Raw genomic sequence first — 57,671 nt, forward strand, 5'->3', positions numbered from 1 at the left:
TACACCTGGCGGATGCGGTTGGTGGCAACCTGTTCCTCGGCTTTATTTCCGCGGTCGCCTTCGCCACCATTCTGGCGGTGGTGGCGGGCTTAACCCTGGCAGGCGCCTCGGCCGTTTCCCATGACCTGTATGCCAACGTTTTCCGCAAAGGGGCCAGCGAGCGCGACGAGCTGCGGGTATCGAAAATCACCGTGCTGGTGCTGGGCGTGGTGGCGATTCTGCTGGGGATTCTGTTTGAGAACCAGAACATCGCCTTTATGGTGGGACTGGCCTTCTCCATCGCCGCCAGCTGTAACTTCCCGATCATTCTCCTGTCGATGTACTGGTCAAAACTGACCACCCGCGGCGCGATGGTCGGGGGCTGGCTGGGGCTGCTGACCGCCGTTATCCTGATGATCCTCGGCCCGACGATTTGGGTGCAAATTCTCGGTCATGAGACGGCGATATTCCCGTATGAATATCCGGCGCTGTTCTCCATCGCCATCGCCTTTGTCGGCATCTGGCTCTTCTCAGCCACCGATAACTCAGCGGAAGGGATGCGCGAGCGCGAACTGTTCCGCGCCCAGTTCATCCGTTCACAAACCGGGATCGGTATCGAACGCGGTCAGGCGCATTAACCCGATCTTCCCCGGCCGTCCGGCCGGGGAAGATCAAAACATCAGCAGGCGCACCAGCGGCGCCGCCAGCACCATCACCACGCCGGAGAACATCATTACCAGGCTGGCAACCACCCCTTCCTGTTGTCCCAGCTCATAAGAGCGCGCGGTCCCGGCGCCGTGCGAAGCCGCGCCGAACCCGGCCCCTTTCGCCATTCCTTCACGAATCGACAGGCGTAAAAACAGCACATCGCCCACCGCCATCCCAAATACTCCGGTGACCACCACAAACAACGCCACCAGATCGGGCTGGCCGCCAAGCGGTTTGGCCGCCGCCAGCGCAAACGGGGTGGTAACCGAACGCACCGCCAGGCTACGCTGAATCTCATCAGAAAGGGTAAACAGGCGCGCCAGCCAGACCGAGCTGCACACCGCCACCAGCGATGCGGTGAGCACCCCGGCGGTCAGCGACATCCAGTGGCGCTTAATAATAGTCAGGTTGTCATACACCGGGACGGCAAAAGCAATGGTCGCGGGGCCCAGCAGCCATAGCAGCCAGTGGGCCTCTCCCATATAGCTCTGATAGGAGATGTGGCCAAAGACCAGAATCAACACCAGCAATATCGGGGTAAAGACCAGCGGCATCAGCGGGAGCTTGTGGAAACGGCGATACAGGCGCTTATTGGCAAAATAGAGCGCCAGCGTCGCAATCAAACACAGGACGCTCAGTTGAAAATCACTCATGCTTCATCCTGCTGATTTCATAGCGGTACACTTTATCCACCACCCACGCCGTTGCCCCCAGCACCATCAGGGTGCTCAGCGCAATCACCAGAAAAATGCGCCAGCCGTCCACCATCAGCAGCTGGGTATAGTTCACCACCGCCACCACCGCCGGGACGAAAAACAGCAGCATTTCCGCCAGCAGCCAGCGCGCGCCAGCCCGCACCCAGTTCAGCGGGATGATCCGACAAACGATGAGCGCCAGCAGCATCAACATCCCGACCACGTTCGCCGGTAGCGGCAGATGCAGCCAGTTCACTAAATATTCGGCACAGACGAACAGTCCGGCGTAGATCAGTACCTGAACCGGTACCTGGAGACGTTGTACCACGAAGGGGGTGACGCGAGCTGGCGCGAAGGCCATGAGCTGAATTCCTGAAAAAGAGGCGAGAGGAGCAGTATAGAGAGCCGCCTGAGCGGACAGAAATGAATTAAAATCATCACAGGTATAGTCTCAGGGAATAATTATGGATATCCGAACGCTGCGCTATTTTGTTGAGGTGGTCCGTCAGCAGAGTTTCACTCGCGCGGCGGAAAAACTTTTTGTCACTCAGCCCACCATCAGCAAAATGCTCAAAAACCTCGAGGATGAGCTGAACTGTACTCTGCTGATTCGCGATGGCCGCAAGCTCCTGCTGACCGATACCGGCCGGGTGGTATTCGAGCGCGGGCAGGCGATTCTTGGCGAATTTCATCAACTGAAATCGGAGCTCAGCGATATTAACCATCTGCATAAGGGCATCCTGAAACTGGGGATCCCGCCGATGGTCGGGATGCTGATGGCTGAGCCTATCAGCCTGTTTCGCCAGCGCTACCCGGGCGTGGAGCTCAAAATTTCTGAGTTTGGCGGCCTGACGGTACAGCAGGCGGTCAGCAACGGCGAGCTGGATCTCGCCATGACGGCGCTGCCGGTTGATGAGGAAAGCGGCCTGGCGACTCTGCCGCTGTTCAACCACCCGCTGTGCGTGCTGACCCCCAGAACCGAGCAGTGGCAGCACGTGCGGTCACTCTCCCCGGAGGCCCTCGCGGCCCACCCGCTGGTGATTTATAACGAAGATTTCGCCCTCAGCCGCCAGCTGATGGCGCTGTTTACCTGCCATGACGTGAAGCCCCGCATTGCGGTACGCAGCGGCCAGTGGGATTTTCTCGCGGCCATGGTGCAGGCCGGGATCGGCGTAGCCATCCTGCCGCAGCCGATCTGTGAACGCCTCGACCCCCAGAATTTTTGCTGGATACCGTTGCAGAGCGAACTGCACTGGGAGCTGGGTATGATTTGGCGGGAGGGGGTCTATCTGTCGCACAGCGCGCAGGCATGGCTGGAGTGCAGTAAAGCGTTCTGGCTGGCGCCCTGAGCGTTAATTAAGCCGGTTTCCCGGGCCGCGCGAGGCTAACCCGGGTGACCGCAACGCGCCGTCTCCCCGGACGCACAACGCGAGCGGGGAGACGGGGAGCGCTTACTGATCTTCAATTAACAGCGCTTCCAGCAGGTCAAGATCGTGCAGCAGCTTCTGCAGCGTTTCATTGCTGATCTGCCGGGTAGCGCGCAGGTGATACAGCTCGCCACGCTCCGAGCGCAGCGCCGCCAGACGGAAGCGGCGTTCAAGCTGCTCCTCGAGCATTGAGGTTTCCACATCGTTACGCCCATCGACGCGGCGACGCAGATTACCGATCACCCGCGAACTGACTTCGGTCAGCAGCTGATTATCAATGTTCTCTTTGGTGTCCGCCGCCAGGCGCTCTTCCATCTTCTGAATCGCGACAATCGCGACGTCCGCCGTTGCCGCACGCGCCAGACGCTCCTCTTTACGCTGCTGATCGCGATCGCCCGACTCGATATGGCGCAGCAGAATCGGCAGCGCAATCACGCCGACAAACAGCGAGAACAGAATCACCCCGGCGGCGAGGAAGATCAGCTCATAGCGGGCCGGGAAGACGTTGCCGTCCGGCAGCAGCAGCGGTATCGACAGCACACCGGCGAGGGTAATCGCTCCGCGCACCCCGGCGACCGAAGAGATCAGCAGCTCACGGGTCGTCCACGAGCCAAACTCCATCGGTTTTCTTTTCAGAAAGCGCTGGCTCAATTTACGCATCGTCCACAGCCAGCCAAAACGCACCAGCATCAGCGCGGCGTAGATCAGGATAATGTCGGTAAACAGCATCCAGGTTTCGACATTCGGGTCCGCTTCCGCCGCCACCAGCGAGGTCGACAGGATATCCGGCAGCTGCAGGCCCAACAGCAGGAAGACCATGCCGTTAAAGACGAACTCCAGCATCGCCCAGGTGCTGTTCGCACGCAGGCGCATAGCCAGCGGCGCGGTACGCATCACCCCGGAGCGGGTGATGGTCATCCCGGCGGCCACCGCCGCCAGGATCCCGGAGACGCCGATATGTTCGGCAATCAGGTAGGACGCAAACGGCAGCAGGAACAGCAGGACGATTTGCGTCGCGGGCTCATCGCCGCCCCAGCGGCTGAGGAAGCGCATCGAGCGGCCATACAGCCAGCTGACCACAAACCCGGCCAGGATACCGCCAATCGCTACCTTGAGAAATTCCACCGTCGCGCCGCCGACGGTAAAGACCATCGTGCCCATCGCCACGGCGACGGCAAACTTCAGCGAGACCAGGCCGGAGGCGTCGTTCATCAACGCCTCGCCCTGCAGAATCCCCATAATTTTTTTCGGGATGCGCCCTTCTCCGACGATGCCCGACAGCGCCACGGCATCGGTCGGCGACAGTACCGCCGCCAGCGCGAAAGCCGGAATCAGCGGAATCCCCGGGACGATCCAGTAAATCAGGAAGCCAATCCCGACCACCGTCACCAGCACCAGAGCCAGCGCCAGTCCGAGAATCTCTCGCCCGTGCTCAATAAACTCACGGGTCGGCGTCTTCCAGCCGTCGGCAAAGAGCAGCGGCGGGATAAACAGGACCAGGAAGAGTTCAGGGTCGAACTCAACGTGCAAACCAAAGGTCGGCCAGGCTAACAGCGCGCCAATGGCGATTTGCATCAGTGGTAGTGGAACCTGAAAGGGCAGGACACGCGTCACCACCCCGGAGAGAGAGACCACGAGGGTCATGATGAGTATGGTAAAGAATATTTCCATGTGTTCCCTGTTTGCAGCGTTTTCTTATTTTGCACCTGAGGCGTCATGTCTCTGGATAATACGCTACTCAGATTAACGCAAAAGGAAACAGGATGTGGCTTAAAAAATAAAACGGGCGGCCTGAGCCGCCCGTTAGCCGCAGGAAAAGCTTAAATCGCCCAGCCGCCGGCGTAGAAGATCACCAGCGCCGCCGCAATGATGACGGTCCCCAGGTTCAGCTTACGCCACTCCCCGGATACCAGACGGCCAATCACCAGGGTGGCAAAACCGATCATGATGCCGGTGACGATGTTACAGGTCAGTACGATGAACACCGCGGTAATCAGCCCCGCCATCGCATCAACGAAATCGTTGAAGTCGATTTTCGCCACGTTGCTCAACATCAGCAGGCCGACGTACATCAGCGCCGGCGCCGTTGCATAGGCAGGCACCAGGTAAGAGAGCGGAGAGAGGAACAGAATCAGCAGGAACAGCACGCCAACGGTGACGGCGGTCAGACCGGTTTTGCCGCCCGCCGCGGTGCCTGCCGCCGATTCGATATACACCGCCGCCGGAGCCGCCCCGACCACGCCGGAGAAGACACTGCTCAGGGAGTCGGTGGTCAGCGCTTTCCCGCCGTTGATAATCTGCCCGTCTTTATCCAGCAGGTTCGCCTGCCCGGCGACCGCGCGAATGGTGCCGGTGGCATCAAATACCGCCGTCATCACCAGCGCCAGCACGCTGGGCAGCACCACCGGATTCAGCGCGCCGATGATATCGAGGCTGCCAATCAGCGAGTTGCCCTGGTCATCGCTCAGCGAGGGCATCGCGAAAATACCGGAAAAGTGTACGTTCGGGTCAAAAATCAGGCCGACGATCGAAACGCCAATAATGGTCAGCAGGATCCCGCCCGGCACTTTCATTTTTTCGAGGCCGATAATCACCGCCAGCCCCACCAGCGACATAATCACCGGAAAGCTATCGAAATGACCGAGCGTAACCGGCAGACCGTCCAGCGGGTTTTTAATCACCAGGCCCACGCCGTTGGCGGCGATCAGCAGCAGAAACAGACCGATACCAATACCGGTGCCGTGCGCAACGCCCTGCGGCAAATTGCGTAGGATCCAGCTGCGGATGCCGGTGGCGGAGATAATGGTGAACAGCACGCCCATCAGGAATACGGCGCCCAGCGCTACCGGAATGCTGATATGCTGCCCCAGCACCAGGCTGAAAGCGGTAAAGGCGGTCAGCGAGATCGCGCAGCCAATGGCCAGCGGCAGATTCGCCCACAGCCCCATGACGAGGGAGCCGACGCCGGCAACCAGGCAGGTGGAAACAAATACCGCCGCCGGAGGGAACCCGGCTTTACCCAGCATCCCCGGTACCACAATCACCGAGTACACCATCGCCAGGAAGGTGGTTAAGCCGGCAACAATCTCCTGACGCACGGAGCTGCCGCGAGCTGAAATTTTAAACCAGGCGTCTAGTGAACCGCCGGTACGCGCTGAAGGCGTAGACATAGAAAACTTCCCCTGAAAATTTTAATCGTCCGTCGGTATGCGTGGTGGACCATCCACTGCCAGTTAAACGCGATCTCCTTGTGCTACCTCACAGCGCCAGGGGGGCTGCAAATAGCAAACGTTTAACTCCGCGCATACGCTACGGTGGTCAGAATGAATTTACCCACCCCTCTGAAAAGAGGTAAATAGCGGGCAAAATAAAAAGGCAAACGATTATCCAGCCTTTAGATAGGCCTTTTCAACTGAAGTTTGTGGTCATTCGCTAAATTTTGCTTATGGCGTTCATGAAATAACCAGCGGGTGCGCAAACGTTATCGTCCATGCGCAATCCGCTAACATTTTTGTATTATGTTGCGCGCCATGGTCGCCGGTCATCACAAAAACCACTGTCTTAGCCCGGCAGGGTGAACGGACCGCCGCGCTGGATCGCTCGCTGCCAGGCCGGGCGCTGCTCGACCCGCTCTCGCCATTGCCGGATATGCGGTAAATCCTCAATACCGCCGCGCGCCAGTAGCGCCATCACCGGGAAGCTCAGCTGGATATCAGCCATGCTGAGCTGCGCGCCGGCAAACCACGGCTGGCGAGAAAGATGATCCTCAATATAGCGGGCGTGAGTGGCAATTTGCCGGTTCAGCCAGGCCTTCTGCACGCCCTTGCCCAACGCTTTGCCTAATGTGCGCATGCCGAGCGGAATCGGCGGTTTACCGAGGCTGGCAAACACCAGTTTCAGCAGCAGCAGCGGCATCAGCGACCCCTCGGCATAATGCAGCCAGAAGCGATATTGCAGCTTATCCGCCATCGCCTGCGGCCTGAACTGCTGTGCGTTGTCGTAGGTTTCCTGCAGATATTCCAGAATGGCGCCCGACTCCGCCAGCACGTAGCCGTTATCTTCCACCACCGGCGATTTACCCAGCGGGTGGATCTTCTTTAACGCCGGGGGCGCCAGCATGTTTTTTTCCCGCTGGTAGCTGACTATTTGATAAGGCAGCTGGAGTTCTTCGAGCGCCCATAGCACGCGCTGCGATCGCGATTGATTGAGATGATGTACCGTCAGCATGAGGCCTCTCCCGTTATTCGTTCGAATTAACTATAGGAACTGACGGCGATTGACGGAAAAATTTCGCTGAAATAAACGGGTGAAATCACCGGGCTGTGCCACAATTACAGTGTCGGCGCAATCCGGAACCTCCAGCAACATCTTGCGCAATACCGAGGGGAGCCGATGTCGGGGGAAACCCTCCTGGGAACCATCAGGATAGAGTAAAAAGACAAAGACCGGAAAACAACTAAAGCGCCCTGTTGTGGCGCTTTAGTTTTATCAGTCATCTTCCAGCAGGCGCGCGCCGGTCCCCTCTTCGCCCAGCTTATCTCCCGGGTTACGCAACGGGCAGTCGCGCCGCGACAGACAGCCACAGCCAATGCAACCATCAAGCTGATCGCGCAGCGCGGTTAAGGTATGAATGCGCCGGTCCAGCTCTTCCCGCCACTGCGATGAGAGCTGCTTCCACTCTTTCGCACTGAGGTTATGCCCTTCCGGCAACACGCCAAACGCATCGCCGATGGTCGCCAGCGGAATACCGATACGCTGGGCAATCTTGATGATCGCCACGGCGCGCAGCACGTCGCGCCGATAGCGTCGCTGATTGCCGGTATTACGCTGGCTGTGAATCAGCCCTTTGCTTTCATAAAAGTGCAGGGCGGAAACGGCAACGCCGGTGCGTTTTGCCACTTCCCCTGGGGTCAGCAGCGTTTTGATGCGGGGTGATTTCTTTTCCATAAAAGCGCTTTACCTCAAGTTAACTTGAGGAATTATACTCGCCCGCAGACAAAACGACGAATCGAGAATTGAGAGAGGCCGCTTTATGTCCCATCAGGATATTATCCAAACGCTTATTGAATGGATTGATGAACATATCGATCAACCACTTAACATTGATGTAGTCGCCAGAAAATCGGGATACTCAAAATGGTATCTTCAGCGGATGTTCCGCGCCGTTATGCATCAAACGCTCGGCGATTACATTCGTCAGCGCCGGTTATTGCTGGCGGCGGAGGCGCTTAGAACCACCCAGCGTCCGATCTTTGATATTGCGATGGATCTTGGTTATGTGTCGCAGCAGACGTTCTCACGGGTCTTCCGCCGGGAGTTCGACCGCACCCCCAGCGACTATCGCCATCAGATTTCCGCCTGACCGATTTGCGTACCTGGGCGGAGCGCCATCGGGGAGTTCACCAGCCAGCGTCTGAACTCCGGCAGCGGCATCGCCCTGGCAAAGTGCCAGCCCTGACAATACTGAACGCCGCGCTGCCGTAGCCAGTTGACCTGGTCTGGCGTTTCGACCCCTTCGGCAACGATCTTCAGGTGCAGACTGCAAGCCATATCAATAATATGCTCGACGATCATCCGGCTGGAGCTATTGGTGGTGAGGGTATCGATAAAAGATTTATCGATCTTAAGAATGTCCACGTTCAGCGAGTGGAGGTTATGGAGATTGGAATAGCCGGTACCAAAATCATCAATGGCGATCTCATAGCCCGCCTCGCGAAAGGCCTGGATAACCGGCGTGGTTTTCTGCACATCAATAAACCCACGTTCGGTGACCTCAATTTTTATCTGCTCGATGCGGATCGCGTAGCGCTCCGCCTTTTCACCGATTTGGGCGATAAGCCGCGATGAGTGAAAATCGGTAGCGGAGAGGTTAATCGCCACATACAGCTGCGGATGCCGCGCCAGAAACTCCCCCACTTCCGCGAACAGCTCGTCCACGACATAGTCGGTCACCCGGGCCATCATTCCTTCATTTTCCGCCAGCGGAATAAATTCGGCCGGGCCCATCACCGGGCCATCGCACCCCGGCCAGCGCAGCAGCGCTTCAACACCGACGCAGCGGTTATTTTTAATATCGATGATCGGCTGATAATGCAGGCATAGCTGACGGCGATTTAACGCGCGCTGCAACTTCTTGCGCGGGGAATGGTATTGTTGCCGGGTTCGCGACCACACCAGCAAAATCAGCATGCTGCAAATCAGACCCAGCGGGAGGGTGAGCGTCATCTGATCGTATAAGCCCTGATAATAGCTGGCGTATGAAGTGGACATAATCACGGCGATCGGGCGGATTGCCGAGTGGGCGACGGTATACACCCGGTTGTCATGCTGGAAAAAGGCGTCCTGGTGACGAATTTGCCGGTGTAACCCACGCACGTCGGCATTGCGGCTGGTGGAAAAAAAGAGGTGCGTTTTGGTATCAAACAGACCGTAGGCCAAATCTTTATCACTTGATATTAACGAACTGTAGGAAAGTGGGTTAATCACCGCGACGTAGCGTCCGCGCTGCATATAGTTCATGGCAAAGCCGGGATAGAAAGGCGTATCGCGGTAGTAGTAGATAGCGACATCCGGTCTTTTGGTATAGTTCGCCGGCGGAATGCGCCAGGGAGTATCAGGGTGTACCGCGGTAGAACAAAAAAACCGACTGCCGTTGGCATAAATTAAATCATCAACGTAAAGCGAACTGCGAACAATCGTCAGCATATATTGCTGATGGCCAGGAGAGCATATTGTCCCTTGATATTGCATGGCCATTTCCCGCGCCCGCTCGGCCTCATAAATGACCATTTCCGTTTTTTGCAACGCCAGTTGAGAAAATGAACGAAGCTGGTCCGTGGTTTCCGCTTTAGCTCTGATTTGCGCAAACCACAGCGCCAGAACCACCGGTAGCAGGACCACGAGGGTAATACCAAATGTTCTCAACACCTTGTGCAGTGTGCGACGATTCATTTCCGCTGTTTATCCATGCGATACGCCTTAATCACGGTAAAAGATCACTCCTGTTGTAATACAACAGAGACTATTTCCAGCAACCCGCCATTTGATGTAAAACCCCACCTTCAATAATGATGAATAATACTGATTTCATCGGGAATCGAGAAACATTCTCGACATTATGCGAGCAGTACCACGCTCTGATTCGGTTTATCCGTACGATCGTCGGAAATAAGTCATAAAAGCCGCAGAGAAACGCGACAAAAAAGAAATCAAAGGCCGGGAATGTGAAGTTTATAGCCTGAGTGAACACTAAAAATATCCCCCACCATTATCCACAATAATAACAAGGTTTAAAAACAGCCAAAAAACGCCCATTTTTGGCTGGCGAATAAAACAGCAAGTGTGATATAGTTCACACAACTTAATGAAACAAGAACAGTGTTTCATTACTCCCTTGATCGCCCGTAGATAGCCAGAGCGCCACGTCATTGTCAGTCTCGCCAGGTTGTCAAAGGCACCCGACTTTCTTTGAGGATGAGGTTGATGGCTTCCATTACTACCAGTGTCATACTCTTGCGCTGGCCGCTGGTGAGCGCGGTTTTGATGTTTTTGGCCAGTTCGATGAACATTCAGCTGCGCAAAAGTGACTATGCGGGACTAGCGGTGATTTGTAGCTGCCTCGGCCTGGTCGCCGCCTGCTGGTTTGCCACCGGCCTGTTAGGTATCACCCTGCTGGATATCGCCAAAATCTGGGGCAACATCAAAGACGTGATGGTCGACGTCATGAGTCAAACGCCGCCAGAATGGCCGATGATGATGACCTGATAATAAAAAAGCTTCCCTGCGGGAGGCTTTTTTATTTGCCCGGCGCTCACGACGGGCAATCCGACGATATTTTAATAAACTTATCATTATAGATAATATACTTATTGCCAGGCTGGCGCAGTGCCGCCTGGCGAACCACATCCCCAGGCCGCAAATACCAGGCCTCACCCTCTTCTTCCGTTGATTCACACCCCGGTTTGATCAGCAGCTTAAACCAGGTATTACCGCTGTTGCTGACGCTCCCCGCCTGGCGATCGAAAGCCCATTGGAACTGTACCTGCCGCGGACGCACCACCAGAATCGTCTCCATCACCACGATCGGATCGATGCCGATCGCCGCGCCGGCGGCATTGTAGGCGATACGGTTACGGGTGGGAATTTCGCGAAATGCAACCCGGTAGTATCGCTCGCGGTTATCCTGCGGGCCGTGATAATAGAATTTAAAGTACTCCCCTTCCCCGGCCTGCAGGGTCAGCTGACGCGGAGCAAAGAGCAGCTCGCCGTCCGCCGGACGCGAGCGCACCTCGTTGCCTCCCGGACGGTCGATGCCGATGACTGAAATCTGGTACAGGCGCGCGCTCTGGTTGTTATTCAGTACCCGTTTGGCGACAAAATTATCCTCCGCTCCCAGCGAAAAGGTTAAGTTGCCGACGGCGATCGCCCCACTCGTTGCGGGCAAGCTGAGCAACAGCAGCCCCGCAGCGGCCTGCAGCAGTTTAATTAATATTACGCCACGTCGCCTGGACATGAATCTCTCCTGAAGCACTCACTTCACCAAACCAGCCATCGTTATCAATCGTTCTTAACGAAATATCGTCGTTCATCGGGATGGAAAATTTTACCGTGGTCTTGTTCATTACCCCGGCATCGCCGGAAGCATCCGTCCACGGCGTCGTCAGCCACAGCGCATCCGTCATATCGCGCCAGCGGTCGTCACAGCCTGCGTCGTAGGTTTTGACGCTGCCACTCTGGGTGGTAAATGCCAGCAGCCCCGGAAAGGGGACTTTTGTCGTGCCGTCTGCCGAACTGAAGAGGCAGTAGGAACGACCGGCGATCGACTGCGCCGGACCGGTCACTTTGATCAATACCTCATCGGCGGCCGTTCTTCCGCTGGTGGTGACGATATAGCCAAAATCGAGCGCAGGCTGCCCCGGGCCGACGTTTCCCTCGCGTGAGGGTGAGCTGATGTACTCATCGGAGATAATGCTGATGCTAAAATCGCGCGGCTTAATAATGAGCGAGTTGGAGGTCGAAAACTCATACCAACCGGACTCCGGCGAAGTGGTGTTCTGAAAACGGAAGTTAAACAGATCCTGGGTGTTGATATCGCTGATGCCCAGCGCCACCATCTGCTTAAAAAAGTTGCTGGAAAAGAAGATGTAGACCGCATCCGAGGCTTTCATCTCGTTAAAGGTATAGTAATAGGCGGTACCGCTAACCGGCTTCCAGCTATTCCCGTTCAGGCTGAACTGCATATCATACATATTCACCGCTGAGGTCAACGATGAGTTATTAATGGCCGGGAAAATATGGATTGAGGTATTGCTCAGTCCGTTATGCTGCAGCGTATAGTTGACCATTTTGCAGCTCAGGCCGCTACGGGTGCCAATCGTCTGCGCCTGACAGTTAGTACTGCCCTCGCCCAGCGTGGGGATCCCATCGCTATTGATAAAGACTTCCGTCAGCGAATGGGTGTTGATGAGCTTCAGATTGGCCGCTTTCGTGTGAGTGACCTTGCGCACATACCAGGCGCCTGAAGCCTGATCCTTACAGCGCGCTCCGCTGGTCGCATCGTAGTTTACGGAGGTCTGGCAGGCATTGATGGTCATCGACAGGCTGCCGCCCACCGGCTGCTGCTGCAGATACTGATAGAACGAGTCCGACATCATGCCGTGCATCCACTTTTGCCCACCGGTGGTGACCGTTACGCCATAGAAACCGTTCGCGTCCGTGACCTGCGGCAAAATCAGGCTGGTCGCCATATCGCAACCGGCATACCAGTTAATACAGCGCAGGCCGCTCAGCGGATACGACACCGGCGCGTTTTCCAGCCACATATCAAACTTCCAGTTGGCGTTAAGTCCGGTATTAAAACCATTATCGATATAGCCCAGGCTCTGCTGATAGATGGTGCCGCTTCCGGTATATTTCAGCCTGGTCCAGCGGCTGGCGCCGGTCATACGCGGATCCAGCACCCCGCCAGGAGTGACGAAAAAGTTATCGTCGGAGTTGTTTTCCACGAAAACATACTGCACCGCGGCCGCATCCGCCCAGGTTGTCTTCGTCACCGCCGCGTCTGTCCGCGCCGCGCACAGCGCGGCGATAAACAGGCACATCAACGGGAGCCACTTAGCTTTCATTACCTTCTCCTGCCTGCTGCAAGCTGGCGTAAGTTTTCAGACCGGTACAGACCACATCGCCGACCCAAACCGCCCCGCGCGCCTGGCTAAGCTCCAGACCCACTTCGCAGCTCTGGTTATTGCCGTAGGTGAAATCGATGGTCGGATATTTTTTATCCACATCCATCACAAAGCCGCCGCTGCTATCGGTGCGGGTACGGCCAATGTGGTTATTGATATGCGCATTCGCCAGCAGCGTGCCGTCCTCGGCGCGGATGCGCCCGGAAACGGTCACCATCTGTTTCACCTCCGGTTCAATGATCGCCACGTTGCCCGGATAGAGCGTCAGTCGGCTCTTGCGGCTGCTGACGATGTCGTAGCTGTCGAGGGAGTTCTTACTGTTCTGGAGTTCCACTTCATAACGGCTGTATGGCGAAAGCGGCAGATAGTTACGCTTGCCGGAGAGCTGGACTAGCCGCCCGTTGACCTTCGCGCTCAGCTTGCCGTCATCATCAAGATCGGTTTTAAAAATCACCCCGGCATTGCCGTCGGTCCGCCCGCTGGCGGCGATATTCCGCCCCTGCCAGCCGACGCTGCCGGTGGCGGTCAGGTTGGTATTCACATAGCCGTCTGCGCCGCTGTTGATATTCAGCGTACCGTTGGCGTAGCGCGTATCAAACTGGGCATAGGCTCCGCCGCTCAGCGTTTTGTCATCTCCGGTGTCCCCGGAAATCGCCCGGGAAATATTGGCGCCAAGCGTACGCACCATCCCCTCATCAAACTGCTTACGCGCGGCCAGGTTAGCCATGGTGTAGCCGTTCTGGTGGGTCATGCCGGCGCTGAACCAGTTGCCCAGCGGCAGCGAGAAGTCCAGCGCGATATATTTCCCGGTACTCGCGCTACTGCTGCCGTTATTGAAACGCTGAACCCCGGCACGCAGGCCCAGCGAACCAAAGGCGCCGCTAAACAGGGTCTGATAGTAATCGGCGGTGTAGTAATGGCTGCGATAGCGGCGATCATCGTTATAGCTGACGCTAAAGGTGCCGAGTTTTGACCACAGCGGGTTCAGGTTAAGCGTCCCGCCGATCGCCCGGTTATTGGCATCGCTACGCCGCAGCTTGTCGCCGATGATGGTTTTTTCCTGGTTAACCCAGACGGTGCTAAATCCCCCCGGCAGCGAGGTGCTGATGCTGCCGATACTGCTCCAGGAGCTATCGCTGGCCAGCATATTCTGCAGGTTAACGCTAACCGCCTCCGTCAATGGCAGGGTCAGGCGCGTCTCGGCCACGGCGTTGCTATCATAGCCGTAGCCGGTCGCCGCCCAGTTGATGGCGCCGACGGAGCCGGACGTGGACGCGCCCGCCAGCCAGCTCTCTTTTGCCGGCTGGCTCTTTTTACCGCTCTCCGACCAGCGGTCCATGTGGAAGCTGCCGCCCCAGATTTGCCATGCCAGCGGCGCGCCGGCCCCACGGCCGCGGCTGAAGAGCTTGTTCACGCGCTGGGTCCGTTTGCTCACGACCCGGCCGTTGACGATCGTTTCAACGTCAACATCATAAATCCCGTACGGCAATCCTCGGGTGTCCACTTCGTGGTTGCCCATCATAAAGTTCTGCACGCTCAACAGCCGTCCGTCGCGCGACAAATGCACTTCACCCGCCGCCGGTAAAAAGGCGACGATCGGCGTCACCGATTGTGAATGATCAAACACCGTCGAGCTCGCCTGGTTGCCCCATGAGGCGCCGTAGATTTTCCCGGCCGAGATGGCGGTCATCGGCCCCAGAGACTGTAAATTCCACGTATCCAGCATGCCGCCGGCAAAGCGATGGCCGGCAAAATCACGCTCATACATGGCCTTATAAATCTCGCTATCCTGATTGCGGGTTCCGACGCCGTACAGCGAGCCATCCAGCACGATATGGTGTTCACGCAGCGAGCTGACGTTGTTCAACGACAGATAGCTGGAGGTACTGCTCCCGCCGTTGCGCATCTGGTTGTTATAGACCCCGAGGTTATAGTTCAGGCTGCTGCTGATCGCGTTGACGCTGGACTGGCCGATATCCTCACTGCGCGCTCGCAGCACGGTACCCAGCGCCTCGCGCTTCACCACCAGTTGCAGCAGCAGCTGACGCAGGCTGAGCTGTAGCCGCGCATCGGTCGTGAGGCTGATACGTAAATCGCCATTGAAGGCTTCATTCGCCAGCCCGGTCAGCGTTTTCCGGGTTGGTTCGCTCACGCTGGCGTTGTCGCCGCGCTCTTCCAGCTGGATATGGCGGACGCGCAGCGTGCCGTTGTCCAGCCAGATAAAGGCGCTTCCGAGGCGCTGATCGTCCTGAGTCCCCGCGCTGCCCTCCAGATGCAGAAACAGCGGAATACTCATTCCATCCTGCAGCGCCTGGCTGAATGCCTGGGGAATCACCACTCCACCCATTTGCTGTATCTGCGGTTGGGCAGCACTGACGCTAAGCGGAATAGAAAAAATGGCCATACCGTAGGCAAAGAGCGTTTGCAGCTCAGGTGAAATCCGTAGCAGAGGCATAAGCTTATTCCGTCAGCACGAGGGTTATTTTACGGGTACAAACTGCTCACCCTGCCAGAGTGCGACCCGTCCTTTTTTATCGGCAACATTCACGCGGGTGAAACGGCGCTCTTTGCCGGGCATGAGGTAATAGTTTTCTTTGCACTCTTTGCCATCCGCCGGCTTCATGCAGGGGCCGTAGGCCAGGATACGCAACGTGGCGTTGCCGGTATTCACCAGCGTGCCGTTGGCGTATTGATAGCGGTAATCCACCTTGCGCGGCGCGATGACCAGAATGGTGCCGATCCGGGCTGATGCCGTGGCGACCGCGCTGCGGGTCGCGCTATCGCGCTGGGCATCGCTTAGCGCCTGATCGAACCAGACAATGCGGTAGTAGCGCTCGTTAGCATCCGCCGGTCCTTTATAGAAAAAGCGAATCACATCGCTGCTTTTCGCTGGCAGCAGCAGGCTGGCAGGGGTGAGTAACACCTCATCCTGACTTTCCATCGCGATGACGCGGCCGCCATCCAGCGGTGAGGAAAGGCGCTCAATATGGATATTGATTAAACGTCCGCTGTCGGTGGTGTTTTTAATCTCTTTGCTGAGTACGCTGGCATTGCTGCCCATAAATGAAGAGATATCGCCAACGTCCAGCGCCAGAGCGGGCATGATTGCGCAGAAATAGAGGCTGATAGCCAGAATGCGGTTTTTCATGGGAATTCAGTCCGTGAAAGAAAGCAGGGGGCAAGCCCCCTGCCTGGTATGTCAGTGGAATCAGCTGGTCCAGGTCGCGTCGAACTGGACGCTAACATCCCCGCTCCAGATCCCTTCCGGCAGCGTGCTGTAATCGGTTACCGGGGTCGAACCATCGGTGGTGCCACTGATAATGGTGAAATTGAAACCATCCTGTGCGGTTGCCCGTCCCGTCTGGTTGTAACCATTGGCCAGCGCGCTCAGGTTGCCGCCGAAAACGCTATTGGCGGTATCGATCATGATGGTATCGGCAGATTTTTCTACCGCTGCGCCGTTGTAATCAACGCCGACATTCAGCGTCGAACCGGAGGTATCCAGCTGGGTCAGGGTATTGGTAATCAGGCGGGAGGTCAGTTTAAATGCCGTCGCCGTGGCGTCCCCTTCAATCGCGACATCAAACAACCCTTTTTGCGAGTTAAAGCCTTTAATCCCTTCAGCGTACTGGAAAGCCAGGCTCCCCAGCGGAGTGACGACCAGTTTGCTGGTGGTGTCTTTTTTCGCCGTTGCCGACCAGGTTGCCACTGCCTGGGCCGTTACATCGGCAGCCTGAACGGTACCCACGCAGAAAGTGGTCACAAGTGCTGCTGCTAACATTTTCAATTTCATATTTATCACCTGATAAAGATAAGAGGCTTTTTATGGCCCGTACTGTTCCATAGTTCTTTATGGAATGATCACCCTTAAGAACCTGCTGTTCTTAAATGTAGAGATTAAATAAGACGGATAGCATTGCCTGAAGCCGGCAAAATAAAACGCATCAGCCCCAGCATGGTTATGTTATTATTATTTAATAAGCCGACCTTGTTGCTGGTATTATTTTTATGCAGACTCACCGTTTTGATGCTCAGACCGAGGATTTCAGAGACATCATTAAGTAAATTACCAATAATCATCAGCGACATTATCTTCTCTTCACGAACGGTAAGATTTCTTTTTCTGACTTTAATTTTTTTTAGTTTAAGAATACTTTCCACCGTTTTAACACTGGCATTGGCAGAGAGAAAACAAATGTTATTAATGTCAGAAACCTCGCTGACAAATTTAGCATCGGGCGCCACGATCACTTTCGCCTGAGTATGCGAAAGATAGTATCGATAAGCACAGAGTATTTTATCTATCTGAGCAAAATGGATAATCACATAGTCTTCAGAAGATAGCGCATGAGATTTTTGTTGTGCAAATTCACTATCATAGCTATCCACCCAGCTGATACCGCACTCATCATCGGCCATATTCACCAGGCCCTGCATATAGAAATAGTTATCAGTTACGATCAATACGGCCATGATAACAATACCTCTATTCCATTGAGTCCATTAAAGCAATCCATTTGAGAACGCAAACATCTCCGATAACGCTTTACCTTTCTTTTATAAATAGTGACAAAACATCACTATTAGTTCTGCTACGGTAGCGCGGTCATCTTTCTTGCTTAAATAGTAATCGTGGTTGTTGGTTTTTATTACTCATAAAGTTATGAAGTGCACAAAAATCACATTTGTTGACTTTTTGTAAACACGTAACTAACTGATAAGTATAATAAATACTAAGTAAAATTAACAATTTGATCATTCTTTATAACAAACATATTACTGGATTAAGATTATTCTTAGTTATGAATGAATGTCAGATCTGGTCTTTGATGCTAGTATCGCGATATCGAATCCCGGATAAATGACACAGTGGTAACTATTCTCACAATAAGACATCATATATGGATACTATTTACGTAATCGAGGACACGCTGCTATTTAATCCCACAGCGCATACTCTCCATTCCATAAAAAGCAATGAACACATTACTCTGGCGATACCTGCAAGTCTGTGCTTTGATTTACTAATTAAGAACAAAGGAAGAATCGTCACTCAGGCCGAGCTATTGCAAAATGCCTGGGGAGAAAGAGGGATGAATGTTACACCGAATACTTTGCATCAGAACATCTCTCTGCTGCGCAAATCGTTAAAACGCCTGGAGGTGAAAGGAACCCTGATTCAAACTATTCCGAAGCGCGGGTTTATGATTGGCCATGAGGTCAGTATCCTGAATCACCGTGAAGGGCCTCCCCCGGAAAACGCTCGCGAGATGGCAGAGATGCGGGATGATACTGTTTTAGCGGAGGAGCACGATGATAAGGAAAGGATACACGATCAGCCTTCCGTTGAGCCGCAGCCCGGGAAAGCAAAAGAGAAAATAGCGCCTGCTGGCGTCATCAGGCGCGTAATGCAAAGAAAGGTACAGTGGTCCGTTGGGGGGATAACGCTACTGTTGTTATGCCTGTTGTATATTCATATCAAACCGTTCTCGACAACCGATTCGCCTTTTGCATCTTATACCCAGCTGGCTACGACAAACAGCTGCAAGGCCCTCAGAAATGACGATTTGCGCTTCGATGAATACTACACGGACTTTCTTAAAGAGCATAACATCAGGTGTTCACAAGGACAGACGGTGTATATCACCAATCATTATCCGTCGAGCCGGACCTCGCTGATCGTTTGTCGGAATGCAATCAAATCTAATAAAAAATCATTCTGCACATCATCTTACTACTTAAAATAGCACAACATGAATACACGTAAAATAAAAACAATTATCGTCTGCATTAGCATCATTATGCCGCTAAGCTTTGCTTTTTACTATCTGGTCTCTGGTAATGATGAGATCATTGACTGCACTTCCGCATTCTCGATTATCAACGGCAATGAAGAATTCTCTTTTTCGGTCACCTTCCTTGCTAACAATGGCAACGGCTTAATGACCTTCAGCGGAAATTCTGGTAATGGCAAAGATAACATTAGCATCAGAAAATATTTATCATATGTGAAAAATAAAAATAATATCTATATTTTCACAAGTACCGATGAGAACCTGCGGACAGATGTCGCACCGCTGGCTAATCAATTCGATGAAATCTTACCGCCATTTTTCACGGAGGTAAGCAAAGAAAATAAATTTATTATCAAGATCATTAAAATAAAATCTGGCACCTGGGTATTCATGTCAACAAACACGCCATATTTCATTTGTGAGCGTTAGGATGCTTAGCCGGGCATCCGTCAGCACAGCGCATGATGTTTAAAGCTCCCCGGGCATCGCTTGATCACACAGTGCGGCTGATAACAACAGCCCTCCACCGTTGTCGCCCCGAAATCATAGGGGCAGGATGGCCGTTCGCGTAGCGCTTCCCACTGCGCGTCGCTGTAGGTCGAAATATTATAGACCTTTATATAGTGATATCGGTCATTGACTAATACTTTTGAGGAATACAGCTTCATGGACTCCCCAGGAAGTAATAAAATATCGGCCTCGTACCACAGGATAAATTTTAAAAAATATAATCCTGAGACACTTGAAAATGCCACGCCAGAATGTGGGCAGATGATGGTATTCAGGACCGTCCATTTCATATCGCCTCCTTGTGATCTCTGGCCATAATCCTGTTGATAGTGATAGCAAAGATCATAATTAACCGCAAGCCCTCTCCACAATATTATACAAAAATCGTGAGCGGCAGAGATTCAACTAACTATTTATAAGTAAGTTCTCTAATATATAATACGTAGAGGCAGGGATATAAATACATAATTCTACATTTGAATCGGTATAAATTTACAATAACAACTTTCTGTTACTGAAGATAATGAAAACAGGGCGCGCAGGCCGCAATCAGCCCCATCGCGCCCCTGGCGGGTAGTTACCAGGTTTTGCCGATATTAAACTGAAATTGCTCAGCTTTATCACCAGCATATTTTTTCAATGGCTCGGCCCATGAAAAGACCAGCGGACCCAGCGGTGACATCCATTGTACCGCAATACCTGCCGACATACGGATATGCAGAGGATCGCTATAGTCCGGGATTCCCGCGGCCTCGGTTTGGGCACTGTTTTTCCAGGGCGTGCTCCAGACTGTAGCGGCATCAACAAATAACGACGTGCGCAAACTGTCGGCATATTTATCATTAATAAACGGTGTCGGAACAATAAATTCGCTGTTCAGCACCGCCATCGCATTTCCCCCCAGCGCATCGGAGGAGCTGTCCAGCGGGCAGCCGCTATAGCTGCTTTCAGAACCATTACACCGGTAGTAAGCCGCCTTCGGACCAATCGTATTGGATGAGAAACCGCGCACCGACGTCGAGCCTCCCGCATAAACGTTAGCGTAAAACGGGACGGTTTTGCCATTCAAACCGCCGGCGTAGCCCGCGTTCAGATGCTCCATCCACAGCCAGTTTTTTCCCTCATCAAAAGGTAAATACTGGGTGCTATCGAGGGTGAGTTTGTAATAACTGTTATCGGAACCCGGCACGGTCACTTTCCCGCTCAGGCTGCTTTTATTCCCGGCATGGGGGAGAAACCCGCGGTCGAGATTATTGTAGCTTTACCCCAGGCTGGCAAAGAAATCGTTCGCACGATACTTCGCCCCGCTGTTGCCATCTTTAGTCACGACATCCGGATAGATTCCTCGCGAATTAAGGTAATTCCGGTACCTTTAAAACCCGGGAATAAAATGAAGGGATCTTGAATAAATTATGCAGCGCGAAGGAATAAGTAACCAGCATAACTGAGGCGTCAACCTGGATATTTTCTTCATATTTTCCTCAAATTCATCGCATAGATTATGCGGGGCTTATGGGAACATCAAAGCAAGCCAGGAGTTGTATCTAAAAGCAAAGTAGTGGCGCCTTACCAGGGATGGTGGGGCATTTATCCGATCTCCCGTCGCCATCTCACCCCTGATGGAGGGAGTACAGTCCTGGAACGAACATGAAACAGCGTAAAAATGAGATCCCGCTGGCCATTCTTGACGCGCTGGTGCGTTGGATCAAGAATAATCTTGAGAAAAAACTTACGGTTAATGCGCTAAGTATGTTCTCCGGCTATTCCGAGTGGCACCTTTTTCGCCTGTTCCGCCAACATTTTAATCTGTCACCAATGGAATACATCAGGCAGCAGCGCATGTTGCTATGTCGGGAGCTATTACAGATCCAACCGGCCTTTCGCATCGTTGATATTTGCGTGATGACCGGATACGAGGATATCAGTGCATTTAATCGTACCTTTAAAAGGTATTATGCGCTCACCCCCACGCAGTTTCGTCAGCGTATCAGCGCCCTGTCCTGATGAGCACCTTTCCAGCCATTGACCTGAGTCGCCGTCAAAAGCCGGGATAGTCAAATATCCCGGCCAGGCACAATATCAGAAATGCGTATTTACGCTGACATAGAAGGTTCGCCCTGATTCATTATAGGTTTCAGTACCAGCGCCGTATAAATAGGCGCCGGTAGTCGCGTTCCCCGTCGTTTGCGCATTCCCCGCGCGATAGTGGCGAATATCAAAGAGATTATCCACCCCGCTGGTCAGGCTCAGGTTTTTGTTAACATCCCAGGTCGCACTCAAGCCGACAATGCTGTACGGGCTCACCTCATTGAGTTCGCTGCCGGACACCGCCTCACCTTTGTAATTGAAACGTTTAGGTTTCTGACGTCCGTACCAGGTAAAGGTGCTCTGCAACGAGAGATCGTCGCGCATCTGCCAGCTCAGCGTTGAGTTGAGGGTAAACTGCGGGATGACCGACAGGCGATCGCCGGTGGTCTTATTCTTACTTTGCAGCATCCAGGTCAGGTTATTGCTCCAGTTGACCGTTTCGCTCACCGGCAGGTTCAATGAACCTTCCAGCCCCTCCACCAACGCTTTCGGCACGTTTTCCCACTGATAAATATTAGTGGTGCCGTTGCTGGCCGTACCGACCGCCGAGTATCCGGATTCGATTTTATTGTGATAATCGTTGCGGAAATAAGTCACTCCCGCCTGATAGCCTTCATGCTTGTATTCAAGGCCAATCTCTTTGTTGACGCTGGTTTCCGCTTTCAGGTCGCTATTGCCCATCAGATAGCAGGCAGCGCTGCTGGCGTAGCACCCCTGACCGTTGCTGTAGAGGATGTAGTTAGGGTTGAGCTGATAGAGATTCGGCGCTTTATAGGCGCGGGCGATCCCCAGCTTCAAGGTCCAGTCATCGCTCAGGCCCTGCGACAGATTCAGCGACGGGCTCCAGTTATTGCCCACGATGCTGTGGTGGTCAAAACGCAGCGCCGGCGTCAGCATCGTGCTATCGCTCAGCGCGAGATTATCTTCGCCAAACAGCGAGAAAATTTCGGCGCTGCTGTACGGGCTACGGCCGGTAGCGGAGATGCCGTCGATAGCGCCGTAAGAGAGCGCCTGCGTGGTCGACACGCCATCTTTCATCCGCTGCTGGTTCCACTCGGTACCCAGCGTCAGGTTCTGGTCGACCCCGAAGGTGAACGGGATATTCACTTCGCTATGCAGCAGGACGTCAGCCAGATCGATATCCGAGAACTCACTACTGGAGAAGATGCCCTCCGTGCCCCCAGCCAGCCCCTCATTCATACGCGAGTTACGGGTATGCTCATACTGGGCGTAACTATTACTGGTCACCCCGTTATCCCACCCTCCGGTCCAGGTCAGGCCATAGGTCTGCCGGTAGATTCGGTTGGTCTCTTTGCCATACATACTTTTCACCAGCGTACTGGTGTTGGTGTTCTGCGTATCGCCGGCATAGAGGTTGCCCTGGCGGCTGTAGCTGGTTTCAAATTCCAGCGCCTGCATCGGCGCAAATTCCCAGCGCAGCTTGCCATGGATATCTTTGTTGACCACCCCTTCGCGCCCGGCCGGGTAGGAGCCCGCATAGGTACCGGTTCGCGCTGCTTCATGGCCGGAGTTAATATCCTGGGCATCGGCCTGAGTCTTACTCAGGTTCCCCCATAGATTGAAACTCACGCTGTCCGACAGCGGGCCATTCAGGCTGAAGTTGGTACGCTTCGTCGCGCCCTCTTTCCGGTGCTGGGGCGCGTTCATGTAGGTATTCCATGAGCCATGCCATTCATTGTTAACGGGTTTAGTGATGATATTCACCACCCCGCCCATTGCGCCATTGCCATAACGCGCTGCTGCCGGGCCACGGATCACGTCGATGTGATCGATCATCTCCGCCGGTACCCATCCGGTATCGCCACGGGTATCCCGATCGCCTCGCCAGCCATAACGCACCGAGTTGCGGCTGGTCACCGGCTTGCCATCAATCAGTATCAGCGTATTTTCCGGCCCCATGCCGCGGATATCGATTTGCCGGTTATTACCGCGCTGGCCGCTGGTCGAGTTGCCGGTGAGGTTCACCCCCGGCTGGGTACGGATCAGTTCAGAGATATCGCGGGCAGGAGGGTGTTTGCGAATTTCATCGGCGGTGAGCGTCGAAACGCCGGGAGCCTGTAAGTTCTGTTTGGCGGCGGTGACCACCATCGTCTCTTCAGCATGTGTCGAGGCGTCGGCCACATCGGCCTTCTTCGTTTCGTCCGGAGTGCTGCTATCAGCGGCCTGCGCTGGCAACGCCACGCCCCAGATAGCCGCATGAATCAGCACGGCCAGCGAGTAGTGCGAGTATCGTTTCATGAAATATGCCCTGTTTTCTTTTTGCTGTCGGGGCACGCCTCCTTCATCATTCAGCAAAACAGCGGCAATCATTTCCACGCGTACAACTTTATGCCTGGTTTTGGCGTAGCAAAACCCTCCCGATTAATGCCCGGGACAGGAATAAACAACCTTTAGCCAAAATATAAACGCTCACCCTGTTAAAAAACGATAAAAGGCGCGTGTCGCGCTATTCTTAGATAACGTTTTGCGATCGGCATGCAATATGATTATTGTGCCGTGCCACGTTATTAGAAATGAGAGTTATTATCAAGATGAGAATAATAAATTGTCGCAGCTTTTTAAATATAACAAATAAAACAACAGCATAAGCAATTCATCATGTCGGCGCACCGGAGTATGAATTAATAAAAATAATTGCATACACACAAAAAAATCATTATTTCCCCATATTATTTCCACAATTAGTTAAGCATATTTATTTTATTATGCAGAACCTATTGCAGTTCAACAAAAATAGATAATGGTCAAATACGCCATATCCACCACCGCACGCAGGGCCTCATCGCTCCCCGTCAAAGCCCACAATAAACGCCCCCGTTCACGCCGGCGAAGACGCAGACCGCGTCAGCCGCGCGGTGAGGCGACGGAAATCCGCGCCTTCTCGTTGTTGCGCAGCCATAAAAAAGCCCCGCAAAACGGGGCTTTAAATTTATTTATGCCTTAGCCACAGCAGCGAAGGTTGAGCTTAGAACGGGATATCGTCATCGAAATCCATCGGCGGCTCGTTAGAAGGCGCTGCCGGCGCCTGCTGCTGCGGACGAGACTGCGCGCCGCCGCTGAACTGGTTGCCGCCCTGCGGCTGCTGAGGCTGACCCCAACCGCCCTGCTGCTGACCGCCGCCCGCAGCCGGAGCGCCGCCGCCCTGACGGCCGCCCAGCATCTGCATGGTGCCGCCCACGTTCACCACGATCTCGGTGGTGTATTTTTCCGTGCCGGACTGATCGGTCCATTTACGGGTACGCAGCTGGCCTTCAATGTACACCTGAGAGCCTTTACGCAGGTACTCACCCGCGACTTCAGCCAGCTTGCCGAACAGCACAACGCGGTGCCATTCAGTCTGTTCTTTCATTTCGCCGGTCTGCTTATCGCGCCAGGATTCGGAAGTCGCCAGCGTGAAGTTGGCGACTGCGCCGCCACTCGGCATGTAGCGTACTTCCGGGTCCTGCCCCAGATTACCGACGAGAATCACCTTGTTTACGCCTCTGCTGGCCATGATCGAATCTCCTGAATAGGTTTCTTAATAAGTGTAAACCGGTAATTCTAACACCACAAAGGGGCATTTTGATAGCTGCGAGGCAGATTCCAGTAAACATCTTATCGCCCCGGCGTTTTTCATCGCGTACTCCGATTACCGTTCCAATACTGTATATTCAAACAGGTCGGATTGTGCCATAATTAGCCGTTTCCGCCGTTTGTTCTTCTATGCAAACCAGGCAGTCCGTGTATCTACCTACCGGGAAAGGTGAATGGATAAGATCGAAGTTCGGGGCGCCCGCACCCATAATCTCAAAAACATCAACCTCGTCATCCCACGCGACAAACTGATTGTCGTTACCGGGCTGTCAGGATCAGGCAAATCCTCATTGGCTTTCGACACGCTGTATGCCGAAGGACAGCGTCGTTACGTTGAATCACTTTCCGCCTATGCGCGTCAGTTCCTGTCGCTGATGGAGAAACCGGACGTCGATCATATCGAGGGGCTGTCGCCGGCGATTTCCATTGAGCAGAAATCAACGTCCCATAACCCTCGCTCGACGGTCGGTACCATCACCGAGATTCACGACTATCTGCGCCTGCTGTATGCGCGCGTCGGCGAGCCGCGCTGCCCGGACCATGATGTCCCGCTGGCGGCGCAGACCGTCAGCCAGATGGTCGATAACGTGCTCTCCCAGCCGGAAGGCCAGCGCCTGATGCTGCTGGCGCCGATTATTAAAGAGCGCAAGGGGGAGCACAGCAAAACGCTGGAAAATCTGGCCAGCCAGGGCTATATCCGCGCCAGGATCGACGGCGAAGTCTGCGATCTTTCCGATCCGCCGAAGCTGGAACTGCAAAAGAAACACACCATCGAAGTGGTTATCGATCGCTTCAAAGTCCGCGACGATCTGTCTCAGCGTCTGGCCGAGTCGTTCGAAACCGCCCTGGAGCTCTCCGGCGGTACCGCCGTGGTCGCCAATATGGATGATGAAAAAGCGGAAGAGCTGCTGTTCTCCGCCAATTTCGCCTGCCCGATTTGCGGCTACAGCATGCGCGAGCTGGAGCCGCGCCTGTTTTCTTTCAACAACCCGGCGGGCGCCTGCCCGACCTGCGACGGTCTTGGCGTCCAGCAGTACTTCGATCCCGACAGGGTTATCCAGAACGTGGAGCTGTCGCTGGCAGGCGGGGCGATCCGCGGCTGGGATCGCCGTAACTTCTATTATTTCCAGATGTTGAAGTCGCTGGCGGAGCACTATCAGTTTGATATCGAAGCGCCGTGGGGGACCCTCAACGCCGACGTTCAGAAAGTGATCCTCTACGGTTCAGGCAAAGAGAATATTGAATTCAAGTATATGAACGATCGCGGCGACACCTCCGTGCGCCGCCACCCGTTCGAAGGGGTGCTGCACAATATGGAGCGCCGCTACAAAGAGACCGAATCCAGCGCGGTGCGCGAGGAGCTGGCGAAGTTCATCAGCAACCGTCCGTGCACCAGCTGTCACGGGACCCGTCTGCGCCGCGAAGCCCGCCACGTGTTTGTCGAAAACACGCCGCTGCCGACCATCTCTGACATGAGCATTGGCCATGCGATGGACTTCTTCAACAATCTGAAGCTCTCCGGGCAGCGGGCGCAAATCGCCGAAAAAGTACTGAAAGAGATTGGCGATCGCCTGAAATTCCTCGTCAACGTCGGCCTGAATTACCTGACGCTCTCGCGCTCGGCGGAAACGCTCTCCGGGGGGGAAGCCCAGCGTATTCGTCTGGCAAGCCAGATTGGCGCCGGGCTGGTCGGAGTGATGTACGTGCTGGATGAACCTTCTATCGGCCTGCATCAACGCGATAACGAACGTCTGCTCGGTACCCTGGTCCATCTGCGTAACCTGGGCAACACGGTGATCGTCGTCGAGCACGATGAAGACGCTATCCGCGCCGCCGACCACGTGATCGACATCGGCCCGGGGGCCGGGGTACACGGCGGCCAGGTGGTGGCCGAAGGGACGCTGGAGGCGATCATGGCGGTGCCAGAGTCCCTCACCGGGCAGTACATGAGCGGCAAACGTAAAATTGAAGTCCCGCAGCAGCGCGTGCCCGCCGACCCGGAAAAAGTCCTCAAGCTCACCGGCGCCCGCGGCAACAACCTGAAGGATGTGACGCTGACGCTGCCGGTAGGCCTGTTTACCTGTATCACCGGGGTCTCCGGTTCGGGTAAATCGACGCTGATTAACGACACCCTGTTTCCGATTGCCCAGCGTCAGCTCAACGGCGCGACCATCGCTGAACCGGCCCCCTACCGCGATGTACAAGGACTGGAACACTTCGATAAGGTTATCGATATCGACCAGAGCCCCATTGGCCGTACGCCGCGTTCAAACCCGGCCACCTATACCGGCGTCTTCACGCCGGTGCGCGAACTGTTTGCCGGCGTGCCGGAATCACGCTCGCGCGGCTACACGCCCGGGCGTTTCAGCTTTAACGTCCGCGGCGGCCGCTGCGAAGCCTGTCAGGGCGATGGCGTGATTAAAGTCGAAATGCACTTCCTGCCGGATATTTACGTGCCGTGCGACCAGTGCAAAGGCAAGCGCTATAACCGCGAAACGCTGGAGATTAAGTACAAAGGCAAGACCATTCATGAAGTGCTGGATATGACCATCGAAGAAGCGCGTGAGTTCTTCGATGCCGTGCCGGCGCTGGCGCGTAAGCTGCAAACGCTGATGGACGTGGGCCTGACCTATATCCGTCTCGGTCAGTCAGCCACCACTCTCTCCGGCGGCGAGGCCCAGCGCGTGAAGCTGGCGCGTGAGCTGTCGAAGCGTGGCACCGGGCAGACGCTATATATTCTTGATGAGCCGACCACCGGCCTGCACTTCGCCGATATCCAGCAGCTGCTGGACGTGCTGCACCAGCTGCGCGATCAGGGCAACACCATCGTGGTCATTGAGCATAACCTCGATGTCATCAAAACCGCTGACTGGATTGTGGACCTTGGGCCAGAAGGCGGCAGCGGCGGCGGTGAAATCCTCGTTTCCGGGACGCCAGAGACGGTTGCAGAGTGCGAAGCCTCGCACACCGCGCGCTTCCTCAAACCTTTGCTAAGCTAATCACTGTGAAAGCTGCTGTCGGGTCGGGTCCGACAGCAGCCGTACCGCCTGCTGATAGGAGGCGTCGACCAGGTAGTAAATCTGTGAATCCGGCAAGGAGCCATCAAGAAATACCGTGCTCCAGTGGGCTTTATTCAGATGTCTGCTGGGCCGGACGTCAACGTGCTGTTCGCGCAGCAGTTCGGTAAGCTCCGGGCTGGCTTTCAGTGATACGGCGGGCCGCTTATCCTCCACCTCTTTCACCAACGCAAATAACACGTCCGACACTTTGATTTGCGTGGCTTTCCAGTCGCTATGCACGCTTTGCTCGGCGCCCGGTTTTGCCATGCAGTACAGCAATAACTCCGAAATGGTCATCTGTTATTCCCCCGTGAGCGTCGCGACGATATGCCGCGAACCGCCGTGAATACGATGTTCCCCTAACCAGATCCCTTGCCAGGTCCCCAGCCTGACGCGCCCGTCCTGCACCGGCAGCAGCAGGGATACGCCAAGCATCGACGACTTGATATGCGACGGCATATCATCAGGACCTTCATAATCATGTTCATACGGCGCATGATCCGGCACCGCGTTGAGAAAATACTGCTCCATGTCGTAGCGGACGGTCGGATCGCAGTTTTCGTTAAGCGTCAGGGAAGCGGAAGTGTGCTGGAGCAGCAGATGCAACATCCCGACCTTGACGCGCGACAGCGCGTGGAGCTGGCCCAGGATCTCATCGGTCACCAGATGGAAGCCGCGAGATTTTGCGCCTAACGTCAGCGTTTGTTGATGCCACATAAACGACCCCTGTTGCGAATGAATCTTTCTAAGTGTGCAGTAATAAGCAAAAAGGTAAAACCTCCCCACACGCTTTTTTGTACAAAAAAGCGGCAGCCTGATGGCTGCCGCTTTCGCGTCTGACATATTTCAGCAGAAGGTGAAATTAGTATTCGGAATTCACGATCACTTCTTCACCCTGCGCCCCGGCCATCGGCAATGGCTTATATGAGGAGTTTGACGCACGCAAGATGCGGATCCCGCGCGCGCCTACCTCTCGAGCGGCGCTGATATCGTTATCCGAATCGCCGTAGAAGACCTTAATATTTTTCTCCTGCAGCCATTGGGTTTTCGTATTCTGCCCCGGCCGATCGCCGGCAAAAATCACCGGATTCATATTCGCGGCCGGGATCAGGAAATCCTCCTGCAGCGTTTTCGATACCGTTTCGGTTTTAGTCTGGCTACGGCCGGTAACGAAGTAAATGCTATCGCCGCGTTTCACGTGCATCGCAATGAGCTGACGCGCCACCTCTTTCGGCATGCTGAATTCGTCCCAGCCGTTGTTCATTTTCTCCCAGAACTCCGGGTTTTTCAGGTAAGCGTCGCTACCGGGAGAGAACGTTTTTTGTCCGCGCCAGAAGCCTGGACTGGAAAACAGAACGGTATCGTCGATATCAAAGCCAACGGCCAGCGGCTGACGCCCTAACAGGCTATTTTCAATTTGCGCCACGGATACCCAGTGAATCGGCGCCTGTTCGGCGAGGAGGGCGACGTTGGTGCCTGGATTCAGCTGTGACGGGGAAGACTCCAGAGCGATTGCTGAGTGATTTAACGTGAAAAGTAAGCAGAAGGCACTCAAGGCCGACGTTATCTTGCGCATATTTTTCCCTTTAAACGTCATCCTGCGAACTGCCGCCCGGCAGGCCACAAGGCGTCCGGACCTGCTGCCGCGATACAGCGCGGATGACTGTGCGTATAAATAGTCGAATCGTTATTATTTTCAATAATGTGGACGCATTATCTTATGCACCATGACCTTAACCCCGCCCCCCGGCGATGCAAAGAATTTTCTGCTCGAATGTCATAGAAAAAGAGAATGATCACACTTCAGGAAGGGAATGGCCCTTTCCGCTAAACCGGAAAGGGCACGGTAGGCACAGGGAATTAGATGACCGCAGAAAACGCCTGCGCAACGCGATGAACGTTACGTGAATTCAGGCCCGCCACGCACATCCGGCCGCTGGAAATCAGATAGACGCCAAACTCCTCACGCAGACGGTCAACCTGCGCGGCGCTGAAACCGGTATAGCTGAACATCCCACGCTGCTTCAGCAGATAGTCGAAATTGACGCCAGGAACCGCGTCCTTCAGGACGTTCACCAGCTCCTGGCGCATGGCCAGAATGCGCGTGCGCATCGCTTCAACCTCCGCCAGCCAGCAGGCTTTCAGCTCAGCGTCATTCAGCACCGCCGCGACAACCTGGGCGCCAAAGTTCGGTGGGCTGGAGTAGTTACGACGAACGGTCGCCTTCAGCTGCCCCAGCACGCGGCTCGCGGTCTCTGAATCTTCGCAAACCACCGACAGGCCGCCAACGCGCTCGCCGTACAGGGAGAAGATTTTCGAGAAGGAGTTGCTGACCAGCATCGGCATACCGGAGCTGGCGATAGTGCGAATCGCGTAAGCATCGTCATCCATTCCCGCCCCAAAGCCCTGATAGGCAATATCGAGGAACGGAATCAGCTTGCGCGCTTTCAGCACGTTAGCCACCGCATCCCACTGCGCATGGCTCAGATCGGCGCCCGTCGGGTTATGGCAGCATGGATGCAGCAGCACGATGTCACCTTCTGGCAACGTCTCCAGCGTCTCCAGCAAGGCGTCAAAACGCACGCCGTTGGTCTCATTATCAAACCAAGGGTAAGTGCTTACTTCGAAGCCAGCCCCTTCAAATATGGCGATGTGGTTTTCCCAGGTCGGGTCACTGACCCACACGCGGGAGCCCGGGAAGTAGCGTTTCAGAAAGTCGGCGCCGACTTTCAATGCGCCGGAACCACCCAGCGTCTGGATAGCGGCTACGCGGTTTTGTATCAGCGCCGGATGTTCGGCACCAAACAACAGCGGCGCAATGGCGCTGCGGTAAGGGTTTAGCCCTTCCATCGGCAGATAGAGCGAAGCGCCGTGCGGCTGAGCGTTAAGGCGCGCCTCCGCTTCCGCTACCGCTTGTAGCTGCGGGATAATCCCGTCTTCGTTGTAATACAGGCCGATGCTAAGGTTTACTTTGTCACTACGCGGATCTTCTTTGAAACGCTCCATCAAGGAGAGGATGGGATCGCCGGCGTAGACGTCAACTTTCTGAAACACGTGATGTTTCTCCGGATTTACGAGAGGCAGGTCCTGACACAATAAACCGGAAGCAGAAGAAGATCGAGAGGATGTTGCTGGATAGCCGGCGAAGATCGCCCAAATACAGCCCGACCGAGGGCCTTTCCCGGCTCACGACGTCCACGCCTTCGTCGGGCTACCGGTACCATCACCGTAGCCCCGGTAAGCATCGCGCCACCGGGGATATCTCAGCTGCGGCACGGCAACGGAAAGGCCGCGCTTAATCCACGTACCGCATGGCTACCCGGGACGTCAGGCGTGTAATAAGTTCGTAAGCACTCACTTTCGTTATCGCAGCAATGCGCTCAACGGGCAGCCCCTCTCCCCACAGCACCACCGGGTCGCCGGATTTATCCTGCGCATCCGGTCCAAGGTCGACGCAGATCATATCCATCGCCACGCGCCCGACAATGGGGACTTCCCGGCCATTAACCCGCACCGGGGTACCGGATGGCGCCGCCCGTGGATAGCCGTCGCCATAGCCCATCGCCACCACGCCAAGACGGGTGTTGCGTTCGCTAACCCAGGTACCGCCATAACCTACCGGCTCACCCGCCTTATGCTCGCGTACGGCAATCAGGTTCGAGGTTAGCGACATCACCGGCTGACAGCCAAAATCAGCGCCGGTGGAGGGCGCTTCCAGCGGCGATACGCCGTAGAGAATGATCCCCGGACGCGCCCAGTCAAAATGCGACTGCGGCCACAGCAAAATCCCCCCCGACGCGGCGATGGAACGCAGGCCTGGCTTGCCTTCGGTGAAGGTGGTGAAAATATCCAGCTGGCGTTCGGTCACGCCGCATTCGGGTTCGTCAGCGCGGGCAAAATGGCTGACGACGTTCACCGGCTGACGCACGTTTTTACACTGGCTCAGACGCTGATAGAAGGCCTCCGCCTGCTCCGGCAGCACCCCCAGGCGATGCATCCCGGTATCCAGCTTCATCCAGACGGTAACCGGTTCAGGCAGTTCGGCCTGCTCGAGGGCTGCCAGCTGCTCCGGGCTGTGGACCGCCGTTTGTAGCCGTTGGCTGACAATCACCGGCAGATCGGCGGCATCGAAGAACCCCTCCAGCAACAGAATCGGCTTATCGATACCGCCCGCGCGCAGGCGCAGGGCTTCTTCGAGACGGGCGACGCCAAAGGCATCGGCATCAGGGAGCGTTCGCGCGGTCTCAAGAAGACCGTGTCCGTAAGCGTTCGCTTTCACGACTGCAACCAGTTTGCTGGCAGGCGCCAGTTCACGCAGACGTTGCAGGTTGTGTCGCAGAGCGCGGCGGTTAATGACAACAGTTGCCGCTTGCATTTGAATTCCTTAATTAGAATTAGCGAATCTCCTGAATCATGCGTGTTGCAGGACAAAACGCTCTGGCGTTTTTGAACAGCGCCTGCGCTGGCCCCGAAGGGGCGAGGACGCAGTCCGGGTTACGCGCCAGTCCCGCAAGGCCCCGGGAACTAAACTAAGTGACCGGAGTGAGCGGACGTAGTCAACGCACCTGCAGCGCGTAAGGATAACGGAGATTTATTCATCGTCGTACTGTGGTCCCGCATAGTTATCAAACCGCGACCACTGACCATTAAACGTCAGACGTACCGTACCGATTGGCCCGTTACGCTGTTTACCAATAATAATTTCCGCGATGCCTTTTAAATCACTGTTTTCGTGATACACCTCGTCACGATAGATAAACATGATTAAGTCGGCATCCTGCTCGATGGAGCCTGATTCACGCAGGTCGGAGTTGACCGGGCGTTTATCGGCACGTTGCTCCAGCGAGCGGTTCAGCTGCGACAGCGCGACCACCGGCACCTGAAGTTCTTTTGCCAGCGCCTTCAACGAGCGGGAGATCTCGGCGATCTCCAGCGTACGGTTATCGGAGAGCGACGGCACCCGCATCAGCTGCAGGTAGTCGATCATGATAAGGCCAATACCGCCGTGCTCGCGGGCGATACGCCGCGCGCGGGAGCGCACTTCCGTCGGCGTCAGGCCGGAGGAGTCATCGATATAGATGTTGCGCTTTTCCAGCAGGATACCCATGGTGCCGGAAATCCGCGCCCAGTCTTCATCATCCAGCTGGCCGGTACGAATTCGGGTCTGGTCGACGCGCGACAGCGAGGCCAGAGAACGCATCATAATCTGTTCCGATGGCATCTCGAGGCTGAAGATGAGTACCGGTTTATCCTGCAACATCGCCGCATTTTCAACGAGGTTCATTGCAAAAGTCGTTTTCCCCATCGAAGGACGGGCGGCAACAATAATCAGATCCGACGGCTGTAGACCGGCGGTTTTTTTATTCAGATCGTCATAGCCGGTATTCACCCCGGTGACGCCGTCGTGCGGCTGCTGGAACAGCTGCTCGATACGCGCTACGGTAGCATCGAGAACATCGGCGATATTTTTCGGGCCTTCGTCTTTGTTGGCACGGCTTTCCGCTATCTTAAAGACGCGCGATTCCGCCAGGTCGAGCAGATCTTCGCTGGTCCGGCCCTGGGGGTCGAAACCCGCTTCGGCGATCTCATTCGCCACCGATATCATCTCGCGCACTACGGCACGTTCACGCACAATATCCGCATAGGCGCTGATGTTCGCCGCGCTGGGCGTGTTTTTAGACAGCTCGGCGAGATAGGCGAACCCGCCGACGCTATCCAGCTGACCTTGACGCTCCAGCGATTCCGCGAGCGTAATCAGGTCAATCGGGCTGCCGGTTTCCTGCAGGCGCGCCATTTCGATAAAGATATGGCGGTGTGGACGGGTATAGAAATCTTCCGCAACCACGCGCTCGGCGACGTCGTCCCAGCGTTCGTTGTCCAGCATTAAACCGCCCAACACCGACTGTTCCGCTTCAATCGAGTGCGGCGGTACTTTCAACCCGGCGACCTGCGGGTCGCGTTCACGGGGTTCAGTCTGCGGTTTGTTGAAGGGTTTATTTCCTGCCATATTGAATGGAATTCCCGGTATAGAAATTGGCTCGAAAGGTTACCACATAGTTCAGGAGGAAGCATGGCAACACGTATTGAATTTCACAAGCACGGCGGCCCGGACGTTCTGCAGGTGGTGGAGTTTGTGCCAGCAGATCCGGCGGAAAACGAGATCCAGGTAGAAAATAAAGCGATTGGTATCAACTACATCGATACCTATATCCGCAGCGGCCTCTACCCACCGCCGTCGCTGCCAAGCGGTCTGGGCACCGAAGCGGCGGGCGTGGTGACGAAAGTCGGGCGCGACGTTAAACATATCAAGCCGGGCGATCGCGTCGTCTACGCGCAGTCAGCGCTCGGCGCCTATAGCTCGGTGCATCACGTCAACGCGGATAAGGCCGCGATTTTACCCGACGAGATCTCATTTGAGCAGGCCGCGGCCTCGTTCCTTAAAGGGCTGACGGTCTATTATCTGCTGCGCAAAACCTATGAAATCAAACCCGGCGAACCGTTCCTGTTCCACGCCGCCGCCGGCGGCGTCGGGCTGATCGCCTGCCAGTGGGCGAAGGCGCTGGGCGCAAAACTGATCGGCACCGTCGGCAGCGCGCAAAAAGCCCAGAGGGCGACGCAGGCCGGCGCCTGGCAGGTGATCAACTATCGTGAAGAGAATATCGCTGAGCGCTTAAGAGAGATTACCGATGGGAAAAAAGTCCATGTGGTCTATGACTCGGTGGGCAAAGATACCTGGGAAGCCTCTCTCGATTGCCTGCAGCGTCGGGGGCTGATGGTCAGCTTCGGCAACTCTTCCGGCCCGGTGACCGGCGTGAATCTCGGGATCCTCAACCAGAAAGGGTCGCTGTACGTCACTCGCCCTTCTCTGCAAGGCTATATCACCAACCGCGAAGAGCTGGCGGAGGCCAGTCGCGAGCTGTTTTCATTGATCGCCAGCGGCGTGATTAACGTCGATGTGGCCGAAAGCCAGAAATATGCCCTGAGCGATGCCCGCCGCGCCCATGAGGTTCTCGAAAGTCGCGCTACCGAAGGCTCAAGCCTGCTGCTGCCGTAATAGCAAAACGTCCTGCCGTTTGAGATATGACGGGAAGCCCTCCCTAAATAATTCGGGCTACGGGAAGGCGGCAAGATAACGAATCCCCGGGAGCTTACTCCAGTAAGTGACCGGGGTGAGTTAACGTAGCCAACGCACCTGTAGTCTGAAGTATGACGGGAGAGTGGAAAAGTTTAGGGCTTCCATACGGAAGCCCTGACTTTTTTTAGTTCGGCTGTATGTAGGGTACAGCGCGATGAATTCGTTAACGCGCTAATAGTGACAGATTTAATAAGCAAAACCTACGCTGTTTTATGCAAAATTCTTCAGGTTGTGACAGACCACTCACTCCCTTAATAACGCCAGCGATTGTTGCTGCGATAGCGCGTCGTTTTTGGCGAATTTATCGCCCGAATCACCCACACCACCGCCACCGCTAACAGCAGCCATGGCAGCAGTTTAATCATCATCGCAAACAGCCCGCCGACAAACATCAGCGCCGTTGCCACGACGATCGCCGCCAGGATACCCAACATGGACACACCGGTAACCAGCAGCATGACAAAAAATCCAATGACAAATAAGAGTTCCAGCATCGTCTTCTCCCCAAAAGAAATGACGTCTTCACTCATTGGGTATTACAAGAAGCGTGCCAACTTTAATTTATTGAATTTAAACAAAAACGCCCTGTTACGGAGAACAGGGCGTGGCGTATTTGACTAAATTTTAGCGCAAGATTAGCGTTTATCCGCAACCAGCCGCAGGGCATGCTCCAGCACGTTGATATCCGCACCGGCCTTATGCGCATTTTCACTCAGGTAGCGGCGCCACTGACGCGCGCCGGGGATCCCCTGGAACAGACCCAGCATATGCCGCGTGATATGGCCCAGATAGGTGCCGTTGCTCAGCTCACGTTCGATATACGGATACATGGCGCGCACCACGGCAACCGGATCGCTATCTGCGCCGTCCAGAGCAAAGATTTCCCGGTCGACCGAGGCCAGGATCCCCGGATTCTGATAGGCCTCGCGCCCCACCATCACGCCATCCATATGCTCAAGATGCTGCTTTGCCTCGGCTAACGACTTGATTCCGCCGTTGATCGCCATAGTCAGGTGGGGGAAATCACGCTTGAGCTGATACACCCGCGGGTAGTCGAGCGGTGGAATCTCCCGGTTTTCTTTTGGACTCAGACCAGAGAGCCAGGCTTTACGTGCGTGAATGATAAACATCTCACACTCGCCTTTCCCGGCGACGGTATTGATGAAATCGCACAGGAATTCATAGCTGTCCTGGTCATCAATGCCGATCCGGGTTTTCACCGTCACCGGAATCGAAACCACGTCGCGCATTGCTTTAATGCAGTCCGCCACCAGCGGTGCATTGCCCATCAGGCAAGCGCCAAACATCCCGTTCTGCACGCGGTCAGACGGACACCCGACGTTGAGATTGATCTCATCATAACCGCGTTGTTCCGCCAGTTTCGCACACTGGGCCAGGGCCGCCGGATCGCTGCCGCCCAGCTGTAAGGCCAGCGGGTGCTCTTCATCGCTATAGGCCAGATAATCGCCTTTGCCGTGAATAATCGCTCCGGTGGTCACCATTTCGGTATACAGCAGCGCCTGGCGCGACAGCAGGCGCAAAAAGTAGCGACAATGCCTGTCGGTCCAGTCGAGCATCGGCGCGATGGAAAAACGATGAGCGGCAAAAGCGTGAGATGTTGATTCTGGCATCATGGCGAATAAACAGGCATCCGGATAAAAAGGGGCGCTACTATAGCACAAAGATAAACCACAGGCGCGTCACACCGGGTCGGGCGCTTCACGCCTGCTAAGACGGCTATTTTCTCCGCGGCCTGCTGTCATGCGGACCGAAGAATTGCGGCGGGTGATCGACCCAGCGATCCTGGCGCGTGGCGGCATACTCCGGGTTAAGCGGGTAGTAAATACGGTTAAATTTCTTGTTCGACTCGCCCACCACCAACAGGCGAACTTCCTGCTCGGTGTTATTCAGGAAGGTATGACACACCCCGGTTCCCGCCGGAAACCCAACGCTATCACCCGGCTCCAGTTTCCACAGATAGCCGTTAATCCACACTTCGGGATAGCCCTCCAGCACGTAGATAAACTCTTCCTCATCACTTTCAGCATGAGGGTAAGAGGTGCGGCGGCCCGGCGGTAAACGTTCATGATGGATGCCCAGCCGGTTGAGTCTTAAGCCACGCGCCAGCGGCGCGCCAATGGAAAAACGCTCGGAGGTGTTGGGATAAGTGGCATCATCTGGACCTTCCAGGTCGCGCCAATGTCGAATGCAATCAGGTCGTTTCATCGTTTTCTCCCGAAAATGAGATGCATCAGGTATAGCACAAGCCGCCGGTTCTCGGCGTTTTGCCTGGATCGTGATAAAGTAACAACTTCATACTCACGCAACCAAAGGATGCTCATGGATAAGACCACTTCGCAACAAATGTTAGCGCATGCTGAAAAGCTCTGTGCACAACGTGGCGTGCGCCTGACTCCGCAACGCCTTGAAGTGTTGCGTCTGATGAGCCTACAGGAAGGGGCAATCAGCGCCTATGATCTGCTCGACCTGCTACGCGATAAAGAGCCGCAGGCTAAGCCGCCGACGGTCTATCGCGCGCTGGAGTTTCTGCTGGAGCAGGGGTTCGTGCATAAGGTGGAATCGACCAACAGCTACGTGCTGTGCCATCTTTTCGATCAGCCGACCCACAGTTCGGCCATGTTTATCTGCGATCGCTGCGGCGTGGTGAAAGAAGAGTGCGCGGAAGGCGTTGAAGACATTATGCATACGCTGGCGGCCAAAATGGGCTTCGCCCTGCGCCATAACGTGATTGAGGCGCACGGCCTGTGCGCTGGCTGCGTCGAGGTCGAAGCCTGCAGCACGCCAGGGCACTGCCATCACGACCATACGATTCAGAGCAAAAAGAAAGCCCGCTGAGGCAATCGCCGCAGCGGGAATCAAAGGGTCGTCGGCACATCCCTGTACCGCTCTGGCAGGCAACAACAAAGGGGTAATACGCTAAAACTCTCCGCTACCAGCGGTGGTCGTTTTTGCTTTCCCAGTCAGACACTTCTTTCTCAGCCTGATCTCTGGCGTATCCGTAACGCTCCTGGATTTTCCCCACCAGCTGGTCACGCTTACCTTCAATGACCGTCATGTCATCATCGGTCAGCTTGCCCCATTGTTCTTTTGCTTTACCTTTCAACTGTTTCCAGTTACCGCCGATTTCGTCTTTGTTCATAGTGCCATCCTCATCGTTCGGTGGGTTTACAGCCCGCTGTGTGCCGGACGTATTGTTAACTATAGATGAGAATTCTGGATTAAATTTATTATTCGGAATCTTTAACCAGTTACCTGGGGAAAATCGTTACGAAAACCAGGTTCCGCGCTGCCAGTGCCGACGCCAGATGATCGCCAGCGACAGACCGCGTAGCGCCAGGAAAACCGCCAGCGCCAGCCACAAACCGTGGTTACCGAGAACCGGCAGCGTCAGCAGGGTTACGGCAAAGCCCACCGCCGCCACCGCCATGCTGTTACGCATCTCGGCCCCGCGCGTTGCGCCGATAAACATGCCATCGAGCAAATAACACCAGACGCCAATGACCGGTAAAATCATCTGCCAGAACAGGTAGCGATCGGCCAGCTGCTGAAGCGAAGGCAACGAGGTTAGCAGTGCGATAATCTGTTGCCCCGCGACGGCATAAATCAAGGCAAAGAGCAGCGCCACCATTCCCGACTGGCGGCAGGCCGCGCGCCAGACCTCAAGCAGCCGGCTGCCGTCGCGTGCGCCGTACGCCTGCCCGGAGTGGGCTTCCACCGCATAGGCAAAACCGTCCAGCGCGTAGGCGGTGAAGGTCAGCAAGGTCATCAGGAGAGCGTTGACGGCGACAATCTCGCCGCCCAGTCGGGCGCCGAAGACGGTCACCGCGCCAAAGCAGAGTTGCAGCAGCAGGGAGCGCAGCATGATATCGCGGTTCAGCGCCAGCAGGCGGCGCAAATCTCCGCGCCAGGCGCTTTTCAACATGGCAAATGAGACCCCGCGCAGCGCCAGCACACGCCTTGCCATCAGCAGCCCGATGAGAAAGGTGGCATATTCGGCCGTCACCGTCGCCAGCGCGGCCCCTTGCACATTCATATGCAGGCCCATCACCAGCCACAGGTCGAGGACGATATTCAGCAGGTTGCCAACGACCAGCAGGATTACCGGCGCACGAGCGTACTGTACTCCCAGCAGCCAGCCGAGCAGCACCAGGTTTGCCAGCGAGGCCGGGGCGCTCAGCCAACGGATGTCAAGGAAGCGCCGCGCCTGTTCCAGTACCGCGTCATTGCCGCCGACAATATGCAGCGCCAGATCGATTAGCGGAGTCCGGAACAGGACAATCAGCAGACCGGCCGCTAATGCCAGTCCAAGCGGCTGTACCAGCGCCCGCGCCAGGCGGAGGGGATCTTTTGCGCCAAAGGCCTGGGCCGTCAGCCCGGTGGTGCTCATCCGCAGGAACAGCAGCAGCATGAAGAGAAAACTGGTCGCCGTCGCACCGACCGCCACGCCGCCGAGGTAAACCGGGCTATCGAGGTGGCCAATCACGGCGGTATCAACCAGCCCCAGCAGCGGGACGGTGATATTGGAGAAAATCATCGGTAGCGCCAGGCGCCACAGGGCCTTGTCAGCGGCGTGAAAGAACATGAGAAAGAGCCTGACCGAGGAGGAAAGACGGCGCAGCATCATGCATCAGATGATGCTGCGTGGGGAAGGCGTTACAGCCACTCGCCGTTGCGAATTACGCCAACGGCCAGCCCTTCAATAGTGAAGTTTTGTTCGCGCAGATTCACCACGATAGGTGAAAATTCGCTATTTTCTGGCAGCAGTTCGACGATGTTACCCTGCTTTTTCAGCCGTTTAACGGTAACTTCTTCGTCAATGCGCGCCACGACAACCTGCCCGTTACGCACGTCCTGCGTTTTATGTACCGCCAGCAGGTCGCCATCGAGAATTCCGATGTCTTTCATCGACATGCCGCTAACCCGCAGCAGAAAATCGGCGTTCGGCTTGAACATCGCCGGGTCAACCTGGAAGTGACCTTCGATATGCTGCTGGGCCAGCAGCGGCTCACCGGCAGCGACGCGGCCAATTAGCGGCAGACCGGGTTCTTCTTCCGTCAGCAGACGAATACCGCGGGAAGCGCCGGAGATAATCTCGATCGCGCCTTTACGCGCCAGCGCTTTCAGGTGTTCTTCCGCCGCGTTGGGAGAACGGAACCCCAAGCGCTGAGCAATTTCCGCACGCGTTGGCGGCATGCCCGTCTGGCTGATGTGATCCCGAATGAGATCGAACACCTCTTGCTGCCTGGTCGTTAACGCTTTCATCCCGCCCCCTGGGTGTATATACAGTTATGCTGTGAGTATATACAGCTAACGGTGATTTTGGAATCAAATTTCACACAAAAATCAGCAGATTCTTTCCATTCTGCGCCCCTGGGAACCTATCCTGGCCGGCGTTCTGCCGCCGACGCGTGCGCGCCGCGCCGCCGGGGATCGCGCTCGCCCCTGAACCAACGAGCCGACAGCAAAGCCGCGCGGGCCGCAATTTTAGTGATAGCGAGCCCACAGTAAGAGCGCCCAGGTTATTAGCGCGATCCCGATCGCCAGCAAGACCGCCGCGGACCCCATATCTTTTGCGCGTCCGGACAGCTCGTGGTGCTCCGGGCCAATTCGATCCACCACCGCCTCAATCGCGCTATTAAGAATTTCGACTATCATCACTAACAGGACCGAGCCTATCAGCAGTACCCGCGTGATGGCATCAACGTCCAACCAGCAGGCGATCGCCACGGCAATAATGGCAGCGACGCCTTCCTGACGAAATGCGGCCTCATTCATCCATGCCGCACGGAACCCTTTCCAGGAATAACCTGCCGCTTTAATGATTCGGGTTAACCCGGTGGTATTATTGGCCATCAAAAGAACCTTTTTATGTAAATGACGTCAATGAGTGTACGCGTTTGCCGCGTGGCAACGGAAATTCTGCGCGCTTTCTGTTATTCTTGCCGCGCATTTGCATGATTAACCAGAGGCTTCACATCGTTTATGTCCGGCTGGCAACGAATTTACTATAAATTACTGAATTTACCATTGCGGGTGCTGGTAAAAAGCAAGTCTATTCCCGCAGAACCTGCTCAGGAACTAGGGCTGGATACCTCGCGTCCTATCATGTACGTCCTGCCCTATAACTCGAAGGCGGACCTGCTGACCCTGCGCGCCCAGTGCCTGGAGCACGATTTACCCGATCCGCTTGAACCGCTGGAGATCGACGGCGCCCTGCTGCCACGCTACGTATTTATCCACGGCGGCCCGCGCGTATTCACCTACTACACGCCGAAAGAAGAGTCCATCAAGCTGTTCCACGACTACCTGGATCTGCACCGCAACCATCCCAATCTGGACGTGCAAATGGTGCCGGTGTCGGTGATGTTTGGTCGTGCGCCAGGACGGGAAAAGGGCGAGGTGAATCCACCGCTGCGTATGCTGAACGGTATTCAGAAATTCTTCGCCGTCCTGTGGCTGGGCCGCGACAGCTTTGTCCGCTTCTCGCCGCCGGTCTCGCTGCGCAGAATGGCCACCGAGCACGGTACCGATAAAATTATCGCCCAGAAGCTGGCCCGCGTCGCACGTATGCACTTCGCACGTCAGCGCCTGGCCGCCGTAGGCCCGCGTCTGCCGGCGCGTCAGGATCTGTTCAATAAGCTGCTGGCGTCGAAAGCCATCGCCCGGGCGGTGGAAGATGAGGCGCGCAGCAAGAAAATTTCCCATGAGAAGGCGCAACAGAACGCCATCGCGCTGATGGAAGAGATCGCCGCTAACTTCTCCTACGAGATGATTCGCCTGACCGACCGCGTGCTCGGCTTTACCTGGAACCGCCTGTATCAGGGGATTAACGTCCATAACGCCGAGCGCGTGCGTCAGCTGGCGCATGAAGGGCACGAAATTGTCTATGTCCCGTGCCACCGTAGCCACATGGACTACCTTCTGCTCTCGTATGTGCTGTATCACCAGGGTCTGGTGCCGCCGCATATCGCCGCCGGTATCAACCTGAACTTCTGGCCGGCAGGGCCGATTTTCCGCCGCGGCGGCGCGTTCTTTATTCGCCGTACCTTTAAGGGCAATAAGCTCTACTCGACGGTGTTCCGCGAATATCTCGGTGAATTGTTCAGCCGGGGTTACTCCGTAGAGTACTTCGTTGAAGGCGGGCGCTCGCGTACCGGCCGTCTGCTGGATCCGAAAACCGGCACGCTGTCGATGACCATTCAGGCGATGCTGCGCGGCGGTACCCGGCCGATTACCCTGGTGCCTATCTATATCGGCTACGAGCACGTGATGGAGGTCGGCACCTATGCGAAAGAGCTGCGCGGCGCGACCAAAGAAAAAGAGAGCCTGCCGCAGATGCTGCGCGGGCTGAGCAAGCTGCGTAATCTCGGCCAGGGCTATGTTAACTTCGGCGAACCGCTGCCGCTGATGACCTGGCTTAATCAGCACGTTCCGGACTGGCGCGAGTCTATCGACCCTATCGAAGCCGTGCGCCCGTCGTGGCTGACGCCGTCGGTGAACAGCATTGCCGCCGATCTGATGGTGCGCATCAACAACGCCGGCGCGGCGAATGCCATGAACCTGTGCTGTACCGCCCTGCTGGCTTCTCGCCAGCGTTCGCTGACCCGAGAGCAGCTGACGCAGCAGCTGGAGTGCTATCTCGATCTGCTGCGTAACGTCCCGTACTCGCCAGATGCCACCACGCCAGCGGCATCCGCCGGTGAACTGATCGATCACGCGCTGAAGATGAATAAGTTCGAGGTCGAGAAAGACACCATCGGCGACATCATCATTCTGCCGCGCGAGCAGGCGGTGCTGATGACCTACTATCGCAACAACATCGCCCATATGCTGATGATGCCGTCGCTGCTGGCGGCGATAGTGACCCAGCATCGTCGTATCACCCGCGCGGAAGTGCTGCGTCACGTTGAGATGTTCTATCCGCTGCTGAAGGCCGAGCTGTTCCTGCGTTGGGAGAAAGAAGAGCTGGCGGGCGTTATCGATGCGCTGCTGGCTGAAATGCAGCGCCAGGGGCTGATTATTCTGAGCGATGATGAGGTAAGCATCAATCCGTCTCACTCCCGCTCCCTGCAGCTGCTGGCCGCCGGCGCGCGTGAAACGCTCCAGCGTTACGCCATTACCTTCTGGCTGCTGAGCGCGAACCCGTCGATTAACCGCAGCTCGCTGGAGAAAGAGAGCCGCACCGTGGCCCAGCGTCTGTCGGTGCTGCACGGCATCAACGCGCCGGAGTTCTTCGATAAGGCGGTATTCAGTACGTTAGTGCTGACGCTGCGCGACGAGGGCTATATCAGCGATACCGGCGATGCTGAGCCGGAAGAGACGCTGAAGGTTTATCAGATGCTGGCGGCGTTGATTACCTCTGACGTTCGTTTGACGATTGAAAGCGCCACCCAGGATGAAGCGTAACGCCTGAGGCTTGCTCTCCTCTCCCCCCGCTAGCCGGGGGGAGAAGGCAGAGAGCGGCTACTGCAGATAGCTCATCGCCAGACCGAGAAACAGCACCAGCCCGACGTAGTTATTGTTTAAAAACGCTTTAAAGCAGTCATCACGTTCCCGACGGAAGATCAGCTTCTGCTGCCAGAAAAACAGCCCCGCCGCGATAAACAGCGACCAGTAATATTCCCAGTGCAGCCCATTCAGCCAGCCGATGGCGGCCATCAATACCAGCACCCCAACCTGCAGAATGCCGATAATCAGGCGGTCATGCTCACCAAACAAAATCGCCGTCGATTTAATACCGATTTTGATGTCGTCATCCCGATCGACCATCGCATACTGGGTATCATAGGCCACCGCCCACAGAATATTGGCGAGGAACATCAGCCAGCAGCTGAGCGGTAACGCTTCGCTGACCGCCGAGAAGGCCATCGGAATCGACCAGCCGAACGCCGCCCCCAGCACCACCTGCGGCAGGTGGGTATAGCGTTTCATGAACGGATACACCCACGCCAGCGCCAGCGCCGCCACCGAGAGCAGGATAGTCATAGTGTTTAAGGTCAGCACCAGCAAAAACGAAAGCACAACCAGAACGACAAACAGCAGCCGGGCTTCTTTTTCGGTGACGTCACCGCTGGGCAGCGGACGGCGGGCGGTGCGTTTAACATGGCCATCAAACTTCCGGTCGGCATAATCATTCACCACGCAGCCGGCGGCGCGCATCAGCCAGACGCCAGCGACAAAAACGGCCAGGATCCACAGCGGCGGGATCCCCGGCGTCGCCACCCATAGCGCCCACAGCGTCGGCCACAGCAGCAGCAGCGCGCCGATCGGTTTGTCAGTCCGCATCAGGCGATGAAACGCCAACAGCTTATTCTGCGTCAGACTCCTCTCCATTTTCTCTTCCTCTTAATACAACGGCGACGCAGGCAGAAAAAGCTCTGTCAGCAGCAGCGGTTTGCCACTCAGCCGCAGGCGGGAACGACGCCCCCATAGCTCTGCATCGCGCCCAATTTCAATAAAATCGCGGGTTAACGTCGACGATGTAAACAGATAACGCCCCAGCGGCGTCTGACCCAGCTGCTGCAGAGCCAGTTCGGGACCGCACAGCGTCGACTCCGGTACGACCGTGCGCCCGGCCAGCCAGGGTTCGCCATTCGCGCAAAGAATAATTTCCCGCAGCCAGTAACGCGCGTCCTCTGGCAACAACGCCGCTTCATCAACCAACGCTTCACGTCCGACGAAACCTTCGTTGACCATGATAACGCTGACCTTTTTCCCCTGTTGCTCAAAGCGTTTGGTCATTGAGTCTTCCAGCAACAGCCAGTCACGCAGGTGCGCTTCCAGCGGGGGGATCGCGGCAAAATAGCGCAGCGCACGCAGTTGCGTAAGCGCAGGATGTGACATGCCTGATTCTCCGGTACATAACATGAGAGCATTGTATCGCAGAATCGGCGAATCAGGGCGGGCAAACCGTTAAGATACGATCATCGGCGTAACAGCCATGCAACAGCAGCCGCCACGCGAGAAAAAAAGGTGCGTCCAGGCGGACGCACCTAAAGGCTGTGCCTAAACATCAGCATTGTGGGGAGACGATCACCCCTTGCCTTTTACACTGCTGATAAAGGTGGAACGAGCAGATTTCGAGCCGAGGCGCTCAGCTTCGTTCATCAGTTTGAGGGCTTTGTCGATATCACCTTTCGCCACGGCCTGCTTGATGCCGTTGTTAAAGTAAGTTTCCGTATCATCCAGCATCGGTTCGCTTTTCGCAGCAGGCGCTGGCGCGGCGACCGGTGCGGCGACTGGCGCGCTATAGACCGGCGCCGCCGTATTACCTACGGTGACAGGACCCGGACCAGAGGAGCCAAACAGCGGCCCGACCAGGACGCTGGAACCTGACGATGTTTTCACTTTCAGGCCCAGCGTGCCTTCAGTGGTATGTTTGGCGATCGGATCCGGAATATCCGGGACCGCATTGCCGGTACCTTTGGCGTAGGCCTTCGCCGGATCGAGTAGCGTAGTCGTCTGCTGGAGGTCTTTATCAGTCGTAAAGACCAGCACATATAACTTTTGTTGCCCGAGGGCTGGCGTCAGGCGCATGACGCCTTCCAGGCGATCGGCACTCATCACCCCCGGCTGTTGGTAAGTGAAGTAACTGCTGGGGAAAAACGCAGACGGCGTCATATTTTGATCGAAGATCAGCACATTTGGCGCATAGACGCTGGTTTGCTTGTTCACTTCGCTGGTCAGCGTAATGGTCAGCTCACCGATATTCGCCGGGACGCTGTAAGCCGCCACCGGACCGGTAATACCGGGGATATTCAGCGATTGACCTGCCGTCGCTAACCGGGTGGTTTGCGTTTTCGATTGATCGACCGGCGTCCAGGTGAGCTGTTGTAGCGCGGACGCCGGAATAGCCGGTGCGGCAGAGGTATTCTGCGGCACGAAATTCACATCAGCAAAACTGACTGCGGGTACGCTGGCCAGCAGGCCGGCGGACAGGCAGAGGGCAACGAGACTTTTCTTCATTTTCATTGTTATCACCTCAATTCCGATGGCCGAGCGGTAGCCAGGCAATAGCCCGCTGAGCCGAAGATAGAGGGGCTTGCGCCCCTCTTTTGGTCATCACACGTCAGGTTGGTTGGATTACCACCAGATTTCCATCTGGGCGCCGAAGGACCACTCGTCGTTATCACCGCGGCTGGTAGAGAATTGACCGTTGCCGGAAGAGTCAGCGATCGCATAGCGGGTAGAGTTGCCGGCGCTATCTTTGGCATAGCCCCATTTTTCATCCCACTTGGCATAGGTTGCGAAAACGCGGATTGCCGGACGGGACCAGATGCTGTCGCCCGCCTGCCACTGTTGCGCCAGGGTGATTTTGTACTGGCTGTTGCGATCGTTGGTCTGCTGGGATTTGACGTTGTCGTAACCCACTTCCAACAGGGTGCTCATGATCGGCGTCCATTTATACATCGGGCGTACGCCGACGGTGTACCACTCCGTACCCAGGTTATTATCCAGATCGACGTTCTGGTACATACCCACGTACATCAGGTCCCACTTGTCGCCCAGGGAGATCGCGCCATGATCCAGCACGCGCCACAGGCTACCGTTGTTGTTAATGTTGCTGTCACTCGCATCAGAGAAAGAACCCTGAGGAATACCTTTGCCCTGAGTGGTCATGGCATCGGTACCGTACTGCAGGACAAACTTGTTATAGCCTTTCAGCATGCTTTGGGTATGTTCAGCAGTGAACATCCAGCCGTCTTTCGACGCGCCGTTCGCTAACTGGTAGTCATCGGTGGTGTTGGCGCGGCCGTAGTCAACGCCGAGTTCCAGCACGCCATCCGGGTTGGTTTCCAGACCCGCCAAACGTACGTCAAAGACGTCGTTTGCCGTATCTTTAGTGCGATCGTAGACGTGATTGCTGCTAAAGGAGGTGGAGCCACCGGCTTCCTGGGAGCGAGTTGCCGCCATGGACAGCTTACCGAAGCCCAGATCGATGTTTTCAATACCAGCGCCCGGACCAGAAATATCCCAGTAGTAGAAGTCGATCATGTGAACGTCATGACGCTGGTAGAAACGCTTACCGGCCCAGATGGTGGAACCTGGCAACCAGTCGATCAGGTTCTTACCCTGCACGTTAGCTTCACGGAATGCGGGATCGGTGCCTTCCCAGTCGTTCTGCTGAGCAACGGAGTAGGCAACGTTAGTATCGAAGTAGAAGCTCTTATCACCTTCTTTCCAGACTTCCTGGCCCAGTTTTAATTCCGCATAGGTTTCACATTCGTTACCAAGACGGTATTTACTTTGAGCACCGGTTGCCTGGAAGCACTGTTGTTCACCGCCGCTGCCGGTCCAGCCGATACCGGAACGAGCATAGCCGTGGAAATCGACGGCCAGTGCCTGAGCAGACATAACGCCTGCCGCGACGGCTACCGCCAGTGGAAGTTTGCGCAGAGTAATCATCATTCTATCTCCTGAGATCATTGCTTTTCTTTGAACACTTCGCCCGTCGTGCTACCTGCTGCTGCAGCGCTAAGGGGTTCGCGTTTTTTTTAATGGGAAGCCTTACACGCCCGGCTCTTTATGCAACCGACGACACGCCGTGCCATCCTCACGGAATAAATGGCAACGTTCCGGCGGCAAACCGATAGCGAATGTGGCTCCCTCTTCTACCAACACCACGTCGTTCTGGCGGTAAACCAGGTTCTGACGGATGGCGGGGATCTGGATATGAATTTGCGTTTCGTGACCAAGCTGCTCAACCACCTGGACTTCCCCTTCGAGGGTCACGTCGGCGATATCGCTGGGCAGCAGATGTTCCGGGCGGATGCCTAAAGACATATTCGCGCCGACCTGAACGCGGGCGCTGTCCACCGGCAGCCAGACCTGCTGGCGGTTTGGCAGCTCCACCTGAACCTGCTCAATGGCGGTTGCCGTCACTTTTACCGGCAGGAAGTTCATCTTCGGCGAGCCAATAAAGCCCGCAACGAAGCGATCGGCCGGGTAGTGATACAGCTCAAGCGGTTTCCCGACCTGCGCCACGCGTCCGGCGTCCAGCACCACAATCTTGTCGGCCAGGGTCATGGCTTCGACCTGATCGTGGGTGACGTAAATCATCGTGCGCCCAAGGCGCTTGTGCAGACGGGAGATTTCGATACGCATCTGCACGCGCAGCGCGGCATCGAGGTTAGAAAGCGGTTCATCCAGCAGGAAAACGCGAGGTTCGGCCACCAGGGTACGACCGATCGCCACGCGCTGGCGCTGGCCGCCGGACAGCGCCTTCGGTTTACGCTCCAGCAGGTGCGCCAGCTGCAACACTTCAGCCACCTGAGTGACGCGCTGGTTGATCACATCTTTTTTGGCGCCGGCCAGCTTCAGGCCGAAGGACATATTTTCCGCGACGGAGAGGTGGGGGTAGAGCGCGTAAGACTGGAAGACCATGCCGATGCCGCGTTCGGCCGGTGGGATGTCGTTCATTCGCGTATCACCAATAAACAAATCACCACTGGTGATGGTTTCCAGCCCGGCGATCATACGCAGCAGGGTCGATTTGCCGCAGCCCGATGGCCCGACAAACACCACGAACTCCCCTTCCTGGATGTCGAGATTGATATCTTTCGATACCACCACGTCCCCCCAGGCTTTCGTTATATTCCGCAGCTGTACGTTCGCCATCCCCATCTCCCTTCGTTACAACCTGTCACTTAAAGACACATTCAAGATGGGCTGACTATGCGGCATTCATTAATCTGGTGAATCCTCCACCCCCGCCTTTTTTATGGGGGAGGAGACGGGAGGATGAGAGATTGCTCCTCGCGGCGGGGGATGGCCCGGCCAGGCCATTTTCGTGATACAGGTTGCAAAAATGGCCCCGTTTTTATGTGCTCCAGAACCCAATACTGGTATTTCTGCAACACAGATCACACAAACCACGGGTGGGGCGTAGACATAGGGAGGATGGAAAGGGGTTGTTAAAAAAGGAAACTCATCACCGTCAAGCCACCTAAGTGTATCCACGAGCACATCACCAAAAAGGACTGGTATATGAAAATCAAAACCGGCGCTCGCATCCTCGCGCTGTCTGCATTGACCACGATGATGTTTTCCGCCTCTGCCCTCGCCAAAATTGAAGAAGGTAAGCTGGTTATCTGGATTAACGGCGATAAAGGCTATAACGGTCTCGCCGAAGTGGGTAAAAAGTTTGAAAAAGATACCGGCATTAAAGTCTCCATCGAGCACCCGGATAAGCTGGAAGAAAAATTCCCGCAGGTCGCGGCGACCGGCGACGGCCCGGATATCATCTTCTGGGCACATGACCGTTTCGGTGGCTATGCACAATCCGGCCTGCTGGCTGAGATCTCCCCGGACAAAGCTTTCCAGGACAAACTCTACCCGTTCACCTGGGACGCGGTACGCTATAACGGCAAGCTGATCGCCTACCCTATCGCGGTTGAAGCGCTGTCGCTGATTTACAACAAAGACCTGGTACCGAACCCGCCAAAAACCTGGGAAGAGATCCCGGCGCTGGATAAAGAACTGAAAGCGAAAGGTAAGAGCGCGCTGATGTTCAACCTGCAGGAACCGTACTTCACCTGGCCGCTGATCGCTGCTGACGGCGGCTATGCGTTCAAGTTTGAAAACGGCAAATATGACGTCAAAAACGTGGGCGTGGACAGCGCGGGCGCGAAAGCCGGCCTGACCTTCCTGGTTGACCTCATCAAGAATAAACACATGAATGCCGATACCGATTACTCCATCGCGGAAGCAGCGTTCAACAAAGGCGAAACCGCGATGACCATCAACGGTCCGTGGGCGTGGTCAAACATCGATAAGAGCAAGATTAACTATGGCGTGACGCTGCTGCCAACCTTCAAAGGCAACGCCTCTAAACCGTTCGTTGGCGTACTGAGCGCCGGTATCAACGCCGCCAGCCCGAACAAAGAACTGGCGAAAGAGTTCCTTGAAAACTATCTGCTGACCGACCAGGGTCTGGATGAAGTGAATAAGGACAAACCGCTGGGCGCCGTAGCGCTGAAATCCTTCCAGGAAAAACTGGAAAAAGATCCGCGTATCGCCGCCACCATGGCGAACGCCCAGAAAGGCGAAATCATGCCGAACATCCCGCAGATGTCCGCCTTCTGGTATGCCGTACGTACCGCGGTTATCAACGCAGCGAGCGGTCGTCAGACCGTCGATGCCGCGCTGAAAGACGCACAGACTCGTATCACTAAGTAATCCTGCTCGTCCCCTCTCCCTTCTCGGGAGCGGGTCGGAGTCCAGGCCCACCAGGCCCCGGTCCGACCCGCTGTCCTGAGGGGAGAGGGAGAATAAAATACGTTGTAGAGGATGATCCCCATGGATGTCGTTAAAAAGAAACACTGGTGGCAAAGCCCGCAGCTGACGTGGTCTGTGATTGGCTTGCTGTGCCTGCTGGTGGGTTACCTTGTTGTTTTGATGTACGCCCAGGGGGAGTACCTGTTCGCCATCCTGACGCTGATTTTAAGCTCGGCTGGCCTGTATATCTTTACCAACCGCAAGGCCTATGCCTGGCGTTATGTCTATCCGGGCCTTGCCGGAATGGGCCTGTTTGTTCTGTTTCCCCTGATTTGCACCATTGCTATCGCCTTCACCAACTACAGCAGCACCAACCAGCTGACCTTCGAGCGCGCTCAGGAAGTGCTGATGGATCGCTCCTTCCAGGCCGGCAAGTCTTACAACTTCTCGCTGTTCCCGGCGGGCGATGAGTGGAAGCTGGCGCTGACCGATGGCGACAGCGGCAAAAATTACGTCTCCGACGCCTTTAAACTCGGCGGCGAGCAGAAACTGGCCTTAAAAGAAGGCGATGCGCTGCCGGAAGGCGAACGCGCCAATCTGCGCGTCATTACCCAGAACCGTACCGCGCTGAACCAGCTGACTGCCGTACTGCCTGACGACAGCAAAGTGATTATGAGCTCGCTGCGCCAGTTCTCCGGCACCCAGCCGCTGTACGCGCTGGCGGCGGACGGCACGCTGACCAATAACCAGAGCGGCGTAAAATATCGCCCGAACAATGACATCGGTTTTTATCAGTCCATCAACGCTGACGGTAGCTGGAGCGCGGAGAAGCTCAGCCCAGGCTACACCGTCAGCATCGGTTGGGATAACTTCACCCGCGTGTTCACCGATGAGGGTATCCAGAAGCCGTTCTTCGCCATCTTCGTCTGGACGGTGGTCTTCTCGGTACTGACGGTGATTCTGACCGTGGCCGTTGGCATGGTCCTCGCCTGCCTCGTACAGTGGGAATCCTTGAAAGGTAAAGCGATTTACCGCGTCCTGCTGATTCTGCCCTACGCCGTTCCGTCGTTTATCTCGATTCTGATTTTCAAAGGGCTGTTCAACCAGAGCTTTGGTGAGATCAACATGATGCTCAGCGCGCTGTTCGGCATCAAGCCGGCGTGGTTCAGCGACCCGACCACCGCGCGCAGCATGATTATTATCGTCAACACCTGGCTGGGCTATCCGTACATGATGATTCTGTGCATGGGTCTGCTGAAAGCGATCCCTGACGACCTGTACGAAGCCTCGGCAATGGATGGCGCCGGACCGTTCCAGAACTTCTTTAAAATTACGCTTCCGCTGCTGATCAAACCACTGACGCCGCTGATGATCGCCAGCTTCGCCTTTAACTTTAATAACTTCGTGCTGATTCAGCTGTTAACCAACGGCGGCCCGGACCGCCTCGGCACCACCACCCCGGCCGGTTATACCGACCTGCTGGTGAGCTACACCTACCGTATCGCCTTTGAAGGCGGCGGCGGTCAGGACTTCGGTCTGGCGGCGGCGATCGCCACTCTGATCTTCCTGCTGGTGGGCGTGCTGGCGATTGTTAACCTGAAAGCGACACGCATGAAATTTGACTAACTGGGATGGCCAGGCGTCATGGCTCGGCCAGCGCGGCAGAACCGGAACGTACAGGTCGTACGTGAGGAAACCGAGCGCTGGCCGGGTTCAACATGACAGACTCGCCCGCCTGGAGCGGTATCAAGGGGAATAAAATATTATGGCTATGGTACAACCCAAATCTCAGAAGCTGCGTTTGTTCACCACGCACCTCCTGCTGCTAATTTTCATCGCGGCGATTATGTTCCCGCTGCTGATGGTTATCGCTATCTCTCTGCGCGAGGGTAACTTCGCCACCGGTAGCCTGATCCCGGACCAGATCTCCTGGGAGCACTGGCGGCTGGCGCTGGGCTTCAGCGTCGAGCACGCTGACGGCCGCGTCACCCCGCCACCCTTCCCGGTTCTGCTGTGGTTGTGGAACTCGGTGAAAGTCGCCGGGATCACCGCCATCGGCATCGTGGCGCTGTCCACCACCTGCGCCTATGCCTTCGCCCGCATGCGCTTCCCGGGCAAAGCCACCCTGCTGAAAGGGATGCTGATTTTCCAGATGTTCCCGGCGGTGCTGTCGCTGGTGGCGTTATACGCCTTGTTTGACCGCCTCGGCCAGTATTTACCGTTCGTCGGCCTGAACACCCACGGCGGCGTCATCTTCGCCTATATGGGCGGGATTGCGCTGCACGTCTGGACGATTAAAGGCTACTTCGAAACCATCGACGGTTCGCTGGAAGAAGCGGCGGCGCTGGACGGCGCCACGCCGTGGCAGGCCTTCCGTCTGGTCCTGCTGCCGCTGTCGGTACCGATTCTGGCGGTGGTGTTTATTCTGTCGTTCATTGCCGCAATTACCGAAGTGCCGGTAGCCTCGCTGCTGCTGCGCGATGTCAACAGCTATACCCTGGCCGTCGGTATGCAGCAGTATCTCAACCCGCAGAACTACCTGTGGGGCGACTTTGCCGCTGCGGCGGTGCTCTCCGCCATTCCGATTACGGTTGTCTTCCTGCTGGCCCAGCGCTGGCTGGTCAACGGCCTGACGGCGGGCGGGGTGAAAGGTTAAGTTTCATTGTTATACCCGCCCCAAATTTCAGAGGAGGGATGGTGGTTCAGTTGCTGTACACGAACCCCAACCGGGTACGGTAGCCGCCGCCCTCAGCTGAAAAAGTAAGGCAAATGCCACTGCTATCCTCAACTGGACCCTACATAAAGTAAATTTGTGACTGTTGGTCAGCGGCCCTGGAGGCCGCTTTTTTTTATTCGCGTTTCAGCCGGTTGGAGTTACATAGCCACAGCGTAATCACCAGAATCAGGATCGCCGCCGAATAGATCAGCACCGCCATCGGCGACTCATGATCGACAATGATCAGCCGCACAATCGCCGTAATGCCGATATAGACGAAATAGCGCAGCGGGAAGTGAAAACCCGACTCAAAGTACTTCACAATCAGCGCGATAAACTCAAAATAGAGAAAATAGACCACCAGCCCTTCGACCAGCTTGTACTTACTCACCGGTTCCGGAGTAAACAGGACATGCGCCAGATGGAACGTCTCTTTCCCCAGAAAAACCACCAGGATGATCCCCAGGCACAGCAGCGCCAGATTCAAAACGGCCTGCATGGCGGTCGCCACAAAATTGACCAACGGACGATAGACCGACGGCATAGGCACACCTCTTATATTCATTATTCCTGCCGATCTGTATAACGCAAAAACGTGATCCAGATCGATATTATTCGTTAACTTTTTGCGTCTGTTGCGTCAAATGTAACAATCACTTGCCAGACCGGCGGGTTAAAAAGGATACAGTAATGCTGACAATACGGACGGCGCACCGGGAAGACGCTCCCATGCTGAATGAAATGGGGAACGCCAGCTATCGCCACCACTTCGCCCACCTCTGGCACAGCGCCAGCGAGCTGGCGCACTTCCTCCAGCAGGAGTACTCCCTGCCCGCCCTTCACCGTAGCCTCGCCGATGAGCGCAGCTGCTGGCTGATTGCCGAAGCCCGGCATCCTGTCGGCTTCGCGAAATACAGCTGCCATCAGCCGATGGCAACCGATGGTCCGCGCGGCACGTTGCTGCATAAGCTCTATTTACTGCCCGCTGAGACAGGACATGGCTACGGTGAGCAGATTTTTAGCGCCGTTGAAGCGCGGGCAAAGGCGGCGGGCGACGACTGGCTGTGGTTAGAAGTCCTCGCCAGCAACCCCGGCGCCAGGCGTTTTTATGAGCGCTCAGGTATGCAATATGTGCAAGACAGCGTATTCCGCTCCGCAACCCACATGAGCACGCTACATATTCTGGCCAAACCTATCTGAGAGGCACTATGCACACTCTTCGTGAAACCGGTATCCGCAACGTCACCTGCGGCGAGAACGTGGTGATCTACCAGCCCGCTAACCTCTACGACTGTGTGCTTGGCGATAACGTCTTCGTCGGGCCGTTCGTTGAAATTCAGGGCAATACGCGCATCGGCGCGGACAGCAAAATCCAGTCCCACACCTTTATCTGCGAGTACGTCACCCTCGGCGAGCGTTGCTTCATCGGCCATGGCGTAATGTTTGCCAACGATATGTTTCGCGAAGGGCGCCCCGATGCCAACCGGGAGAACTGGGGGCGGATTGTTATCGGCAACGATGTGTCGATCGGCAGCGGCGCGGCGATTCTGGCGGTCAACATCTGCGACGGTGCCGTCATTGGCGCGGGCAGCGTAGTCACCAAATCAATTACCGAAAAAGGCGTCTGGGCAGGGAATCCGGCGAAATTGTTGCGCCGTCTGCCATAAAAAATGCCGACCCTGGGGTCGGCACTATTGCTGCGGATTAACGCTCGCTCCGTGATCGGGGGCGTGATTATGCGCGCCAGGCCTTGTAGCGGTTAATCAGGCCGTTGGTGGAGCTATCGTGGCTGCTGATTTCTTCGCCATCTTTCAGTTCCGGCAGGATACGGTTAGCCAGCTGTTTACCCAGCTCAACGCCCCACTGGTCGAAGGTAAAGATGTTCAGAATCGCGCCCTGAGTGAAGATCTTATGTTCATACAGGGCAATCAACGCCCCCAGGCTGAACGGAGTGATTTCACGCAGCAGGATCGAGTTAGTCGGGCGGTTGCCGGCAAACACTTTGAACGGCACCACGTGATCGAGCGTGGCCGGGTCTTTACCCTGGTCACGATATTCCTGCTCAACCACTTCGCGGGATTTACCGAACGCCAGCGCTTCGGTCTGCGCGAAGAAGTTGGACAGCAGCTTCGGATGGTGATCGGACAGCGGGTTGTGGGTAATGGCCGGGGCGATGAAATCGCACGGTACCATTTTGGTGCCCTGGTGGATCAGCTGGTAGAACGCGTGCTGACCGTTAGTGCCCGGCTCACCCCAGATGATGGGGCCGGTCTGGTAATCCACGACGTTGCCGTCACGGTCAACGTATTTACCGTTAGATTCCATGTTCCCCTGCTGGAAGTAGGCTGCAAAACGATGCATGTACTGGTCATACGGCAGAATCGCTTCGGTTTCTGCGCCGAAGAAATTGTTGTACCAGATACCGATCAGCGCCAGCAGCACCGGCAGGTTTTTCTCGGCCGGCGTGGTGGAGAAGTGTTTATCCATCGCGTGAGCGCCGGACAGCAGCTCCACGAAGTTGTCGAAGCCAACGGAGAGGATAATGGACAGACCAATCGCCGACCACAGGGAGTAGCGGCCGCCGACCCAGTCCCAGAATTCGAACATGTTGGCGGTGTCGATCCCGAACTCACCCACCGCTTTACCGTTCGTTGACAGCGCCGCGAAGTGTTTCGCGACGTGTTTGTCATCGCCCGCGGTGTTCAGGAACCAGTCGCGCGCGCTGTGGGCGTTGGTCATGGTCTCCTGGGTAGTAAAAGTTTTAGAGGCGACCAGGAACAGGGTCGTTTCCGGGTTCACGCTCTTCAGCACTTCCGCGATGTGGGTACCATCGACGTTAGAAACGAAGTGCATGTTGAGATGGTTTTTGTACGGGCGCAGCGCTTCGGTCACCATGAACGGGCCGAGGTCAGAGCCGCCGATACCGATGTTGACCACGTCAGTGATCGCCTTACCGGTATAACCTTTCCAGCTGCCGGAGATAATGGCTTCGGAGAAGGTTTTCATCTTCTCAAGCACCGCGTTCACTTCCGGCATCACATCTTTGCCGTCAACGACGATCGGAGTATTGCTACGGTTGCGCAGCGCGACGTGCAGCACCGCACGGTCTTCGGTGCGGTTGATTTTCTCGCCGGAGAACATCGATTTGATCGCGCCCGCCAGATCGGTCTCTTTCGCCAGATCCTGCAGTTTCGCCAGCGTCTCTGCGGTGATGCGGTTTTTGGAAAAATCCACCAGCATCAGATCGTCGAAGGTGGCGGAAAACTTAGAGAAACGATCGCTATCTTGCGCAAACAGCTCGCTGATAGTGACGTCTTTCATTTCATCAAAGTGTTTCTGTAATGCCTGCCAGGCAGATGTCTGCGTTGGATTGATGTTTTTCATTAGCAATACTCTTCTGATTTGAGAATTGTGACTGCGGTCGATTGTAGCGCCGGCGGCAAAAAATTGTGATGATTTTTATGTTATGCCGATGACGCGCATCAGGAATAGGGTCAGATCAGGGTAAAAAGCCTCTACTAGTATAGCCATCATAAGGCTTTTTTCTGTTAATCGCCGGTGCATGAAAAATCCGCATAACCGCAGCGTTGACATACCTGCTCTGAAGCCTTTATATAACTGCACTGCCTGCACATCTGCAGGTTTGTATTGCTCGCGCATTTCACGCTACAGCGAAAGGGTATTGCAGGGGGAACTCTCACCAGCGTCCCCAGGCAAAGTGAAAGACGTCGGTAATTGCCAGAAGAGGTGCGTTGCCCAGGTAACCGTATTGGAGGAACCAGTCCGGGGAAAATACGTGAGGGGGAGCAACGCCGAGGTGAAAAAGCGTCTGGTACGCTCTTCACCGGCTACAGGGGCTGAATCCCCTGGGTTGTCACCAGAAACGTTCGCAGTCGGGCGTTTCATACCCGCCGACTGACGCCACGCGTTGGGAAACGGGTCTACAAGGTGGAGCACTTCTGGGTGACATCGTAGCTGTTTATCGCTCTGCGCCCACCCTGTTTTTCGCTCTTCCCTTGTGCCATGGCTGAATAATTTGGCCTGGCTTATTAAGACATTTTATTACTGGCAGTTGGTGTCCAGCCCACACCGGCTCAGGAATCGTTTTAATAAGTCAGGCCCCCCTGACACGAGGTTGTTATGACAGATTTAGTTGTAGCCAAATTCGGCGGCACCAGCGTTGCCGATTTCGATGCCATGAACCGCAGCGTGGACGTTGCGCGACTCGATGAAAACACGCGCGTGGTGGTGCTGTCCGCCTCTGCGGGAGTGACGAATCTGCTGGTGGCATTGGCTGAAGGGCTGGAACCCGCTGAGCGTTTCGAAAAACTCGAATCGCTGCGCCAGATCCAATTCAATATTCTCGAACGCCTGCGCTATCCCAATGTGATTCGCGAAGAGATTGAGCGCCTGCTGGAAAACATCACCACCCTGGCGGAAGCCGCCTCTCTGGCCAGCTCCACGGCGCTGACCGATGAGCTGGTTAGCCATGGTGAACTGATGTCCACCCTGCTGTTTGTCGAAATCCTCCGCGAACGCGGTAT

At 55.7% G+C, this 57,671-nt stretch carries 53 protein-coding genes, 1 pseudogene and 1 riboswitch (2 of these 55 running past the window's edge); of the genes and pseudogenes, 17 read left to right on the plus strand and 37 right to left on the minus strand.

Translation table 11 applies throughout. The annotated features are described in order from the left end of the window. Nucleotides 1-617, plus strand: partial view of a cation/acetate symporter ActP gene (gene actP / locus EDF73_RS17125; RefSeq protein WP_132730275.1) — the 3' portion only. 1,033 nt of this gene lie to the left of the window's left edge; 617 of the gene's 1,650 nt are visible here — the last part of the coding sequence; its start codon lies off the left edge, out of view; its stop codon occupies nt 615-617. Between the two features lie 33 nt (nt 618-650). Here the strand turns inward: actP and EDF73_RS17130 are convergent, their stop codons facing one another. Together EDF73_RS17130 and EDF73_RS17135 are read right to left on the minus strand one after the other, a co-directional pair. After that, on the minus strand, nt 651-1,340 hold the full coding sequence (locus tag EDF73_RS17130; RefSeq protein ID WP_132730276.1) for an LrgB family protein: 690 nt from the start codon (nt 1,338-1,340) through the stop codon (nt 651-653). Next, nucleotides 1,333-1,743, minus strand: a complete 411-nt coding sequence (locus tag EDF73_RS17135) for a CidA/LrgA family protein (protein WP_132730277.1) — start codon at nt 1,741-1,743, stop codon at nt 1,333-1,335. The genes EDF73_RS17130 and EDF73_RS17135 overlap by 8 nt, the downstream gene beginning before the upstream one ends. A 103-nt stretch (nt 1,744-1,846) precedes the next feature. On the opposite strand from EDF73_RS17135, the gene EDF73_RS17140 reads away from it, so the two are divergent. Then, complete coding sequence (locus EDF73_RS17140; protein ID WP_132730278.1) at nt 1,847-2,731, plus strand: LysR family transcriptional regulator; 885 nt, start codon at nt 1,847-1,849, stop codon at nt 2,729-2,731. 102 nt (nt 2,732-2,833) lie between these two features. Here EDF73_RS17140 and EDF73_RS17145 read toward each other — a convergent pair whose 3' ends face one another. The 4 genes from EDF73_RS17145 to soxR form a co-directional block, all read right to left on the minus strand. Further along, nucleotides 2,834-4,480: a Na+/H+ antiporter gene (locus EDF73_RS17145; RefSeq protein ID WP_132730279.1), complete on the minus strand. Its 1,647-nt coding sequence runs from the start codon at nt 4,478-4,480 to the stop codon at nt 2,834-2,836. A gap of 149 nt (nt 4,481-4,629) precedes the next feature. Next, entirely contained in the window at nt 4,630-5,979 is a 1,350-nt protein-coding gene (locus tag EDF73_RS17150) for an NCS2 family permease (RefSeq protein ID WP_132730280.1), read from the minus strand. A 391-nt stretch (nt 5,980-6,370) separates the two neighbouring features. Then, nucleotides 6,371-7,036 (minus strand): glutathione S-transferase, encoded by a 666-nt coding sequence (locus EDF73_RS17155; RefSeq protein ID WP_132730281.1) that lies wholly within the window; start codon nt 7,034-7,036, stop codon nt 6,371-6,373. A 261-nt stretch (nt 7,037-7,297) separates the two neighbouring features. Next, nucleotides 7,298-7,756: a redox-sensitive transcriptional activator SoxR gene (gene soxR / locus EDF73_RS17160; protein ID WP_132730282.1), complete on the minus strand. Its 459-nt coding sequence runs from the start codon at nt 7,754-7,756 to the stop codon at nt 7,298-7,300. An 85-nt stretch (nt 7,757-7,841) separates the two neighbouring features. Here soxR and soxS point away from each other — a divergent pair, with 85 nt between their 5' ends. Then, nucleotides 7,842-8,171 (plus strand): superoxide response transcriptional regulator SoxS, encoded by a 330-nt coding sequence (gene soxS / locus EDF73_RS17165; protein ID WP_004856516.1) that lies wholly within the window; start codon nt 7,842-7,844, stop codon nt 8,169-8,171. Here the strand turns inward: soxS and EDF73_RS17170 are convergent. After that, on the minus strand, nt 8,156-9,760 hold the full coding sequence (locus EDF73_RS17170; RefSeq protein WP_132730283.1) for an EAL domain-containing protein: 1,605 nt from the start codon (nt 9,758-9,760) through the stop codon (nt 8,156-8,158). The two genes, soxS and EDF73_RS17170, sit on opposite strands and share 16 nt — an antisense overlap. A gap of 531 nt (nt 9,761-10,291) precedes the next feature. Between EDF73_RS17170 and EDF73_RS17175 the strand changes: the two genes are divergently transcribed. Beyond that, complete coding sequence (locus EDF73_RS17175; RefSeq protein WP_132730284.1) at nt 10,292-10,573, plus strand: YjcB family protein; 282 nt, start codon at nt 10,292-10,294, stop codon at nt 10,571-10,573. 46 nt (nt 10,574-10,619) lie between these two features. Here the strand turns inward: EDF73_RS17175 and EDF73_RS17180 are convergent, their stop codons facing one another. From EDF73_RS17180 to EDF73_RS17205, 6 genes are all read right to left on the minus strand, one after another. After that, the gene (locus EDF73_RS17180; RefSeq protein WP_132730285.1) at nt 10,620-11,321 is read right to left on the minus strand and encodes a fimbria/pilus periplasmic chaperone; all 702 of its coding nucleotides are present in this window, start codon (nt 11,319-11,321) and stop codon (nt 10,620-10,622) included. Beyond that, nucleotides 11,290-12,909, minus strand: coding sequence for a hypothetical protein (locus EDF73_RS17185; RefSeq protein WP_243655233.1), 1,620 nt, complete (start codon nt 12,907-12,909; stop codon nt 11,290-11,292). The genes EDF73_RS17180 and EDF73_RS17185 overlap by 32 nt, the downstream gene beginning before the upstream one ends. Nucleotides 12,910-12,922: 13 nt before the next feature. Continuing rightward, nucleotides 12,923-15,448, minus strand: a complete 2,526-nt coding sequence (locus EDF73_RS17190; protein ID WP_132730287.1) for a fimbrial biogenesis outer membrane usher protein — start codon at nt 15,446-15,448, stop codon at nt 12,923-12,925. 24 nt (nt 15,449-15,472) lie between these two features. Further along, the gene (locus EDF73_RS17195) at nt 15,473-16,141 is read right to left on the minus strand and encodes a hypothetical protein (protein ID WP_132730288.1); all 669 of its coding nucleotides are present in this window, start codon (nt 16,139-16,141) and stop codon (nt 15,473-15,475) included. A gap of 60 nt (nt 16,142-16,201) precedes the next feature. Then, on the minus strand, nt 16,202-16,786 hold the full coding sequence (locus EDF73_RS17200; protein WP_132730289.1) for a common pilus major fimbrillin subunit EcpA: 585 nt from the start codon (nt 16,784-16,786) through the stop codon (nt 16,202-16,204). Nucleotides 16,787-16,890: 104 nt separating this feature from the next. Continuing rightward, a complete protein-coding gene (locus tag EDF73_RS17205) occupies nt 16,891-17,466 on the minus strand; it encodes a LuxR C-terminal-related transcriptional regulator (RefSeq protein WP_132730290.1) in 576 nt (191 codons plus the stop codon). Nucleotides 17,467-17,894: 428 nt separating this feature from the next. On the opposite strand from EDF73_RS17205, the gene EDF73_RS17210 reads away from it, so the two are divergent. Together EDF73_RS17210 and EDF73_RS27715 are read left to right on the plus strand one after the other, a co-directional pair. Then, nucleotides 17,895-18,740: a winged helix-turn-helix domain-containing protein gene (locus EDF73_RS17210; protein ID WP_132730291.1), complete on the plus strand. Its 846-nt coding sequence runs from the start codon at nt 17,895-17,897 to the stop codon at nt 18,738-18,740. Between the two features lie 6 nt (nt 18,741-18,746). After that, nucleotides 18,747-19,217 carry a hypothetical protein gene (locus EDF73_RS27715; RefSeq protein ID WP_243655229.1) on the plus strand — a complete coding sequence of 157 codons (471 nt, stop codon included), beginning with the start codon at nt 18,747-18,749 and terminating at the stop codon, nt 19,215-19,217. A 20-nt stretch (nt 19,218-19,237) separates the two neighbouring features. On the opposite strand, the gene iraM is transcribed toward EDF73_RS27715, so the two are convergent. Together iraM and EDF73_RS17225 are read right to left on the minus strand one after the other, a co-directional pair. Continuing rightward, on the minus strand, nt 19,238-19,588 hold the full coding sequence (iraM, locus tag EDF73_RS17220; RefSeq protein ID WP_132730292.1) for an anti-adapter protein IraM: 351 nt from the start codon (nt 19,586-19,588) through the stop codon (nt 19,238-19,240). 287 nt (nt 19,589-19,875) lie between these two features. Next, nucleotides 19,876-20,658, minus strand: a pseudogene (locus tag EDF73_RS17225) (BamA/TamA family outer membrane protein); the annotation flags it as partial. 287 nt (nt 20,659-20,945) lie between these two features. Between EDF73_RS17225 and EDF73_RS17230 the strand changes: the two are divergent. Beyond that, nucleotides 20,946-21,302, plus strand: a complete 357-nt coding sequence (locus EDF73_RS17230; protein WP_132730293.1) for an AraC family transcriptional regulator — start codon at nt 20,946-20,948, stop codon at nt 21,300-21,302. Nucleotides 21,303-21,377: 75 nt separating this feature from the next. Here EDF73_RS17230 and EDF73_RS17235 read toward each other — a convergent pair whose 3' ends face one another. Continuing rightward, a complete protein-coding gene (locus EDF73_RS17235) occupies nt 21,378-23,645 on the minus strand; it encodes a TonB-dependent siderophore receptor (RefSeq protein ID WP_132730294.1) in 2,268 nt (755 codons plus the stop codon). 727 nt (nt 23,646-24,372) lie between these two features. Next, nucleotides 24,373-24,900, minus strand: coding sequence for a single-stranded DNA-binding protein SSB1 (gene ssb1 / locus EDF73_RS17240; protein ID WP_132730295.1), 528 nt, complete (start codon nt 24,898-24,900; stop codon nt 24,373-24,375). 253 nt (nt 24,901-25,153) lie between these two features. Between ssb1 and uvrA the strand changes: the two genes are divergently transcribed. After that, nucleotides 25,154-27,979, plus strand: coding sequence for an excinuclease ABC subunit UvrA (gene uvrA / locus EDF73_RS17250; RefSeq protein ID WP_132730297.1), 2,826 nt, complete (start codon nt 25,154-25,156; stop codon nt 27,977-27,979). On the opposite strand, the gene EDF73_RS17255 is transcribed toward uvrA, so the two are convergent. From EDF73_RS17255 to dnaB, 6 genes are all read right to left on the minus strand, one after another. After that, a complete protein-coding gene (locus EDF73_RS17255) occupies nt 27,980-28,336 on the minus strand; it encodes an MmcQ/YjbR family DNA-binding protein (RefSeq protein ID WP_132730298.1) in 357 nt (118 codons plus the stop codon). 3 nt (nt 28,337-28,339) lie between these two features. Continuing rightward, on the minus strand, nt 28,340-28,756 hold the full coding sequence (locus tag EDF73_RS17260) for a secondary thiamine-phosphate synthase enzyme YjbQ (RefSeq protein ID WP_132730299.1): 417 nt from the start codon (nt 28,754-28,756) through the stop codon (nt 28,340-28,342). 145 nt (nt 28,757-28,901) lie between these two features. Beyond that, nucleotides 28,902-29,615, minus strand: coding sequence for an acid phosphatase AphA (gene aphA / locus EDF73_RS17265; protein ID WP_132730300.1), 714 nt, complete (start codon nt 29,613-29,615; stop codon nt 28,902-28,904). Nucleotides 29,616-29,899: 284 nt separating this feature from the next. Further along, nucleotides 29,900-31,093 carry an aromatic amino acid transaminase gene (gene tyrB, locus EDF73_RS17270; RefSeq protein ID WP_132730301.1) on the minus strand — a complete coding sequence of 398 codons (1,194 nt, stop codon included), beginning with the start codon at nt 31,091-31,093 and terminating at the stop codon, nt 29,900-29,902. A gap of 241 nt (nt 31,094-31,334) precedes the next feature. Continuing rightward, on the minus strand, nt 31,335-32,414 hold the full coding sequence (alr, locus tag EDF73_RS17275) for an alanine racemase (protein WP_132730302.1): 1,080 nt from the start codon (nt 32,412-32,414) through the stop codon (nt 31,335-31,337). 216 nt (nt 32,415-32,630) lie between these two features. Then, a complete protein-coding gene (gene dnaB / locus EDF73_RS17280) occupies nt 32,631-34,046 on the minus strand; it encodes a replicative DNA helicase (RefSeq protein ID WP_132730303.1) in 1,416 nt (471 codons plus the stop codon). Between the two features lie 63 nt (nt 34,047-34,109). Between dnaB and EDF73_RS17285 the strand changes: the two genes are divergently transcribed. Continuing rightward, entirely contained in the window at nt 34,110-35,093 is a 984-nt protein-coding gene (locus tag EDF73_RS17285) for a quinone oxidoreductase (RefSeq protein WP_132730304.1), read from the plus strand. 332 nt (nt 35,094-35,425) lie between these two features. Here EDF73_RS17285 and pspG read toward each other — a convergent pair whose 3' ends face one another. The 3 genes from pspG to EDF73_RS17300 all read right to left on the minus strand — a co-directional run bounded on the left by pspG (nt 35,426) and on the right by EDF73_RS17300 (nt 37,400). Next, on the minus strand, nt 35,426-35,668 hold the full coding sequence (pspG, locus tag EDF73_RS17290; RefSeq protein ID WP_132730305.1) for an envelope stress response protein PspG: 243 nt from the start codon (nt 35,666-35,668) through the stop codon (nt 35,426-35,428). 141 nt (nt 35,669-35,809) lie between these two features. Continuing rightward, nucleotides 35,810-36,808, minus strand: a complete 999-nt coding sequence (gene dusA / locus EDF73_RS17295) for a tRNA dihydrouridine(20/20a) synthase DusA (RefSeq protein ID WP_132730306.1) — start codon at nt 36,806-36,808, stop codon at nt 35,810-35,812. A gap of 103 nt (nt 36,809-36,911) precedes the next feature. Then, nucleotides 36,912-37,400 carry a cupin domain-containing protein gene (locus EDF73_RS17300; protein WP_132730307.1) on the minus strand — a complete coding sequence of 163 codons (489 nt, stop codon included), beginning with the start codon at nt 37,398-37,400 and terminating at the stop codon, nt 36,912-36,914. 114 nt (nt 37,401-37,514) lie between these two features. On the opposite strand from EDF73_RS17300, the gene zur reads away from it, so the two are divergent. Continuing rightward, nucleotides 37,515-38,030, plus strand: a complete 516-nt coding sequence (gene zur / locus EDF73_RS17305) for a zinc uptake transcriptional repressor Zur (RefSeq protein WP_132730308.1) — start codon at nt 37,515-37,517, stop codon at nt 38,028-38,030. 94 nt (nt 38,031-38,124) lie between these two features. On the opposite strand, the gene EDF73_RS17310 is transcribed toward zur, so the two are convergent. The 4 genes from EDF73_RS17310 to EDF73_RS17325 all read right to left on the minus strand — a co-directional run bounded on the left by EDF73_RS17310 (nt 38,125) and on the right by EDF73_RS17325 (nt 41,048). After that, on the minus strand, nt 38,125-38,334 hold the full coding sequence (locus EDF73_RS17310; protein ID WP_132730309.1) for a CsbD family protein: 210 nt from the start codon (nt 38,332-38,334) through the stop codon (nt 38,125-38,127). Between the two features lie 126 nt (nt 38,335-38,460). Continuing rightward, entirely contained in the window at nt 38,461-39,777 is a 1,317-nt protein-coding gene (dinF, locus tag EDF73_RS17315) for an MATE family efflux transporter DinF (protein WP_132730310.1), read from the minus strand. A 71-nt stretch (nt 39,778-39,848) separates the two neighbouring features. Then, nucleotides 39,849-40,457, minus strand: coding sequence for a transcriptional repressor LexA (lexA, locus tag EDF73_RS17320; RefSeq protein WP_004856448.1), 609 nt, complete (start codon nt 40,455-40,457; stop codon nt 39,849-39,851). Nucleotides 40,458-40,679: 222 nt separating this feature from the next. After that, a complete protein-coding gene (locus EDF73_RS17325; RefSeq protein WP_132730311.1) occupies nt 40,680-41,048 on the minus strand; it encodes a diacylglycerol kinase in 369 nt (122 codons plus the stop codon). 129 nt (nt 41,049-41,177) lie between these two features. On the opposite strand from EDF73_RS17325, the gene plsB reads away from it, so the two are divergent. After that, the gene (plsB, locus tag EDF73_RS17330; protein WP_132730312.1) at nt 41,178-43,601 is read left to right on the plus strand and encodes a glycerol-3-phosphate 1-O-acyltransferase PlsB; all 2,424 of its coding nucleotides are present in this window, start codon (nt 41,178-41,180) and stop codon (nt 43,599-43,601) included. A 57-nt stretch (nt 43,602-43,658) separates the two neighbouring features. Here plsB and ubiA read toward each other — a convergent pair whose 3' ends face one another. The 5 genes from ubiA to malK all read right to left on the minus strand — a co-directional run bounded on the left by ubiA (nt 43,659) and on the right by malK (nt 48,812). Continuing rightward, on the minus strand, nt 43,659-44,528 hold the full coding sequence (gene ubiA, locus EDF73_RS17335) for a 4-hydroxybenzoate octaprenyltransferase (RefSeq protein ID WP_132730313.1): 870 nt from the start codon (nt 44,526-44,528) through the stop codon (nt 43,659-43,661). A 12-nt stretch (nt 44,529-44,540) separates the two neighbouring features. Further along, nucleotides 44,541-45,038 (minus strand): chorismate lyase, encoded by a 498-nt coding sequence (ubiC, locus tag EDF73_RS17340; RefSeq protein ID WP_132730314.1) that lies wholly within the window; start codon nt 45,036-45,038, stop codon nt 44,541-44,543. 189 nt (nt 45,039-45,227) lie between these two features. Further along, on the minus strand, nt 45,228-46,166 hold the full coding sequence (gene malM / locus EDF73_RS17345; RefSeq protein ID WP_132730315.1) for a maltose operon protein MalM: 939 nt from the start codon (nt 46,164-46,166) through the stop codon (nt 45,228-45,230). 111 nt (nt 46,167-46,277) lie between these two features. After that, nucleotides 46,278-47,603, minus strand: a complete 1,326-nt coding sequence (locus EDF73_RS17350) for a maltoporin (protein ID WP_132730316.1) — start codon at nt 47,601-47,603, stop codon at nt 46,278-46,280. A gap of 99 nt (nt 47,604-47,702) precedes the next feature. Then, nucleotides 47,703-48,812, minus strand: coding sequence for a maltose/maltodextrin ABC transporter ATP-binding protein MalK (gene malK, locus EDF73_RS17355; protein WP_132730317.1), 1,110 nt, complete (start codon nt 48,810-48,812; stop codon nt 47,703-47,705). Between the two features lie 369 nt (nt 48,813-49,181). Between malK and malE the strand changes: the two genes are divergently transcribed. The 3 genes from malE to malG all read left to right on the plus strand — a co-directional run bounded on the left by malE (nt 49,182) and on the right by malG (nt 53,067). Next, the gene (gene malE, locus EDF73_RS17365; RefSeq protein ID WP_132730318.1) at nt 49,182-50,372 is read left to right on the plus strand and encodes a maltose/maltodextrin ABC transporter substrate-binding protein MalE; all 1,191 of its coding nucleotides are present in this window, start codon (nt 49,182-49,184) and stop codon (nt 50,370-50,372) included. A gap of 120 nt (nt 50,373-50,492) precedes the next feature. Next, entirely contained in the window at nt 50,493-52,037 is a 1,545-nt protein-coding gene (gene malF / locus EDF73_RS17370) for a maltose ABC transporter permease MalF (protein ID WP_132730319.1), read from the plus strand. A gap of 139 nt (nt 52,038-52,176) precedes the next feature. Further along, nucleotides 52,177-53,067, plus strand: coding sequence for a maltose ABC transporter permease MalG (gene malG, locus EDF73_RS17375; RefSeq protein ID WP_041143584.1), 891 nt, complete (start codon nt 52,177-52,179; stop codon nt 53,065-53,067). Nucleotides 53,068-53,260: 193 nt separating this feature from the next. Here the strand turns inward: malG and psiE are convergent, their stop codons facing one another. Further along, nucleotides 53,261-53,671, minus strand: coding sequence for a phosphate-starvation-inducible protein PsiE (psiE, locus tag EDF73_RS17380; RefSeq protein ID WP_132730320.1), 411 nt, complete (start codon nt 53,669-53,671; stop codon nt 53,261-53,263). Nucleotides 53,672-53,817: 146 nt separating this feature from the next. Between psiE and EDF73_RS17385 the strand changes: the two genes are divergently transcribed. Both EDF73_RS17385 and EDF73_RS17390 read left to right on the plus strand, forming a co-directional pair. Continuing rightward, complete coding sequence (locus EDF73_RS17385) at nt 53,818-54,327, plus strand: GNAT family N-acetyltransferase (protein WP_132730321.1); 510 nt, start codon at nt 53,818-53,820, stop codon at nt 54,325-54,327. Nucleotides 54,328-54,335: 8 nt separating this feature from the next. Beyond that, nucleotides 54,336-54,794 (plus strand): acyltransferase, encoded by a 459-nt coding sequence (locus tag EDF73_RS17390; protein WP_132730322.1) that lies wholly within the window; start codon nt 54,336-54,338, stop codon nt 54,792-54,794. 67 nt (nt 54,795-54,861) lie between these two features. Here the strand turns inward: EDF73_RS17390 and pgi are convergent, their stop codons facing one another. Further along, a complete protein-coding gene (pgi, locus tag EDF73_RS17395; RefSeq protein WP_132730323.1) occupies nt 54,862-56,511 on the minus strand; it encodes a glucose-6-phosphate isomerase in 1,650 nt (549 codons plus the stop codon). A 350-nt stretch (nt 56,512-56,861) separates the two neighbouring features. After that, nucleotides 56,862-57,094: riboswitch (Lysine riboswitch) on the plus strand. A gap of 173 nt (nt 57,095-57,267) precedes the next feature. Between pgi and lysC the strand changes: the two genes are divergently transcribed. Beyond that, nucleotides 57,268-57,671, plus strand: partial view of a lysine-sensitive aspartokinase 3 gene (gene lysC, locus EDF73_RS17405; protein WP_132730324.1) — the start only. It continues 946 nt past the right edge of the window; the window shows 404 of its 1,350 coding nt (coding positions 1-404); the start codon lies at nt 57,268-57,270; its stop codon lies off the right edge, out of view.

It is taken from the genome of Klebsiella sp. BIGb0138 (assembly GCF_004342285.1).
In the GTDB taxonomy this organism is placed as follows: domain Bacteria; phylum Pseudomonadota; class Gammaproteobacteria; order Enterobacterales; family Enterobacteriaceae; genus Klebsiella.

Coding starts and splice junctions, on each gene's coding strand:
- EDF73_RS17130 (WP_132730276.1), bottom strand. CDS start 1,340: ATGAGTGATTTTCAACTGAGCGTCCTGTGTTTGATTGCGACGCTGGCG.
- EDF73_RS17135 (WP_132730277.1), bottom strand. CDS start 1,743: ATGGCCTTCGCGCCAGCTCGCGTCACCCCCTTCGTGGTACAACGTCTC.
- EDF73_RS17140 (WP_132730278.1), top strand. CDS start 1,847: ATGGATATCCGAACGCTGCGCTATTTTGTTGAGGTGGTCCGTCAGCAG.
- EDF73_RS17145 (WP_132730279.1), bottom strand. CDS start 4,480: ATGGAAATATTCTTTACCATACTCATCATGACCCTCGTGGTCTCTCTC.
- EDF73_RS17150 (WP_132730280.1), bottom strand. CDS start 5,979: ATGTCTACGCCTTCAGCGCGTACCGGCGGTTCACTAGACGCCTGGTTT.
- EDF73_RS17155 (WP_132730281.1), bottom strand. CDS start 7,036: ATGCTGACGGTACATCATCTCAATCAATCGCGATCGCAGCGCGTGCTA.
- soxR (WP_132730282.1), bottom strand. CDS start 7,756: ATGGAAAAGAAATCACCCCGCATCAAAACGCTGCTGACCCCAGGGGAA.
- soxS (WP_004856516.1), top strand. CDS start 7,842: ATGTCCCATCAGGATATTATCCAAACGCTTATTGAATGGATTGATGAA.
- EDF73_RS17170 (WP_132730283.1), bottom strand. CDS start 9,760: ATGAATCGTCGCACACTGCACAAGGTGTTGAGAACATTTGGTATTACC.
- EDF73_RS17175 (WP_132730284.1), top strand. CDS start 10,292: ATGGCTTCCATTACTACCAGTGTCATACTCTTGCGCTGGCCGCTGGTG.
- EDF73_RS17180 (WP_132730285.1), bottom strand. CDS start 11,321: ATGTCCAGGCGACGTGGCGTAATATTAATTAAACTGCTGCAGGCCGCT.
- EDF73_RS17185 (WP_243655233.1), bottom strand. CDS start 12,909: ATGTGCCTGTTTATCGCCGCGCTGTGCGCGGCGCGGACAGACGCGGCG.
- EDF73_RS17190 (WP_132730287.1), bottom strand. CDS start 15,448: ATGCCTCTGCTACGGATTTCACCTGAGCTGCAAACGCTCTTTGCCTAC.
- EDF73_RS17195 (WP_132730288.1), bottom strand. CDS start 16,141: ATGAAAAACCGCATTCTGGCTATCAGCCTCTATTTCTGCGCAATCATG.
- EDF73_RS17200 (WP_132730289.1), bottom strand. CDS start 16,786: ATGAAATTGAAAATGTTAGCAGCAGCACTTGTGACCACTTTCTGCGTG.
- EDF73_RS17205 (WP_132730290.1), bottom strand. CDS start 17,466: ATGGCCGTATTGATCGTAACTGATAACTATTTCTATATGCAGGGCCTG.
- EDF73_RS17210 (WP_132730291.1), top strand. CDS start 17,895: ATGGATACTATTTACGTAATCGAGGACACGCTGCTATTTAATCCCACA.
- EDF73_RS27715 (WP_243655229.1), top strand. CDS start 18,747: ATGAATACACGTAAAATAAAAACAATTATCGTCTGCATTAGCATCATT.
- iraM (WP_132730292.1), bottom strand. CDS start 19,588: ATGAAATGGACGGTCCTGAATACCATCATCTGCCCACATTCTGGCGTG.
- EDF73_RS17230 (WP_132730293.1), top strand. CDS start 20,946: ATGAAACAGCGTAAAAATGAGATCCCGCTGGCCATTCTTGACGCGCTG.
- EDF73_RS17235 (WP_132730294.1), bottom strand. CDS start 23,645: ATGAAACGATACTCGCACTACTCGCTGGCCGTGCTGATTCATGCGGCT.
- ssb1 (WP_132730295.1), bottom strand. CDS start 24,900: ATGGCCAGCAGAGGCGTAAACAAGGTGATTCTCGTCGGTAATCTGGGG.
- uvrA (WP_132730297.1), top strand. CDS start 25,154: ATGGATAAGATCGAAGTTCGGGGCGCCCGCACCCATAATCTCAAAAAC.
- EDF73_RS17255 (WP_132730298.1), bottom strand. CDS start 28,336: ATGACCATTTCGGAGTTATTGCTGTACTGCATGGCAAAACCGGGCGCC.
- EDF73_RS17260 (WP_132730299.1), bottom strand. CDS start 28,756: ATGTGGCATCAACAAACGCTGACGTTAGGCGCAAAATCTCGCGGCTTC.
- aphA (WP_132730300.1), bottom strand. CDS start 29,615: ATGCGCAAGATAACGTCGGCCTTGAGTGCCTTCTGCTTACTTTTCACG.
- alr (WP_132730302.1), bottom strand. CDS start 32,414: ATGCAAGCGGCAACTGTTGTCATTAACCGCCGCGCTCTGCGACACAAC.
- dnaB (WP_132730303.1), bottom strand. CDS start 34,046: ATGGCAGGAAATAAACCCTTCAACAAACCGCAGACTGAACCCCGTGAA.
- EDF73_RS17285 (WP_132730304.1), top strand. CDS start 34,110: ATGGCAACACGTATTGAATTTCACAAGCACGGCGGCCCGGACGTTCTG.
- pspG (WP_132730305.1), bottom strand. CDS start 35,668: ATGCTGGAACTCTTATTTGTCATTGGATTTTTTGTCATGCTGCTGGTT.
- dusA (WP_132730306.1), bottom strand. CDS start 36,808: ATGATGCCAGAATCAACATCTCACGCTTTTGCCGCTCATCGTTTTTCC.
- EDF73_RS17300 (WP_132730307.1), bottom strand. CDS start 37,400: ATGAAACGACCTGATTGCATTCGACATTGGCGCGACCTGGAAGGTCCA.
- zur (WP_132730308.1), top strand. CDS start 37,515: ATGGATAAGACCACTTCGCAACAAATGTTAGCGCATGCTGAAAAGCTC.
- EDF73_RS17310 (WP_132730309.1), bottom strand. CDS start 38,334: ATGAACAAAGACGAAATCGGCGGTAACTGGAAACAGTTGAAAGGTAAA.
- dinF (WP_132730310.1), bottom strand. CDS start 39,777: ATGTTCTTTCACGCCGCTGACAAGGCCCTGTGGCGCCTGGCGCTACCG.
- lexA (WP_004856448.1), bottom strand. CDS start 40,457: ATGAAAGCGTTAACGACCAGGCAGCAAGAGGTGTTCGATCTCATTCGG.
- EDF73_RS17325 (WP_132730311.1), bottom strand. CDS start 41,048: ATGGCCAATAATACCACCGGGTTAACCCGAATCATTAAAGCGGCAGGT.
- plsB (WP_132730312.1), top strand. CDS start 41,178: ATGTCCGGCTGGCAACGAATTTACTATAAATTACTGAATTTACCATTG.
- ubiA (WP_132730313.1), bottom strand. CDS start 44,528: ATGGAGAGGAGTCTGACGCAGAATAAGCTGTTGGCGTTTCATCGCCTG.
- ubiC (WP_132730314.1), bottom strand. CDS start 45,038: ATGTCACATCCTGCGCTTACGCAACTGCGTGCGCTGCGCTATTTTGCC.
- malM (WP_132730315.1), bottom strand. CDS start 46,166: ATGAAAATGAAGAAAAGTCTCGTTGCCCTCTGCCTGTCCGCCGGCCTG.
- EDF73_RS17350 (WP_132730316.1), bottom strand. CDS start 47,603: ATGATGATTACTCTGCGCAAACTTCCACTGGCGGTAGCCGTCGCGGCA.
- malK (WP_132730317.1), bottom strand. CDS start 48,812: ATGGCGAACGTACAGCTGCGGAATATAACGAAAGCCTGGGGGGACGTG.
- malE (WP_132730318.1), top strand. CDS start 49,182: ATGAAAATCAAAACCGGCGCTCGCATCCTCGCGCTGTCTGCATTGACC.
- malF (WP_132730319.1), top strand. CDS start 50,493: ATGGATGTCGTTAAAAAGAAACACTGGTGGCAAAGCCCGCAGCTGACG.
- malG (WP_041143584.1), top strand. CDS start 52,177: ATGGCTATGGTACAACCCAAATCTCAGAAGCTGCGTTTGTTCACCACG.
- psiE (WP_132730320.1), bottom strand. CDS start 53,671: ATGCCGTCGGTCTATCGTCCGTTGGTCAATTTTGTGGCGACCGCCATG.
- EDF73_RS17385 (WP_132730321.1), top strand. CDS start 53,818: ATGCTGACAATACGGACGGCGCACCGGGAAGACGCTCCCATGCTGAAT.
- EDF73_RS17390 (WP_132730322.1), top strand. CDS start 54,336: ATGCACACTCTTCGTGAAACCGGTATCCGCAACGTCACCTGCGGCGAG.
- pgi (WP_132730323.1), bottom strand. CDS start 56,511: ATGAAAAACATCAATCCAACGCAGACATCTGCCTGGCAGGCATTACAG.